Below are 42,009 nucleotides of genomic sequence, written 5' to 3' on the forward strand. Positions count from 1 at the left end.
CACCGAGATGTCGCTGCCGAGCGCCGACGACGTCAACGCGACGCGCCTCACCCGCTTCGACGACGCGATCACGGCGGCGCTGTCGGAGACCGAGCGCATCGACCGCTTCCGCGACATCATCAACCATTACGTGCGCCACCACGACGTGCCGGAGGCCGATGTCGCGGCCGCGCTCGCCGTCGTCGCACAGGGCGAGACGCCGCTGCTGCTGGATGCCGCCGACGACGAGCCCGTGCGCCGCGACCGTGACCGGTTCGACCGTGACCGGGGGCGTGACCGCGACCAGGGTGAGCGCGGCGAGCGCGGTGACCGGCCGCGCCGCGAGCGGCGCGACGGGGCGACGGCGACCTATCGCATCGAGGTCGGCCGCCGGCACAAGGTCGAGCCGCGGCAGATCGTGGGGGCGCTTGCCAACGAGGGCGGGTTCCGCCGCGAGGACTTCGGCGCGATCCAGATCCGACCCGACTTCTCGCTCGTGGAGCTTCCCGCAGACCTCCCGCGCGCGACGCTCGACCGCCTCGCGAACACCCGCATCTCGGGCCGACTCATCGAGATCAAGCCGGACCGTTTCCAGCGCTCCGCGAAGCGCCCCGAGCGCGGCGACCGCGATCGCGACGACCGCCGGGAGCGCCCGCGCCGTCGCTACGACGACTGATCCCACCTCCGCCCGCCCGCCGAGGGTGCACTCCTTTTCGCCGAGGGTGCATTCCTCTTCGCCGAGGGTGCACTCCTTTCGGCCGAGGGTGCGGCCGCTTCTCTCGAGGGTGCATTCCCCCTCTCCTGTGGCTGCACCTTCGCGTGAAACGAGTGCACCTTCGCGTGAAACGAGTGCACCTTCGCGTGAAACAAATGCACCTCGCGAGGAACGAATGCACCCTCGCGTGAAACGAGTGCACCCTTGGGTGAGGCGAAAGTTGAGCCGATTCATATCAAGTTCACTTGACACGGACGGAAGCCGCGGGTAACGTGGCATCCATCACAAGTTGAGCCTCTACGACTCAACCCCACAGATTTCTCCGCGAAAGGAACAACACATGGCACGTGCAGTAGGTATCGACCTCGGTACGACGAACTCCGTCGTCGCCGTCCTCGAGGGCGGCGAGCCGAAGGTCATCACCAACGCCGAGGGCTTCCGCACGACCCCCTCGGTCGTCGCGTTCACGAAGGACGGCGAGGTGCTCGTCGGCGAGACCGCCAAGCGCCAGGCTGTGACCAACGTCGACCGCACGATCTCCTCCGTCAAGCGCCACATGGGCACCGACTGGAAGACCCAGCCGATCGACGGCAAGCAGTACACGCCGCAGGAGATCTCGGCGCGCATCCTGCAGAAGCTGAAGCGCGACGCCGAGCAGTACCTGGGCGACACCGTCACCGACGCGGTCATCACGGTGCCTGCGTACTTCAACGACGCCGAGCGTCAGGCCACGAAGGATGCCGGTGAGATTGCCGGCCTCAACGTGCTGCGCATCATCAACGAGCCCACCGCGGCGGCCCTGGCCTACGGCCTCGACAAGGGCAAGGAGGACGAGCTCATCCTCGTCTTCGACCTCGGTGGTGGTACGTTCGACGTCTCTCTGCTCGAAGTGGGCAAGGACGACGACTTCTCCACCATCCAGGTGCGCGCCACGGCCGGTGACAACCGGCTCGGCGGTGACGACTGGGACCAGCGCCTCGTCGACTACCTGATCAAGCAGTTCAAGAACACGACCGGCGTCGACGTCTCGGGCGACAAGATCGCGCTGCAGCGCCTCAAGGAGGCCGCGGAGCAGGCGAAGAAGGAGCTCTCGTCTTCGACCAGCACCTCGATCAACCTGCCGTACCTGTCGCTCACCGAAACCGGCCCCGTGTCGCTTTCGGAGACGATCACGCGCGCGAAGTTCGAGGACCTCACGAAGGACCTGCTCGACCGCACGAAGAAGCCGTTCAACGACGTCGTCGCCGAGGCGGGCATCAAGGTCGCCGACATCGACCACGTGGTCCTCGTCGGCGGCTCGACCCGCATGCCGCAGGTCACCGAACTCGTCAAGCAGCTCACCGGCGGCAAGGAGCCCAACAAGGGCGTCAACCCCGATGAGGTCGTCGCCGTGGGTGCCGCCCTCCAGGCGGGCGTCCTCAAGGGGGAGCGCAAGGACGTGCTGCTGATCGACGTCACCCCCCTGAGCCTCGGCATCGAGACCAAGGGTGGCATCATGACGAAGCTCATCGAGCGCAACACCGCCATCCCGACCAAGCGCAGCGAGACGTTCACGACCGCCGACGACAACCAGCCGTCGGTCGCGATCCAGGTGTTCCAGGGTGAGCGCGAGTTCACGCGTGACAACAAGCCGCTCGGCACCTTCGAGCTGACCGGCATCGCGCCGGCTCCCCGGGGCATCCCGCAGGTCGAGGTCACGTTCGACATCGACGCCAACGGCATCGTGCACGTGTCCGCGAAGGACAAGGGCACCGGCAAGGAGCAGTCGATGACGATCACGGGCGGCTCGAGCCTCCCGAAGGAAGACATCGACCGCATGGTGCGCGAGGCCGAGGAGCACGCCGCCGAGGACAAGAAGCGTCGCGAGTCGGCCGAGGTGCGCAACCAGGCCGAGACGCTCTCGTACTCGATCGAGAAGCTCATCAAGGACAACGAGGACAAGCTGCCGGCCGAGGTCAAGGACTCCGTCCAGGCCGATGTCGACGCGCTGAAGTCCGCGCTGGCGGGCGACGACGAGGATGCCGTGAAGACGGCCTTCGACAAGCTCAACGCCTCGCAGTCGCAGCTGGGTGAGGCGATCTACGCCTCGCAGCAGGCTGCCGGTGAGCAGGGCGACCCGACGGTCGGCGAGCCCGGCAACGGCGAGACGCCCAACCCCGAGGAAGACGTCGTCGACGCCGAGGTCGTCGATGACGAGGACGACAAGAAGTAAGAGAATCGGAACATGACGAAGGACTTCGAGAACGAAGTCCCCGGTGACGAGGGGTCGGATGCCACGGCATCCGGCCCCGACTCGCAGGAGGACTCCCTGACGGTCGACGACATCCTGGGGGCGGAGCAGACCGACGACGCTGCCGTGGCCGAGGCATCCGATGAGGACAAGGATCTGCTGCTCGACCTCAAGCGCGTGCAGGCGGAGTACGCCAACTACCGCCGCCGCACCGAAGAGCAGCGCGAGGTGGAGATCGCCCGCGCCACGGGGTCGGTCGCGAAGGGGCTGCTGCCCGTGCTCGACGACCTCGACCGCGCCGAGAAGCACGGCGACCTCGCCGAGGGGTCGCCTCTCGCGGTCATCGCCGAGAAGCTCCGTGCCGTCGTGTCGCGGCTCGGTGTCCAGACCTACGGCACCGCCGGTGAGGCGTTCGACCCGCAGCAGCACGAGGCGATCTTCCACGCGCCCAACCCCGGTGGCGTCGCCGACGGCACGATCCTCGACGTCGTGGAGGTGGGCTACCGCCTGGGCGACATCGAGCTGCGTCCGGCGAAGGTCGTCGTCGCCGGCTCGCCCGACTGAGTGGTGATTCCGACGAGACTCAACCCCGAGAAGGGAGGTGTCCATGGCCAGTCAAGACTGGTTCGATAAGGACTTCTACAAGACACTGGGCGTCGCCAAGGACGTCTCCGAAGCCGACCTGAAGAAGACGTACCGCAAGCTCGCGCGCAAGTACCACCCCGACTCGACGCAGGGGGATGCCGCCGCAGAGGCGAAGTTCAAGGAGATCAGCGAGGCGTACGCCGTGCTGTCCGACAAGGACCAGCGCGAGGAGTACGACCAGATCCGCGCGATGGGATCGGGCGGTGCCCGCTTCCAGGCACCCGGCGCCGGCGGTACGGGCGGGTTCGAAGACGTGTTCAGCCGCTTCGGCGGAGGCTCGCGCGGCGGCTCGTACCAGTCGGCCGATTTCGACGACCTGTTCGCGATGTTCGGCCAGCAGCAGGGATCCGGCCGATTCGGGTCGGGGCGCTTCGGCCAGTCCAGCGGCGGCTTCCAGGGCTTCGGCGGCCCGCATCGCGGCGCCGACGTCACGGCGCGGACGACACTGGACTTCCAGACCGCGGTGCGCGGCGAGACGATCACCCTCGCCGGAGAGGACGGCAAGCCGTTCAAGGTGAAGATCCCCGCGGGTGTCGCGGACGGGCAGAAGATCCGCCTGCGCGGTCGCGGCCGGCCGTCGCCCGACGGGGGCGAACCGGGCGACATCGTCGTTCAGGTGACGGTGCGCCCGCACCCCGTGTTCACACGGGACGGCCTGAACCTGCGCCTCACGGTGCCGGTCACCTTCCCCGAGGCGGCGCTCGGCGCGACGATCGAGGTTCCGACGCTCGGTGGCGATCCCGTCAAGCTGCGCGTCGCCCCCGGCACGCCGTCGGGGCGCGTCCTGCGCGTCAAGGGGCGCGGTGTGGCCTCGAGCAAGGGCACGGGTGATCTGCTCGCCGAGGTCCAGGTCGCGGTACCCGCGCACCTGGACGACAGGGCCAAGGAGGCTCTCCTCGCCTTCCAGGCGGCAGAGCCCAAGGAGAACCCGCGCGCCGAGCTGATGGCGAAGGCGCGGGAGTAGTCATGGCGCACGACGAGGTCGACGAGGAGGCCCCGATCTTCGCGATCACGGTCGCGGCGGAGCTCGCGGGCATGCACCCGCAGACGCTCCGCCAGTACGACCGACTCGGCCTCGTCGTCCCCGCCCGCACCCAGGGCGGATCGCGCCGGTACTCGCTGCGGCACGTCAAGCAACTGCGCGAGGTGGCCTCGCTCTCCGCCGAGGGCATGAGCCTGCCCGCGATCTCGCGACTCATCGAGCTCGAGAACACCGTGCGGTCGCTGCGCGCGCAGGTGCGCGATCTCGAAGGACGGCTGCGCGACGAGGTGGAGAGTCGCTCGCGCGTATTCGCCGCAGGAGCATCCGGATCGGTCGTCACGCTCCGCCACGGCACGCGCGTCCGGCGCGCCACGGAAGTCGTGGTGTGGCGGCCGCCGGCAGACGACTGACGCTCACGCCTCGGCGGCGAACGCCGTGAAGTCCTGACGTGAGAGGTCGGCGTACGCCTGCGACCACGCGACGATCGCGTCGGTGACGATGCGCCCGTCCCCGATGTAGCCGACCACCTCCCCGGCCGACGGCGACTGCCCGTGCGCACGTGCGAGAACGGCGGCGCACGCCCGGGCGTAGAGGGCGAAAGACTCGTCGTCGAGCACCTCGGCGTCGATGCCGCCCTTCATGTCGCGGAACTGACGCACGTAGTAGTCGCGCTCTCCGCGGAAGAACCCGAGGAAAGGGTCGGAGACGCCCTGCAGGATCCGTTGCATCGCCACGACGCGCGCTCCCTGCCCCCGGGCCCGGATCAGTCCGTCGAGGTCGGGCGGCTGTGCGCAGCGGCCGTGGTCGATGAGGACGCTGCGCCCTGCCTCCTTGGTCTGCATCAGGAGCATCGAGCCGTCGCCGTCGACGAGCGCCGACAGGTAGCATCTCGTCCCGATGCTCCCCACCCCGACGACTCGGCGCACCGTGTCGGCCATCTCGTAGTGCTTCAGCAGCAGGCGGATGTCGGCGCGCGTCGTCTCCAGGTAGGCCGCCAGCGCGTCGCTGACGGACGCGGCGACATCCGGGTCGAGCACCGTCATCGTGGGAGGAGTCTCGATGAAGCGGACGCGGCCCTCGGCATCCACTCGGGTGAGCTTGCGCGCCGCCTGCTCCGTCGTGCGCCTCGACGCGTCGGCGATCGCGCGCGTCAGGACGCGTCGCGACGCCTTGCTGCCGCCGGTGAGGCCTCCGGCCGCGTCGAAGTGCTGGTAGTACCGCGCGAGCGGGGCTGCCGCCGTGCCCTGGCGCAGCGACGTGGCGTACTGGCGCACGGCGGAGCGCGCCGCGCTCGTCGTGGCCGCCTCGTCGCGCCCGGTCGACTGCCCCGCGATCACGATGCTCGCGACGAGGCGCTTGAGATCCCACTCCCACGGCGCCCACGCCGCTTCGTCGAAGTCGTTCAGGTCGAAGACGAGGGTGCGCTGCGGTGACGCGTAGAACCCGAAGTTGGACACGTGCGCATCGCCGCACGAGGCGACCAGGATGCCGCTGCTGGGGCCTGCGGCGAGGTCGGCCGCCATGAGCGCGGCCGTTCCTCGGTAGAAGGCGAACGCGCTCTCCGACATGCGCTCGCGCCGCAGGGGGACGAGGTCGGCGCCGCGCGTGGCATTCTGCGCCGCGAGGATGCCGAGGGGATCACGCCCGTCGACGACCAGGTCGGCAAGGCGTCGGCGCGGGGTGTTCTTCCGCGCCGCGGTACCCGCCTCCAGCCGCCGCGCGGTCGAGGCGGGGGCGAGGCTCGCAGGGTTCACCATGCCGTCATGATGGCACGCGGTCGCTCTCCCCCGAGACGAACGGCTCAGCTCGGGCCGAGCCGCAGCACGTCTCCCGATCCCGCGAGGGGGACGTCGCCGACGAGGCGCAGACTCCGTGCGAGCGCGTCGAGGGCGGAGTCCGCGGTGCCGAAGCGCTCACGATCGCCGCCGACCGCGGTCAGCGTGACGAAGGCGTCGCCCGTGTCCCACGTGTAGGTGACGTACGGCGGAGGGGATGCCGCGGCATCCGCCCCGGTGCCGACCGGCCGCGCCGGCGGAAGCGGCACCGCGAGCTTCTCACCCGCGCCCAGGAAGGGGCTGCGGAAATCCTCGGTGTCGTCGTACTCCATCGGCATCATCGCCCGCGCCGCGCGCAGCTGCGGCGTGGCCTGCTGCACCTGGGCGAGCGCGACCACGAGCTCGGGATCGTCTTTCCAAACCCACACGAGCACCCGGCCGTCGGCCTTACGCAGCAGCATCGGCACCGCCTGACTCATCGCCCAGGCCGCGACCCGGCCGCCGCCTGTCCGCGGCGTCGCGCCCATCGCCGCGTTCGCCTGCGCCAGCAGCATCCCGATCGCCTTCTTGCGGTGGCGACGGCCGCGCAGACCCAGCGATCCGGTCACGGGCACCCAGCGGGTCGGGTCGGCGTCGGCATCCAGGCGCATCATGCCTCCAGGGTAGGCGGAGCGGTGACGGCGGGGCCGCGACGAGCCTGCGGCCGCGGTGTCGGCCCCAGCCCCGGAAAGCCCCTCGGGTAGACTCGACGCATCACCGACAGACCCCGTCGGAAACGCCGCAGAGATAGGCAGCCACCATCCCGTGACTCCCCACGCGACATCGCCCGCGACCGGCGACGGCGACCCCGAACGCACGCCGCTGACCATCGTGATGGCGGCCGACACGTTCGCTCCCGACGTCAACGGAGCCGCCCGTTTCGCCGAGCGGCTCTCCGCCGGTCTCGCCGGCCGCGGCCACGACGTCCACGTCGTCACGCCCAGTGTCGGCCACCGCAACCACGGCACCTTCACCGAGAACATCGAAGGCCAAGATCTCACCGTGCACCGCCTTCCGGGCGTGCGCTGGCCCCCGCACGACTGGCTGCGCTTCGTGTGGCCCTGGCGCAGCAAGCACTACGCCCGCAAGGTGCTCAGCGAGGTGCGGCCCGACGTGGTGCACAGTCAGTCGCACATCGTGATCGGGCGCGGGCTCACGCGCATCGCCCACCAGCGCGGCATCCCGGTGGTCGCGACGAATCACGTGATGGCCGAGAACATCATCGACTTCACGACCCTGCCGCCCGTGCTCGACAAGGTCGTCGTCAAGCTCGCGTGGGAGGACGCCAAGCGCACGTTCGACATGTCCCGCGCCGTCACGACCCCGACCCGCAAGGCGGCGGAGTTTCTCGAGCAGACGATCGACATCCACGGTGTCATCCCGATCAGCTGCGGCATCGACAAGCGCAACTACACCCCCGACCTCACCCCGCGCGAGCACCACCGCGTCCTCTTCGTCGGCCGCCTTACGACCGAGAAGCACGTGGAAGTCACGCTCGGCGCCGTCGCGAAGCTCGCGCCGGAGCTGCCGAACATCACGTTCGACATCGTCGGCGGCGGCGATCAGCGTCGAAACCTCGAACAGACGGTGCAGCGCCTCGGCATCCAGGATCGGGTCACCTTCCACGGTCGCGTCGACGAAGAGGAACTGCGCGCGTCGTACGGCAAGGCCGATGTCTTCGCGATCGCGTCGATCGCCGAGCTGCAGTCGATCGCGACGATGGAGGCCATGGCCTCGGGCCTGCCCGTCGTCGCGGCGAACGCCGTGGCCTTGCCGCACCTCGTTCACGACGGCGAGAACGGCTACCTCTTCGAGCCGGGGAACGTCGACGACCTCGCCGACAAGCTCCGCCTCGTCCTGACCGCGTCGCCTGAAGAGTACCTGCGCATGCAGCAGGCTTCGCTCGACGGCGTCGAGATCCATGACATCGAGAAGACCCTCGACACCTTCGAGAAGCTCTACCGCGGCGAACCTCTCGACGCGTGAGGCGCTGACATGCGGCTGCTCTTCGACGCGCGGTACATCCGCACCGACTTCCACGACGGCATCAGCCGCTACTCGGCGGAGCTCGCCGCCGCGGTTCACGCCGCGGCCCCCGCGGCGGGTATCGAGGTCGTCTTCCTGGTGTGGGATGCCGCGCAGATCCCGCTCCTCCCGGACGGCGCTCGCACGCTCACGATCCACGCCCCGACGGCGGTGCGTGAGCCGTTCACGGCGCTGCTGCTGAACCGCTACCGGCCGGACGTCGTCTTCTCGCCGATGCAGACGATCGGATCTCTGGGCCGCCGGTTCGGGCTCATCCTGACGCTGCACGACACGATCTACTACCGGCACCGCACGCCCCCGCGCGACCTGCCCTGGTACGTCCGGCTCGGGTGGCGCCTCTTCCACCTCTCCTACGTGCCGCAGCGGCTCACGCTGGATGCCGCGGACGTCGTCGCGACCGTCAGCGAGACGAGCGCCGCCGAGTTCGCCCGGGTGAAGCTGACGAAGCGCCCGGTCGTCGTCATCCCGAATGCGCCTCAGCGGCTCGCTGCGTTGCTCCCGCCCGAGGCGGCCGTCGAGCCGGGCGCGCAGAATCTCGTGTACATGGGCTCGTTCATGCCGTACAAGAACGTCGAGACGCTCATCCGCGCGGCGGCGTCCCTCCCCGGACGGACGCTGCACCTGCTGTCGCGCATCTCGCCGACCCGCCGCGCCGAGCTCGAGGCGCTCGTCGACCCGGCGGGGGCGGCGGTCGTGCTCCACGGCGGCGTCACGGATGCCGAGTACGCCGCGCTCCTCGCCGATCGGGCGGTCCTCGTCTCGGCATCCCTCGACGAGGGGTACGGGCTGCCGGTGGCCGAAGCGCTCGAACTCGGTGTGCCGGCCGTCGTCACCGACATGCCGATCTTCCGCGAGGTCGCGGGGGGCGGTGCGCTGTACGCGCCGGGAGAGGACGCCGCGGCCTTCGCCGCCGCCGTGCGATCGCTCGACGATCCGGCCCGTCTCGCCGAGGTCGTCGCCGCGGGCACCGCTCACATCGCGCGCTTCGACTGGGCGCGGTCGGCCGGCGTCTTGCTCGACGCCGTGCGGGCGCTGCCCCGACGTTCCTAACTCCTCAACTGTGGTCCCAATCGGCCCGACGAATCGTTTCGACGATGCGCAGGCCGCGTGATCGAAGGAGTTGCGCACACGGGCGCGGCTCAGCGGATCACGGCAGCCGGGACGAGTCGGTGGGGACCCGGCGGTAGCCGTCGACCCGCAGGGCGCGGGCGGTGGTGACGATCGCGGCGGCGGACAAGAGGCCGGTGAGGACGAGAACGGTGATCATGGCAGAAACGCTACGAGCATGCGAATAGTGTCACGAGTGGCAGAAACGACGATGTGTGTATGATTTCTGCCATGAACACCATCGCGTGCGTCGTGCAGCCCGGATTCGCGCCGTTCGAGTTCGGCCTCGCGTGCGAGGCCTTCGGGCTCGACCGGTCGGATGACGGCATCCCGACCTTCGACTTCCGCATCGTCGCACCCGATCCGGGCGTCGTCCCGAGCAACATCGGCTTCTCGATCAACGTCGAGGCCGACCTCGCCTTCGCCGACGAGGCCGACCTCGTCGTCATCACGCCGATCCCGCGATCGGCCTGGGCGCACGTGGACGAGCGCGTCTGCGAGGTCGTGCGGCGCGCGGTCGCGCGCGGCGCCTGGGTGCTGACGGTCTGCAGCGGCGCGTTCGTCGTCGCGGCCGCGGGGGTGCTCGCCGGTCGGCGTGCGACGACGCACTGGCGCTACGCCGACACCATGGCCGCGATGTATCCCGACATCGACGTCGACCCGAACGTCCTCTATGTGCAGGACGGGCGCATCATCACGAGCGCCGGCACGGCGGCGGGGCTGGATGCGTGCCTGCACTTGCTGCGCATCGAGCTCGGCGCCGAGATGACCAACACGATCGCGCGGCGCATGGTCGTGCCCCCGCAGCGCGACGGCGGGCAGGCGCAGTTCATCGCGGCACCGCTGCCCGCGACGACGTCGCTCTCGCTCTCGCCGATCACCGACTGGGTGCTCGAGAACCTCAGCCTCGACCTCTCCGTCGACCAGCTCGCCGCTCGCGCGCACATGTCGCCGCGCACATTCGCCCGCCGCTTCAAGGCCGACTACGGCACGACGCCCGCCGCGTGGCTCGCCCGGCAGCGCATCATCCACGCGCAGCGCCTGCTCGAACAGACGGACCTGGGGCTGGATGCCGTGGCTTTCGAAAGCGGATTCGGCTCGGCCGCCGTGCTGCGGCAGAACTTCACCCGCATGCTCGGCCTCAGCCCGACCGCGTACCGCGCGCGGTTCGCCTGCACGTCCGCCACGGAGGCTGCGTGACGTCGACCCCTCTTGTCCTCGGGGGCTGGGCGCGCTAAACTTGAGCGTAGATGACTCAACTTTGAGTCGCGCAGAATTCAGGAGAACGCATGAACGCACAGCCCCAACCCGGGCAGGAGGAGCAGAAGAGCCCTCTCGAACAGTTCGGGATCAACCTCACCGACCGTGCTCGCCAGGGCAAACTCGACCCCGTCATCGGGCGTGACAGCGAGATTCGCCGCGTCAGCCAGGTTCTCACGCGCCGCACGAAGAACAACCCCGTCCTCATCGGCGAGCCCGGCGTCGGCAAGACCGCCGTCGTCGAGGGCCTCGCCCAGCGCATCGTCGCCGGCGACGTCGCCGAGTCACTCAAGGACAAGGAGCTCGTCTCGCTCGACATCTCCGCGCTCGTCGCGGGCGCGATGTACCGCGGCCAGTTCGAGGAGCGCCTGAAGAGCGTCCTCAAGGAGATCACCGAGTCCGACGGTCGCATCATCACCTTCATCGACGAGCTGCACGTGCTCATGGGCGCGGGCGGCGGCGAGGGGTCGGTCGCGGCATCCAACATGCTGAAGCCGATGCTCGCGCGCGGCGAGCTGCGCCTCATCGGCGCGACGACCCTCGACGAGTACCGCGAGTTCATCGAGAAGGATGCCGCGCTCGAACGCCGCTTCCAGCAGGTGTACGTCGGGGAGCCGTCGGTCGAGGACACGGTGGCGATCCTGCGCGGCCTCAAGGGCCGCTACGAGGCGCACCACGGCGTGACGATCGCCGATGCTGCGCTCGTGGCCGCGGCATCCCTGTCGAATCGCTACATCCCGAGCCGTCAGCTGCCCGACAAGGCCATCGACCTGATCGACGAGGCCATGAGCCGACTCAAGATGGAGATCGACTCGTCGCCCGTCGAGATCGATCAGCTGCGGCGCCAGGTCGACCGTATGAAGCTCGAGGACCTCGCCCTCAAGAAGGAGAAGGACGACGCGTCCAAGGAGCGCCGCGCGAAGCTGCGTGAGCAGATGGATGCCGCGGAGGCCGAACTCGCGACACTCGAAGCCCGCTGGGCGAAGGAGCGCGCGGGACTCAACCGCGTCGGCGAGCTGAAGAAGCAGCTCGACCAGGCGTACACCGACCGGGACCGGGCGCTGCGCGAAGCCGACTACGCGCGCGCGTCGAAGCTGGAGTACGAGACGATCAAGCGCCTCGAGCAGGAGGTCGCCGAGGCCGAGCGTGCCGAGGCGAACCCGACCGGTGAGCGCATGGTCAACGAGCAGGTCACCGACGAGGACATCGCCGCCGTCATCGCGGCATGGACGGGCATCCCGGTGGGGCGCCTCATGCAGGGCGAGTCGGAGAAGCTCGTGCACCTGGAGGCAGAACTCGGCAAGCGGCTGATCGGACAGAAGGACGCTGTGAAGGCCGTCTCCGACGCCGTGCGGCGCTCGCGCGCGGGCATCAGCGACCCGAACCGACCGACCGGCTCGTTCCTCTTCCTCGGTCCGACCGGCGTGGGCAAGACCGAGCTCGCGAAGGCGCTCGCCGAGTTCCTCTTCGATGACGAGCGCGCCATGGTGCGCATCGACATGTCGGAGTACGGCGAGAAGCACTCGGTCGCGCGCCTCGTCGGCGCCCCTCCGGGGTACATCGGATACGAGCAGGGCGGGCAGCTCACCGAGGCCGTGCGCCGCCGCCCGTACTCGGTGGTGCTGCTCGACGAGGTCGAGAAGGCGCACCCCGAGGTCTTCGACATCCTGCTGCAGGTGCTCGACGACGGCCGTCTCACCGACGGCCAGGGGCGCACGGTCGACTTCACGAACACGATCCTCATCCTGACGTCGAACCTCGGGTCGCCGATCCTCATCGACCCGCTGCTCACCATCGAGCAGAAGCGCGAACAGGTGATGGCACTCGTGCGCCAGGCGTTCCGACCCGAGTTCCTCAACCGGCTCGACGACGTGGTGATGTTCGCCGCTCTCAGCGAGGACGACCTCGCGCAGATCGTCGAGCTCTCCGTCGATGCGCTGCAGCGACGGCTGCACGACCGTCGGCTCACGCTCGCCGTGACGCCCGACGCGCGGGCGTGGCTCGCCGAGCGCGGGTACGACCCGATCTTCGGGGCGCGGCCGCTGCGTCGCCTCATCCAGTCCGAGATCCAGGACCGTCTCGCGATGGCGCTGCTCTCGGGCGGCGTGCACGACGGCGACCTCGTCCGCGTCGATGTCGCGGCCGACGGCTCGGGGCTCGTCCTCACGAGCACCGGGGCTGCGCCCGGCGAGCGATCGGATGCCGCGGCATCCACCGGCGCGGATGACGATGTGATCGAGGCTGAGCTGCTCGACGACTGACGTCTCGAGGCGCTGCGTCCGGAGCGCCGTCGGTCAGGAGCGTAGCGCGAGCGAGGCGGCGGCGGTGGCGGCGCAGTAGACGATGTCGGCGGCAGCAAGGTCCTGGCGCTGATCGCCGTCAGACGTGGTCCCCGCCGGCGAGCTGGTCGAGCAGGTGATCCAGGACGTCGTCGAGCACCGCGAGCCCGTCGCGCACCCCCCCGGGCGAGCCGGGCAGATTCACGACGACCGTGCGTCCCGCGACCCCGGCGACAGCGCGGCTGAGCACAGCGGATGCCGCGACGGCCGCACCGCGGCGACGCACCTCCTCCGGGATGCCCGGGAGCTCGGCATCCAGCAACGCCCGCGTGGCCTCCGGGGTGCGGTCGCCGGGGGCGACGCCCGTGCCCCCGGTCGTCAGCACGAGGTCCGGCGCGGCGGAGACGAGCGCGGCGAGGGCGTCGCCGACGTCAGCGTCGGCGACGATGACCGGATCGACCTCGCCGAAGCCGCGCTCTCGCAGCCAGGCCGCGATGATCGGACCCGTGCGGTCGGTGTAGACGCCCGCCGCAGCGCGGGTCGAGGCGACGAGGACGGCGGCGGTGCGGCTCACTCGATCGACCACTCGCCGCTCTTGCCGCCCGACTTCGCGAGCACCTTCACGTCGGTGATGATGGCGAGATTGTCGACGGCTTTGATCATGTCGTAGAGAGTGAGCGACGCGATCGTGGCCGCGGTCAGCGCCTCCATCTCGACGCCGGTCACGCCATTGGTGACCGCGGTCGCGACGATGCGCACGCGGTCACCCTGCGGCTCGAGGTCGACGGCGAGCTTGGTGAGCGGCAGAGGATGACACAGCGGAATGAGCGTCGAGGTCTGCTTCGCGCCCATGATGCCGGCCAGCCGAGCCGTCCCGAGCGCTTCGCCCTTCGGGAGCGTCCCGTCCGCGATGCGGGCGACGACGTCGGGGGTCGTGACGAGCACGGCCTGCGCGCGCGCTTCGCGACGAGTGATCGCCTTATCGGTGACGTCGACCATGTGCGCGGATCCGTCGGCGCGCAGGTGCGTCAGGTCACTCATCGATCCTCCAGATCTCCACCTCGGCGCCCGCCGGCAGGGCGGAAACGCCGATCGGGACGTGCACGAGCACCGTCGCGCGGGCGTAGTCGCGCAGCAGGTGCGAGCCGGGCGGGCTCACCTCGACGGTACCGTCCGGGCGCAGGACGCCGCGACGCACTTGGTGCTTGTGCTCCGGTGACGTGATGTCGTGGGCGAGCGGGGCGCGCTCGGCGCGGCGGTGCGGGGGGAGTCCCGCAGCCGTCCGCAGGACGGGACGCAGGAACATCTCGAACGACAGCAGCGCCGAGACGGGGTTTCCCGGGAACGCGACGACCGGCACCTCGCGCCCCGCACCCTCGCGCCCCGCACCTTCGAGCCGCGCCGCGCCGAGACCCTGCGGACCGCCGGGCTGCATCGCGACGTGCCCGAAGCGCACACCCGCCGGCTCGAGCGCATCCCGCACGACCTCGAAGGCGCCCGCGCTGACTCCGCCCGTCGTCACGACGAGATCGACGTTCGGATGGGTCGCGAGCGCGCGGTGCACCGCGGCTGCGTCGTCGGGGGCGAACGCCGGCTCGACGATCGCGCCGCACTCCGCGAGGGCTGCGCTGAGCGACGAGGTGTTCGCATCGTGGATCTGTCCGCTGCCGAGGGCTTCCCCGGGCGCGCGCAACTCGTGCCCGGTCGAGACGAGCAGTACGCGCAGCCGCGGCCGCACCGGGGCGGTTGTGATCCCCGCAGCGCCGAGCGCGCCCAGCTGCGCTGCGCCGAGGCGCGTTCCGGCATCCAGGATCGTGTCGCCGACCGCGAGATCGGCGCCCGCATCGCGCACGAACGCGCCCGGCGCCGTCGGAGCGAGGAAGGCGACCGCGGCATCCGCCGGCGTCTCGTGGATGCCTCCGCCGATGCCGACGAATCGTGGCGGATCGACGACTTCGATCGGCACGACGGCGTCGGCGCCGAGCGGCAGGGGCGCTCCGGTCATGATGGCCGTCGCCGTGCCGGGAGTGTGCGTGCCGACGGCGTCGCCCGCCGCACTCGTCGCGGCGATCGGCAGGCGGATGGATGCCGTGGCCGACGCCGCGGCGATGTCGGCGGCGCAGACGGCGTAGCCGTCCATCTGCGAATTCGCGAAGGGCGGCACGGCGACGGGACTCGTGATGTCGGCGGCGACGACGCGACCGAGCGCCTCGATGTCGAGGGCGATCCGCTCGGCGCTGTCCGGGTCGGCCAGGCGCGCGAGCACCGGGGCGACGAGAGCCTCGACGGCACGCGCGTGCTCGTCGGGAGTGGGCGTCTGCGGCGGCGTCACGGGCACGGTGTCACCCGCCGGCGAACGGCGGCAGGACGTCGACCTGGCGCCCGACGGGGTGCGCGGGGTCGCGTCGGGCGACGCCGTCGACGAGGAACGAGCCCGAGCGCAGCACGCGCCCCATCGGGTCGCCGTAGCGACGCAGCAGCTCGGCGCTGAGGGTGCCGATGGTCGCGTTCGCATCGAGCAGGAGCTCCTCCTGCTCGCGGCCCGCGGCCTCGGAGGCCGCGGCGAAGTAGCGCACCGTCACGATCGACATGAGTGTCATCGTATTCTGTGAGCCATGAACCCGCTCGTGGAGCCGGGCCCGGCCTTGGAGCCCCAACGCATCGACCGTTTCAGCCGTCAGCTCGCGCTGCCAGGCTTCGGCGAGCTCGCTCAGCGCCGGCTCCGCGCGGCGCGGGTCCTCCTGATCGGCGCGGGTGGACTCGGGAGCGCCGTCGCGCCCATCCTGGCCGGCGCCGGCGTCGGCGCGATCGGCATCATCGACGACGACGCCGTCGAGCTATCCAATCTTCACCGGCAACTCAGTCACGGCGTCGCCGACATCGGCCGCGCGAAGGTCGACTCGCTCCGGGACACGCTCCACGCGATCGACCCCGACACCGAGGTCGAGGTCCACCGGGTGCGCGCGACCAGCGCCACGCTGCCCGGCATCCTGTCGTCCTACGACCTCCTCGTCGACGGCAGCGACAACTTCGCGACCCGGTACCTAGCGGCCGATGCGGCCGAACTCGCCGGTGTGCCCCTCGTGTGGGGCTCGATCCTGCGCTTCCAAGGGCAGGTCGGCGTCTCCTGGCCCGGCCATGGCCCCGGCTACCGCGACCTCTTCGACGCGCCGCCTCCGGAGGGCGAGGTGCTCTCGTGCGAACTCGGCGGCGTACTGCCGAGTCTGTGCACCGCCGTCGGTTCGTTCCTCGCGACGGAGGCGATCAAGCTCATCACCGGTATCGGAGACCCGTTGCTCGGCCGTGTCCTCTTCTACGACGCCCTCACGGCGCGCACGCGGGAGGTCGCCTACGCCGTCGACGAGACGCGCGCGCCCGTCACGACGCTGTCGGATGCCGGGGCCCGCTGCGACGCGGACGGGGCCGCCGACGCGGTGTCCGCGGCCGAGCTCCTGCGGCGCCTCCGCGCCGGCGAACCTGTGCGCCTGATGGATGTGCGCGGGCCGGACGAGGCCCGTCGTGAGCGCATCCCGGGCGGCGAGCTGCTGCCCCTCCCCGACCTCGAGGCGGGGGCGAGCCCTCAGCCGGGCGCAGCGATCCTCGTCTACTGCGCGCAGGGCCCGCGCTCGCAGCGCGCCGCGCGCGTGCTGGAGGAGCGCGGCTTCGAGGCCGCCTATCTCGCCGGCGGCATCCGCGCTTACGCGGCACTCGGCGGAGAGGTCGAGACCGGCGCGTTCGAGGTCGCCGCGGTCGAGGGAGCGCGGCCGTGACCCTGCACGCGCTCGTGGTCGAGGGTCCGATCGACGAGGCGGCCGCCCGCGACGCGGTGGGGTCGGATGCCGACGGCGCGGTCGTCCTCTTCTGCGGTGTCGTCCGCGATCACGACGGCGGGCGCTCCGTGCGCGCGCTCGACTACCGCGCGCACCCCGACGCCGGGCGATTCCTGGCCGACATCGTCGCTCGCGTGCACGAGGAGACCGGATGCCGCGTCGCCGCCGTGCACCGCATCGGCGACCTGCGCATCGGAGATGTCGCGCTGTACGCGGCGGCCTCGGCGGGTCACCGCGCCGAGGCGTTCGCGGCGTGCGAACTGCTCGTCGAGGAGATCAAGCGCGGCGTGCCGATCTGGAAGCGTCAGCACTACGACGACGGCGTCTCGGAGTGGGTCGGCCTCTGAGCGTGATCTCGATACACCAGCGCTGCGCGCCGGCACTCGATCACCGAAGCCCGCCCCGGAGTCGCGCTGCGCGCCGGCACCCGATCACCGAAGCCCGCCCCGGAACCGGACTCAGCCGCCGATGTAGCTCATCTCGATGCGCTGCCGCGCGGCGCGCAGCTCGGGCGTGAGACTCGCGCGCTCCTCCGAGTACCGGTCATCACGCGCGCCCCAGATGGATGCCATGGCCGTCGCGAGCTCGTCATCGCTCGCGCCGCCGCGCAGCAGCGCGCGCAGATCGTGCCCCTCCGTCGCGAACAGGCACGTGAAGAGTCTGCCCTCCGTCGAGATCCGGGCGCGATTGCACGTGCCGCAGAAGGTGTTCGTGACGGAGGAGATGACCCCGATCTCGCCGCCGCCGTCGCGGTACCGCCAGCGGCGGGCGGTCTCGCCGGGCACCGCCGCAGGGATCGCCTCGAGGGGGAACAGTGCCCCGACGCGGGCGACGATCTCGGCGGCGGGCACCACCTCGTCGAGCTCCCAGCCGTTCGACGTGCCGACGTCCATGTACTCGATAAAGCGGAGTGTGTACGGGGTGCCCTTGAAGCGCGTCGCCATCGCCTCGACCTCGCCGTCGTTGACGCCCCGCTTGACGACCATGTTGAGCTTGATCGGGCCGATGCCCGCGGCGTGGGCCGCGTCGATTCCGTCGAGCACGCGCGCAACGGGGAAGCGGACGTCGTTCATCCGCTGGAACAGCTCGTCGTCGAGTGAGTCGATCGAGACAGTCAGACGGTCGAGCCCGGCATCCTTCAGCGCCTGCGCCTTCACCGCGAGGGCCGAGCCGTTCGTCGTCAGGGCGATCTCGAGGCGCTCACCGCCGGGAGCACGGAGCGCCGCGAGCCGTGCGATGAGGTCTTCGACGCCGCGGCGCAGCAGCGGCTCGCCGCCCGTCAGGCGCAGTTTGCGGACACCGTGCGCCGCCGAGATCCGGGCGATGCGCTCGATCTCGTCGAACGTGAGCAGCTCCTCGTGGTCGAGGAAGGCGTAGTCGCGCCCGAAGACCGCGCGCGGCATGCAGTAGACGCAGCGGAAGTTGCAGCGGTCGGTGAGGGAGATGCGCAGGTCGCGCAGGGGGCGGCGGAATCGATCCGCGACCATACCCGTCGAGGGCAGTCGTCGTGCCTGCGCGTCACGTGTCGCGCCGGCCGCCATCGGCGTGATCGTCATCGGTCACCCCCTTCTCGGCTGGCTGGCAACAGTAGCACTGGTCACTCGGAGGAGCGCACGGAGACCTCGTCCTCGCCGATGTCGAAGAGAAACCGCGTGCCCGTCGCGACTCCGAGCGCCGCGGCGGTGGACGACGGGCAGGTCACCGCGATCTCCGGGGCTTCCCGGCATGTCAGACGGATGCCTCCGGGCGCCGGTTCCATGAGTTCGATCGTCCCCGCCCATGCGTTGTCGGCGTTTCCGACGCCGTCCGCGCCCGCAGCGAGGGGGCGCAGCCGCACTGCCGCAGGAGCGAAGGCGGCCGAGCCCGGCGCGCCCCCTGCGAGCGCCGCACCGTGCCCGCGGAAGCGCAGGTCGGGCCCCGCGGCCGACGGCACCGTGAGGGCGCCGTCGGCCGCGCCCGTGCCGCGCAGCAGGTTCAGCCCCGCGACGGCCGCGACGAAGGGGGAGCGCGGATGCCCGAGCACTTCGGCCGTCGGGCCCTCCTGCTCCACACGACCCTCGCGGAGCACGATCGTGCGAGCGGCGAGCACGACGGCATCCATCGCATCGTGCGTCACCAGGACGATCGGGATCGCGACACGATCGCGCAGCTCGGCGACGATCCGGCGCACCTGGGTGGCGGTCAGGGCGTCGAGGGCCGAGAACGGCTCGTCGAGGAGCAGCGCGTCGGGGCCGGCGGCCAGTGCGCGTGCGATCGCGACCCGCTGCTGCTGACCGCCGGAGAGCTGATGCGGCCGCCGCTCGGCGAGGCTCTCGAGCCCGACGGCCGCGAGATGCGCGCGCGCTCGTTCCCGCGCCGCCTCGCGCCCGACACCCTGCGCGCGGGGGCCGAAGGCGACGTTCTCGAGGGCCGTGAGGTGCGGGAACAGCAGCGCGCGCTGGCCGAGGAGACCGATCCGGCGCTCCTCGGCGGGGACGCGGGCGTCGATCGTGCGCGCGCCCAGCGTCTCCGTGCCCAGTGTCACTGTGCCCTGGGCGTCGGGGCGGTGCCCCGCGATGGCTCCGAGCAGGGTCGACTTGCCCGACCCGTTCGGCCCGAGCACGGCGACGACCTCGCCCGGCTCGGCGCGCAGGGCGACCTCGAGGGCGAAGCCGCCCGTGCGGCAGCGGATGTCGGCGGAGAGAGTCATCGGATCGCGTCGGCCTTCCACCCGCGCATCAGCACGAGAACGGCGACCGCGACGGCGATGAGCAGCAGCGAGAGCGCGATCGCGGTGTCTTCACCGACACCCGCGCCGTTGAACGCCGTGTAGATCGCCAGCGGCATCGTCCGGGTGACACCCGGAGCGTTGCCGGCGAAGAGCGCGGTCGCGCCGAACTCGCCGAGCGCCCGCGCGAAGCAGAGCACCGTGCCGGCCACGAGCCCCGGTGCGACGAGCGGCAGCGTCACCCGCCGGAACACCGTGAAACGCCCCGCGCCGAGCGAGGCGGCGACCGCCTCGTGGGCCGTGCCGTTCGTGCGCAGCGCGCCCTCGACCGAGATCACGAGGAACGGCAGGGCGACGAACGTCTGGGCGATGACCACCGCGACGGTCGTGAACGGGATGCGGACGCCGATGAGGGCGAGGGCTCCTCCGAGCAGGCCCGCGCGTCCGAACAGCGACAGCAGCGCGATCCCGCCGACGAGTGGCGGCAGCACGAGGGGCAGTGCGGTGAGTGTGCGGAGCGTCGCGGCGAGGGCTCCCGTGCTCCGCGCGATGACGAGTGCGAGCGGGACGCCCAGCACGAGGCACACGACGGTCGCGATGGATGCCGTGGTCAGCGACAGCACGAGGGCCTGCAGCGCGGCCGGCGCCGCGATCGCCGCCGGCACGCCCGCCCAGTCCAGGCGCACGAGGAGCGCCACGAACGGCATCGCGAGCAGGAGCGTCGCGATGCCGGCCGGGACGATCAGCCACGCGGGCGGCCGTCGGTGCGCCCACACCGCGGTCACGGGGCTCCGAAGCCGAAGCTCTTCAGCACCCTCTGGCCGTCTGCGGAGAGGACGAATGAGACGAACGCGCGTGCGGCCTCCGGGTTCGGAGCCCCGGTGAGCGCAGTGATCGGGTAGACGTTCGTCGCGGCATCCGCGCCGTCGATCTCGACGCCCGTGACGGCGTCGCCCGCGGCGGTCACGTCGGTGCGGTAGACGAGGCCCGCGTCCGCCTCGCCCGACTTCACCTTCGTGAGCACGGCGGTGACGTTCTGCTCCTCGCTCGCCGGCGTGAGGGTGACGTTCGCCGCGGTGAGCAGCTTTTGCGCCGCCGAGCCGCAGGGCACTTCGGCGGCGCACACGACGACCGTGAGGCCGGGCGCGGCGAGGCCTTGGAGCGACGAGATCCTGTTCGGGTTGCCGGGGGCCACCGCGATCTCGAGGGTGTTCGTCGCGAACGGCACGGCCTCGGTCGCAAGGGCGCCGTCGGTCACCTTCGCCATGTTCTTCTCGTCCGCCGAGGCGAAGACGTCGACGGCGGCGCCGCCGAGGAGCTGCGTGGCGAGCACCGACGAGCCGTCGTAACTGATGGGCGCGACATCGAGGTCCGGGTGGAGCTTCTCGAACTCTGTCGCGAGCTCGTCGAACGCGCCCGAAAGGGATGCCGCGGCGAAGATCGTGAGGTCACCCGAGAGCTCCGATCCGCTCGCGGTGGGGGTGGGCGAAGCGACGTCCGGCGCGGCGGGCGCGGAGGCGCAGCCTGCCAGAGCGAGGCCGGCGACGACGGTCAGCGCTGCGAGTGTGCGGCGGCGGATCGCGGTCATGCGAGGGTGTCCTTCTCGGTTTCGAGGATGACCATCGTCGCCTTCACGACGGCGACAGCCTTGGATCCGGTCTCCAGCCGCATCTCGCGGGCGGCTTCGGAGGACATGAGGGAGACGACGCGGTGCGGTCCGCACTGCATCTCGACCTGTGCCATGAGGCCGTCGAGCTCGACCTTCGTGACGAGCCCCGTGAACCGGTTGCGCGCGCTCCGGCGGACGTCGCCCACGTCGGCGACGTCTGCGGCGAGGCTCTGCGCGAGGCGCGCGAGCTGTGCGCCGTCGACGACCTGGCGCCCCGCGGCGTCGAGTGAGATGTCGAGCGTGCCGTCCGCGCCCCACCGGCGGACGGTGTCGTCGCTCACTCCGATCAAGGAGGCCGCCTCGCTGATCCTGAAATGCGTCATGAAAGGGACGATAGTTCCGCATCTGCGGGACAACAAGCCGAGCGCTCGCGTCGCATACGCGCATGCGCCAAAAAGGTGGCGCATACGCCGGGGAACCTGCGGGGGATCCCGGCGCATGCGCCACCTTCGTGCGCGCGGCGCGGTTCAGGCGTCGACGACGACCGACTCCGCGATCGGCCGGCGCGTCCGCGGGGCCAGTTCGCGCTCGCGCAGCGCCTCGGGAGCGGTTGCGACGTCGCCGAGAGCACCGACGGCCATCACCGTGACGGCGGCGATGTCATCGCCGAAGCCGAAGTCCTCGGCGATCTTGGCGCGGTCGAAACCGCCCATCTGGTGCGTGTGCAGACCCGACGCGTGCGCCTGCACCGTGAAGTGGGCGGCGGCCTGGCCGGTGTCGTAGGCCGCCCACGGCAGCGGCTTGCCGTCGAGCGATGCCGAGGCCGCGAACACGACGAGCGCGGCGGCATCCGCGGCCCATGCCTGGTTGAAGCCCATCAGTGCGGCGACGATCTGCGCGTGCTCCGTCGTGCCCCGGCGCGCGACGACGAAGCGCCACGGCTGCGTGTTGTTGGCCGACGGCGCCCAGCGTGCGGCCTCCAGCGCGCTCGCGAGCGCGGCCTCGTCGATCGGGGTCTCGGCGTCGAAGATGCGGGTGCTCCAGCGCTCGGCGAGAACGTCGAGGATGGGGGCTTCGGTGACTGCGGGGCTCATGGCGTCTCCTGGGTGTCTGGATGGGGAGGGACGTCGTCGGCCCGGTTTTCGAGTGGTGTTCTGCGGGAGCGCCCGGAGAACCCGATTCATGCAACGGTATGCACAGCGGATGTGTTCCCGCGGAATCCACGAGCGCGGAAGAATCCCCGGATTTCGCCTCTGCGCTCCTCGGCGGCGCGGGCGCCTCCGGCGTAGCGTGGCATCCATGACCACCATCGCGACGGCCGATCTGTACGACGAACGGGGCGACGAACTCGACGCGCTCGCCCTGCAGCTGCACGACATCGGCGGGCACGTCGCCTTCCACGGCCCGGTCCGCACCGTTCGCTGCCACCGTGACAACGCTCTCGTCAAGGCGACGCTCGCGACGGCCGGCGAGGGCGCCGTCCTCGTCGTCGACGGCGGCGGCTCGCTCGAGTCGGCCCTCGTCGGCGACCTGATCGCGGCATCCGCCGTTGAGAACGGCTGGGCCGGGATCATCGTGCACGGTGCGGTCCGCGACCGTACGGCGATCGGAGCGCTCCCGCTCGGGGTGAAGGCCCTCGGGTCGAACCCGCGCAAGAGTGCGAAGGACGGCGTCGGCGAGGTCGACGTCCCCGTGGAGATCGGGGGCGTCGTCTTCCGCCCGGGTGCTTACGTCTGGGCAGACGCGGACGGTATCCTCGTGGAGCGCTGAGCCGCGCAGACGGGAGTGTCCGATGGTCACGATCCACAACGCCTTCTCCGGTTTCTCCGTCGACGACATCGGCGCGGCGGAGCGGTTCTACGGCGAGAGCCTGGGTCTCGCCGTTCAGGTGAACGCCATGGGGATCCTCGAGATCGCCCTCCCGGGCGGCGGGCAGGTCATCGCCTATCCGAAGGGCGATCATGCTCCGGCATCCTTCACGGTCTTGAACCTCGTCGTCGCCGACATCGACACCGCGGTCGACGAGCTGAACGCGGCGGGGATCGTCACGAAGATCTACGAAGACCCCGACTACGGCACCGACGAACGTGGGATCTCGCGCGGTCGGGGCCCGGACATCGCCTGGTTCCGCGACCCCGCGGGCAACGTCCTCTCGGTCATCGCGACCGGGACGAGCTGACGGAGCGCACCCGCTACAGTATCGACGGGCGGCGCGCGTCGCTTCGGCCGCGGCCGTGGGGAGTCACAGGGGAGGACGGATGCCGCTGATCTTCCTCTGCGGTTTCGTCGCCATCGCCCTGTGGTCGCTCGTCGAGCATCGCTTCGCACGCTACGGCGTCGCGGGGCCGGCGGTGCTCACTCTCGCCGGTGCCGGGCTCGTCTTCATCGACGTGAACGGCTTCGCGGAGGCCGTCGGAAGCGAGTCGGCCGAGCATGTCGTCGAGCTGATCCTCGCGGTGCTCCTGTTCGTCGACGCGTGCGAGGTGCGCGGCGGCGTCTTCGGCGGCGAGGGGCGCACGATCGCTCGGCTCGTCCTGATCGCCCTGCCGCTGTCTCTCCTCGCGGTGGTCGTGAGCGGCATCTGGATCCTGCCGAACCTCAACGTGTTCGTCCTTCTCGTGATCGCCTGCGTGGTCATGCCGACCGACTTCGCGCCCGCCGCCGCGCTCCTGCGCTCGCCGCGGATCCCCCCGCGCATCCGCCAGATCCTCAACGTCGAAAGCGGCTACAACGACGGCCTCGTCTCGCCGGTGTTCGCGATGGCGCTCGCGGCCGCAGTCGTGCTGCCGACGCTGCTCGCCGCGGCCAACGCCGACAGCATCGACGCCGCCACCGAGGCGCAGCTCGAAGAGCATTTCACCGAGTTCGTCCTGGCGTTCGTCGGCGCTGTGCCCGCGACGCTCGTCGCGATCATCGTCGGGGTGGCTTTCGGTGGTCTCTTCGGGTTCCTCGCCCGCCTCGCCGTGGAGCGCGGGTGGGCCTCCGCCGCAGGCATCCGCTACGTCATGCTGATCGTGCCGCTCCTCGCCTTCGGCACGGCCACCGTCTCGGCGGTCGCGGCCAACGGTTTCGTCGCGGCATTCGTCGCCGGTATCCTCTATCGCCTCATGCGCACGCGCGGCACGACCGAGCACACGATCCCGCACACCGAGGTGCTGCTCGTCGAGGAGGCGGGAACCTTGGCGGCGAACCTCGTCTGGTTCGTGCTGGGCGCGATGACGGTCGTCGTGATCCTGGACGGGTTCGACCTGCGGCTGCTCCTCGTCGCCGTGCTCGCGCTGACGGTGTTCCGGGTCATCCCGGTGTACCTGTCGATGCTCGGGTCGTCGCTGCCGTGGCGCGAGCGCACCATGATCGGCTTCATCGGGCCGCGCGGCACGGCGACGATCGTCTTCGGTCTGCTGGCGTTCAACAAGCTGCCCGACGCGGAGTCGTTCGACGTTCTCGCCGTGATGGTCTTCACGGTCGTCGGCAGCATCCTCATGCACGGCGTCATCGCGCCGCGGATCGTGAACCGCGGCGCGATGACGGCCCGTGATCTCAGCCCCGCAGTGCCTCCGACAGCTTGACGCGTGCGCCCATGCGCAGCAGCGAGTTCTCGTAGATCTTCGCGCCGACCCAGATCGCGCCGACGCACGTGACGGCGAGGATGCCGAGGGACAGCAGCGGCTCCCACCACTGCGCCTCGCCGGTGAACAGGCGCATGGGCATGCCGACGGGCGCCGAGAACGGCACGTACGACATGATGCCGAGCACGAGGGGGTTGTCGTTGAAGAAGATGACGAGGAAGTACGGGATCATGATCAGGTAGATGAGGGGCGCCGTCGTCGAGCCGACGTCCTCCATGCGCGAGACCATCGCGGCGGCCGCGGCGAAGAGCGCCGCCAGCAGGATGAACCCGAGCAGGAAGAACACCGCGAACCACGCGAGCGGCGCGCCGATGACCTGCAGCACTTCGCTCTGGCCCGTGACGGTGAGCCCGACGACGGCGATCGCGGCGAGAACGAGGATCTGGCCCATCGCGAGGATCGTGTTGCCGAGCACCTTGCCCGCCAGCAGCGCCCGCACCGGGATCGCCGAGATCAGCAGCTCCACGACGCGGGTCTGCTTCTCTTCGACGACGCTCTGCGCGATCGTCGAGCCGAACAGCTGCGCCGACAGCAGGAAGATGATGCCGAGCCCGATCGCGACGATGTAGCGGAGGCCCGGATCGGTCGTGGAGGGATTCAGGAGCTCGACGGTCGGGACCTGCGCGAACGTCATGAGCAGCGACGTCGGCGCCGAGTCGTCGGCGACGAGCGCGAAGCCGGTCGGCGAAGACGTATCGGCGACGATCGCCGCGGTGACGTCGCCGGACGTGACGAGCGCATCGGCGGCGTCGCGGCTCTCGACCTGTGTCACGTCGAGGTTCGGGATGCCGCTGACGTACTGCTGCGCGTCGGCGGTAACCGCGACCGACGTCGTCGAGACGGTCTTGGCCTGGAACCCCGCCCAGACGACGAGCGCGAGCGCGCCGATGAACAGGATCGCGAACGAGATGATGAAGGCCTTGCTGCGGAGCTTCGACGAGATCTCGCGCTCGGCGACGAGCCACGCGCTCTGCGCGAAGCTGGGCGCGGCCGGCGGTGTGGGCGCGGGGGACACGGTGGGGGCTGACGTGGTCACTGGATGACCTCCTTGAAGATCTCGGCGAGCGAGGGATGCTGGGGGGTGAAGCCGCGCACGGCTCCCGCCGCGAGGGCGCGCTGGAGCACCCGCTGCGCCGTCTCGTCGGTATCGGTGCCGAACTGCGCGTAGCCCCCGTCGAAGTCGAGCACCTCGACGCCGGGCTCCTCGCGCAGCCAGCCGAGATCGGCGTCGGAGACGAGCTCGAACCGGCGCTGGGCGTGGTCGGCGCGCAGGGCGTCGCGGGTCCCCGCGGCGCGGATGCGGCCGTCGGCGATGATGACGAGCTCATCGCACAGCCGCTCGACGACGTCGAGCTGATGCGAGGAGAAGAGCACGGCGACCCCCTGCGCGGCGCGCTCGGCGAGGACGCCGGCGACGACGTCGACGGCGAGCGGATCGAGACCCGAGAACGGCTCGTCGAGGATCAGCACCTCGGGGTCGTGCACGAGCGCGGCGGCGATCTGCGCTCGCTGCTGGTTGCCGAGCGACAGCGTCTCGACGTTGTCGCCGAGGCGCTCGCCGAGACCGAGCTGCTCGAGCAGGGCGCGCGCGCGGGCCCCGGCATCCGCCGCCGTGAAGCCGTGCAGGCGTGCGAGATAGACGATGTGCTCGAGCACCTTCATCTTCGGGTAGAGGCCGCGCTCTTCGGGCATGTAGCCGAAGCGGCGCCGGTCGGCCGAGGTCACCCCCGTGCCGCCGAGGGTGACGGTGCCGCCGTCCCGGGCGAGCACGCCCAGGGTGATCCGCATCGTCGTCGTCTTGCCCGCGCCGTTGCCGCCGACGAAGCCCGTCATACGGCCGGGGGCGACGGTGAACGACACGTCGTCGAGCACGCGGTGCGTGCCGTAGCTCTTGGTGATCCCGTTCAGTTCCAGCATGGTTCCGACGCTACGGCTGCGACATGCTGCGTGCCTCCCCCGGCCGGGGGATTTCGCCGCGGCGGGCTCCGACACGGGGAGGACTCAGGCGAGTCCGTGGCGGTGCGCGTAGACGACCGCCGCGACGCGGTCGCGGACGCCGAGTTTCTGCAGCACGTTCGAGACGTGCGTCTTCACCGTCGCCTCGCCGATGTACAGCTCGGCGGCGATCTCGGCGTTGCTGCGCGCGTCGGCGAGCAGGCGCAGCACGTCACGCTCGCGCTCGGTGAGCAGGGCCAGCTCGGCGGTCGCCACTGCCTCGGCGGTCCCGTCGGCCGCTGCTCGGGGCGTCGCGACCGCCGGGCCGGGGCTCGAGGGGGATGCCGCGAAGCGCTCGATCACGCGTCGCGTCACCGCGGGGGCGAGCAGCGCGTCGCCGGCCGCCGCGACGCGCACCGCCTCGACCAGCTGCTCGGGTCCGGCGTTCTTGAGGAGGAATCCGCTCGCCCCCGCCTCGAGCGCCTGGAAGAGGTAGTCGTCGCGGTCGAACGTCGTCACGACGACGATGGCCGACTGGAGGGCGCGGTCCGCGACGATCCGCCGCGTGGCCTCGAGCCCGTCCATGTCGGGCATCTGCACGTCCATGCAGATGACGTCGGGGCGGAGCTCGGATGCCGCGGTCAGTGCCTGCAGCCCGGACGCCGCCTCGCCGACGACGGTGATGTCGTGCTCGGCCTCCAGGATCATGCGGAATCCGGCCCGCATGACGGCATGGTCGTCGACCAGGAGGACGCGGATCGTTTCGCTCATGCGGGAGCCGCCGCATGAGCACCGGCATCCACGCCTGCGTCCGTCGCCGAGTGCGGCACGTGCAGGCGTACGCGGAAGCCTCCGCGCGGGCGCGGACCGGCGTCGAGAGTGCCGCCGGAGGCCGCCGCCCGTTCGCGCATGCCGACGAGGCCGAGCCCGGGGCGGGCCGCCACCGCGGTACGTCCGACGTTCGTGACCTCCAGCTCCACGCCATCGGCGCCGTAGCGCACGCGGACGTCGGCGGACGCGCCCGGACCACCGTGCCGGCGTGCGTTCGTGAGCGCCTCCTGTGCGACGCGGTAGACGTTGACCTCGATGAGCTCGGGCAGAGGGCGCACGTCGCCGACGATCGTCAGCGTCGTCGGCAGTCCGTTGGCGCCCGCGTGCGCGACGAGATCGGGGAGCGCGCTCAGGTGGAGCGTCGAGTCGCCGGGCGTCTCGGCATCCGGCGTGCGCAGTGTGTCGAGCAGCTGGCGCAGCTCGACGAGGGCGTCGCGCGCCGACTGCTCGACGGCCTCGAGCCCCGCCCGTGCGGCGGCGGGGTCGCGGTCGAGCATGACGCGGGTCGCACCGGCCTGCACTCCCATCGCCGACACGTGGTGCGCGACGACGTCGTGCAGCTCGCGCGCGATGCGCACACGGTCGAGGGCGACGGCCTGCGCCGCCGTGAGCTCGCGCTCGCGTTCGAGTTCGGCGGTGCGCGCTTCGAGCGCCGCGCGCGAGCGCGCCTGCAACCACGCGCGCTCGCCGAAGAGGTACGCGCCGCCGAAGAAGGCGGCGTTCACGAGGAACTGCAGCACCATGTACGCCGCGAAGGGCGAGAACAGGCCCGCCCGGGACAGTCCGCCGTCATCGCCGGCCGACGCCTCGAACGTGACGACGGTGAGCCACACGAACATGCCGACGATCACGAGCACGCGCGCAAGCGTCGCGCGGCGCCGATCCTCGACCCACGCGCCGACCGTGTACATCGCGATGAAGAGGGTGACGTTGCCGACGTAGACCTCGGGGATGCGCAGCGACACCCCGGTGAAGAACGCGACCGCGATGACGACGAGGACGACGATCGGCACCCTCCGCCGGAAGGCGATCGGCACCGTCAGTGCGACCGCGTATACGAGCGCCCACGAGAACGGCGCCGACTCGGTGCCGTAGACGCTGGCCGTGCTGCCCAGCCACGCGCTCAGCACGGCGGCGACGAGAAGACCCGCCGCGAGCCACACGTCCTGTCGGCGCTGCGCTGTCGTCAGGCGCGGCGCGGGGCTCAGCTCGCTCATCCTCCCACGCTAGGGGGAACCGGGTGCCGGAGCCTCCCCCGCAGGGCGGATTCGGTCGGCCGGCGGGCCTTCGCGGCACTCCGGCGCTCAGCAAATTGCCAGGTGATCGACATGTCCTGTGCACCTGCCACGCGGCCGACGTCTCTACACTCAAGCGAGTGACGAGCGCCCCCCAGCACGCCCCTGAGCCCCTCCAGTCCCCCGTCGCCCCGGCGGAGGCTCGGCCTTCGGATGCCTGGCAGGCCCGCATCGCGCGCATCGCCGCCCTGCGCGGCCCGTTCCTGCGCGCGGCGCAGACGCCCCGCGGTCTCATGATCGGCTTCGCGGTCGTCCACGCGATGTTCTTCCTCGCCCTCCTGCCGACGATGATCGCCGGTCAGACGCAGGGCGACCTGCCGCTGTACCGGCTGTGGGCCGAGCAGGCGAAGCTCGGGTACTGGCCCGTCATCGACATGCCGTGGGTCTACCCGGCGGGCGCCCTCGCCCCCATCATGGGCGCGATCGCCGCCGGGGCCTACAACTACCAGCTCGGCTGGTTCGTGCTCATGATCGTCGCGAACCTCCTCGCAGTGCTGGCCCTCACGGGCAACCTCCGTCGCCGCTCGGGCTACCGTGCCGCGTGGTATTGGCTCGCGATCGTCGTGCTGCTCGCGCCGGTGTCGATGCTGCGGCTCGAGGGCTTTTCGGCCCCCCTCGCGATCGCCGGTCTCGTCGTGCTGCTGCGTCGTCCCGCCGTCGCGGGCGCACTCATCGCCGCGGCCACCTGGATCAAGGTCTGGCCTGCGGCGATCGCCGCGGCTGCGGTCACGGTGGCATCCACCCGTCTGCGCATCATCCTCGGCGGCGTCGCCGTCACGGCCGTCGTCGCCGCGACCGTCATCATCTACGGCGGCGGCTCGAACCTGCTGAGCTTCGCGACGATCCAGGGCGACCGTTCACTGCAGCTCGAGGCGCCGGTGGCGACCCCGTGGGTGTGGGCGACCGTCCTCGGCATCCCGGGCTCGCAGATCCAGCAGAACTACGTACTCGCGACGCGCGAGGTCGCAGGCCCCGGTGCGCACCTCGCGGGTGAGATCGTCGGCTGGCTCATGCCGATCTCGTTCGTCGTCATCGTGCTCCTGCTGTGGCGCGCGCGCCGACTCGCGGTGTCGCAGAATCGCCTGTCTCCGCAGCTCGAGCAGAAGCTCGTCCTGAGCGGCAGCTTCGCCCTCACCGCCGCGCTCATCGTCTTCAACAAGGTGGGCTCGCCGCAGTACATGATGTGGCTCGCGCCGATCGTGGCGGTGGGCCTCGCCGTCGCGCCGGCGGCGTGGAAGCGCCCCGCGCAGTGGATGGCCGCGACCTGCTTCCTCACGACGCTCGTCTTCCCGATCCTGTACATGCCCCTCATCGACGGGCACCCGTTCGCCGCGTTCGTGCTGCTCGCGCGCAACGCGATGGTCGTCGGCCTGTTCGTGTGGGCGGTCGTCGCGCTCTGGCGGGCCGGGAGCGCGACGGTGCGCGAGCGCGAGAGCGTGCTGGTCACCGCGCCGGGCCTGGCGGTCGCGCGTGGCTGATCCCTATCGCCGACCGGCCCTCGTCCGGGTGGTGAACGGCATTCGGGAGGACTCCTGATCGGATGTCGCCCTCCCGGCCGCGGAAACCCTCCCGAACGCCGACCCCGTCGCCGCATCGGCCGCGGGCGCGCCCGCCGGAGGTAGGCGGTTCTCGGTCACCAGATCATCGGCCGGTCGTCGTCGTCCGCTCCCGCGAGGTCGAGGTCGACGGTGACGGGCACGTGGTCGCTCGGGATCTCGCCCTTGCGCTCGTCGCGGTGGATGGATGCCGCCGCGACGGCGTCGGCGAACGCGTGCGATCCGAGGATGAAGTCGATGCGCAGGCCCTCGTTGCGAGGGAAGCGCAGCTGCTTGTAGTCCCAGTAGGTGTACCCCGTGGGGACGAGGGGGCGCACGGTGTCGTGCAGCCCGGCATCCAGCAGCGCCCGGAACGCCTCGCGCTCGGGCGGCGAGACGTGCGTCGTGACGCCCTCCACGACCGTCGGGTCGCCGTTGTCGGCGTCGGTCGGGGCGATGTTGAAGTCGCCCGTGAGGGCGAGGGCGAGGTCGGGCTGGGCGCGCAGCGTGTCGGCCGTGTAGCCCCGGAGCGCCTCGAGCCACGCGAGTTTGTAGGTGTAGTGCGGGTCGTCGAGGCCTCGCCCGTTCGGCACGTACAGGCTCCACAGCTGGATGCCGCCGATCGTCGCGCCGATCGCGCGGGCCTCCGGCGGGGCATCCGGCCCGTCGTGGCCCTTCGCGAAACCGGGCATGCCGGGGAAGCCGATCTGCAGATCTTCGATCGGCTCGCGGCTCGCGATCGCGACGCCGTTCCACTGGTTCAGTCCGTGCGCTTCGACGGTGTACCCGGCCGCTTCGAACTCGGCGTAGGGGAACTGCTCGGGCTTGCACTTGATCTCCTGCATGAGGAGGACGTCGACGTCTTCCCGCACACAGAACTCGACCGTCCGGACGACGCGGGCGCGGATCGAGTTGACGTTCCAGGTGGCGATGCGCATGGCATCCAGCCTACGGTCGCCGCCGACGCGGCCCGCCCTGACCTGCGCCGCGTGACCCGCTCCCGCCGACGCGTGTGCACAACTCAGTCTCCGCGGGGTCGGCGAGGGCCGGTCGCCGCGGGATTACGCGGCGACCGGGCCCGGGCGCATGCGGGGAGACTGAATTGTGAACGGGCGGAGCCCCGGACAGGTCTTCTCCGGGGAGCGGCTGGCGCGAACGGCAGGCGCTCCGCGCGTCAGAGGGCGCGCAGGATGTCTTCCACGCGCTGCTTGGCGTCGCCGAAGAGCATCTGCGTGTTGTCGCGGAAGAAGAGCGGGTTCTGCACGCCCGCATAGCCCGAGGCCATCGACCGTTTGAAGACGACGACGTCCTTCGCCTCCCACACGTGCAGCACGGGCATGCCGGCGATCGGGGAGCCCGGGTCTTCCGCCGCGGCGGGGTTCACGGTGTCGTTCGCGCCGATCACGAGCACGACGTCGGTCTCGGCGAAGTCGTCGTTGATCTCGTCGAGTTCGAGCACGATGTCGTACGGCACCTTGGCTTCGGCGAGGAGGACGTTCATGTGGCCCGGTAGGCGCCCGGCGACGGGATGGATGCCGAAGCGCACCTCCACGCCGCGCTCGCGCAGCCGGTGGGTCAGGTCGGCGACGGGGTACTGCGCCTGCGCGACGGCCATGCCGTAGCCCGGCGTGATGACCACGGACTGCGCATCGCGCAGGAGAGCGGCGACGGCCGCGGCATCCGTCTCGTGGATTTCGCCCTCTTCCTCGGCGTCCGCGCGCGGCGCCTCGATGCCGAACCCGCCGGCGATGACGGAGAGGAAGGACCGGTTCATCGCCTTGCACATGATGTACGACAGGTAGGCGCCCGAGGATCCGACGAGGGCGCCCGTGACGATCAGCAGGTCGTTGTTCAGCAGGAAGCCCGCGGCGGCCGCGGCCCATCCCGAGTAGCTGTTGAGCATGGAGACGACCACGGGCATGTCGCCACCGCCGATGGAGGCCACGAGATGCCAGCCGAGCGCGAGCGCGAGGAGGGTCACGACGACGAGCAGCCACAGCTCGGGGGTGATGACGTACCAGACGGTGAGGCCGACGAAGAGGACGAGCGCACCGACGTTGAGCGCGTTCTTGCCGGGCAGCATCAGCGGGCGCGACGACATGCGCGCGGAGAGTTTGAGGAACGCGACGATCGACCCCGTGAAGGTCACGGCGCCGATGAAGACGCCGATGAACACCTCGGCGTGGTGGATGCCGACGAGTTCGGGCGCGATCCCCTCGGCGTAGAGTGCGCCGTTCCAGCCGACGAGGACGGCCGCGAGCCCGACGAACGAGTGCAGCAGCGCGATGAGCTCGGGCATGCCGGTCATCTCGACGACGCGGGCTCGCCACAGTCCGATCGCGCCGCCGATGACGACCGCGGCGACGAGGAGGACGATGCCGAGCGTTGCGCCACCCGTGAGCGCGCCCTCGGCGAGGACGAGGATGACCGTCGCGACGAGCGCGATCGTCATCCCGGCGATGCCGTAGGCGATGCCGCGGCGGGCGCTCTCCTGTTTCGACAGCCCTGCGAGGGCGAGGATGAAGAGGAGCGCCGCGACGATGTATGCCGCGGTGGCGATGGACTGCGCGAGCACGATCATGCCCGCGGCGGCGGAGGTCGCGATGATCGTCATTTCTGGTCGCCCTTCTGGAACATGGCGAGCATGCGGCGGGTCACGGCGAAGCCGCCGAAGATGTTGATGGATGCCAGCAGCACCGCGATCGCGGCGAGCACCTGCACGAGCACGTTCGGGACGACGATCTGGGTCATGGCGCCGACGACGATGATGCCGCTGATCGCGTTCGTGATGCTCATGAGCGGCGTGTGGAGAGCGTGGGCGACTTTGCCGATGACGTAGAAGCCGATCACGACCGACAGCGTCAGCACGAGGAAGTGCTGCGGCAGGGGAGCCGGTGCGACCGCGCAGACGAGGAAGAGCGCCGCGATGCCGACGGCGATGAGCACTGCCCGAGCGCCGCGGGAGAGCCCCCTCTTCGCCGCGGGCGCGGCGGCGACGGCGGGCGCGGCGGGAGTGGCCGCCGGCGCGGCGGAGACTTGCACGGGCGGTGGCGGCCACGTGACGGCCCCGGCGTGCGTGACGGTGACGCCCCGCTGCACGATGTCGCGCTCGTCGATGACGAGCTGCCCGTCCTTCTGCGGCGTGAGCAGCGTGAGGAGGTTCAGGATGTTCGTGCCGTACAGCTGCGACGCCTGCTGCGGCAGGCGCCCGGCGAGGTCGGTGTACCCGAGGATCGTCACGCCGTTCGGGGTGACGACCTTCTCGCCGGCGACGGAGCCCTCGACGTTCCCGCCCTGACCGGCCGCCATGTCGACGATGACGCTGCCGGGCTTCATGGATGCCACGTCGGCCGCCGTGATGAGGCGCGGGGCGCCCCGCCCGGGGATGAGCGCCGTCGTGATGATGATGTCGACGTCGGCCGCCTGGTCGCTGTAGAGCTGCGCCGCGGCGGCGTTGTAGGCATCCGAGGTCGCTTTCGCGTATCCGTCGCTGGAGACTTCCTTGGCCTCGTTGGGAACGACGACGTCGAGGTAGTTGCCGCCGATCGACTTCACCTGGTCGGCGACTTCGGGACGAGGGTCGGTCGCTCGGACGATGGCGCCGAGGCTGGATGCCGCGCCGATCGCAGCGAGCCCGGCGACGCCGGCGCCCGCGACGAGCACCTTCGCGGGCGGCACCTTTCCGGCGGCGGTGACCTGGCCCGTGAAGAAGCGGCCGAACTCGTTCGCGGCTTCGACGACGGCGCGGTAGCCGGCGATGTTCGCCATCGAGGAGAGCACGTCCATCGACTGCGCGCGGGATATGCGCGGAACGGCATCCATCGCGAGCGCGGTGACGCCGCGCACGGCAAGGGCCGTGAGCAGGTCGGGCTTGAGGGCGGGGGAGAGGAGGCCGATGAGGGTCTGGCCTTCGTGCAGGCACGCGATCTCGGCATCCGTCGGGGCGTTGATCATCACGACGAGATCGGCGGCCCACGCGGCATCCGTGTCGACGACCTCCGCACCGGCGGCGCGGTACGCGTCGTCGGGGAAGGAGGACCGTGCGCCCGCACCGGCTTCGACGGCGACGTCGTAGCCGAGGGCGATGATCTTCTGGACGGTCGTCGGGGAGGCCGCGACGCGATTCTCCCCGGGCTGTTCGGCGACGATACCGATGCGTGACATGGTGCTCCCCTGCAGTGCTGTGGTCACGACTATAGGGCGGGGCATCCCGCGCCCATCCGGCTCTGCCCGGTGAAAACTTCGCGGTTCTTTGCCATTCCGTAGACTTCAGGCATGACCGTCGCCTCCGCGCCCGCTCTCGAGTCCGACCGCCAGAGCCTCATCGCCCTGATCGGCGACGAGGCGGTGTTCCACGGCGACTTCACGCTGTCGAGCGGCAAGAAGGCGACCTACTACGTCGACATGCGCAAACTGACGCTCGACCACCGTGCGGCGCCGGCGATCGGCCGTCTCGTGCTCGACATCGTGCGCGACCTCGACGTCGACGCCGTGGGCGGCCTGACGCTCGGTGCCGACCCGATCGCGAACGCCGTGCTGCATGCGTCGGTTGCGGCGGGCACGCCGGTCGACGCCTTCGTCGTGCGCAAGGAGCCGAAGGATCACGGCCGCGGTCGCCAGATCGAGGGTGCCGAGGTCGCCGGCAAGCGCGTCGTGATCGTCGAGGACACGTCGACGACGGGCGGGTCGCCGCTGAAGGCGGCGCAGGTCGTGAAGGATGCCGGGGCCGACGTCGTCGCCGTCGTCACCGTCGTCGACCGCAAGACGGGCGCGCAGGCCGCCGTCGAGGCCGCCGGATTCGAGTGGCGCTCGATCATCGACCTCGACGACCTGGGCCTCGCCGCCCAGTAGGGCCGGTCGGCTCGGAGACTCGGCGCATGGCCGACGACTGCGCGTTCTGCAGAAACATCGGGGCCGGGACGTTCGATGTGATCGCGGCGGGGGAACGTGTGCTCGTCGTCGCCGATGCGCAGCCCATCAACCGCGGCCACCTGCTCGTGCTGCCGGTCCGGCACGCTCCGGACCTCGTCGCCCTGACGGCGGCCGAGGTCATCGAGATGGCGCTCGCCGCCCAGCGCGCCGATCGTGCCATCCGCTCGACGTTCCCGTCGGTCGATGGGACCAACCTCGTGATGTCGAACGGCGACGCGGCCGATCAGGGTGTGCTGCACGCGCACCTGCACGTCATCCCGCGCCTGGAGGGCGACGGGTACGAGTTCCGCGAAGACGTCAGCCGTTACCCCTTGCCGCCGCTTACGGATGCGGAACGGAGGGCGCTGAGCACGGCTCTGAGCGGGTGAGTGTGCGGCGAATGCCGGGCGGAGCGATCAGCGGAGCAGGCCGGAGCGTCCCGCGTCGATCTGCGCCTGGATCTCCTCACCGGCGCGGCGGAGCTCCGGGTCGAGGCGCGGGTCGACGCGGCTGCGACGCAGGCGCGGAACCGCGATGGCGGCGACGAGGGCCGCGGCGAGGACCGTGAATCCTCCCGCGGTCATTGCGACGATGAGTCCAGGCATGGCGACTCCCTTCGTTGCCTCGACGCTAGCGGGCGCGCGCGGCGGATGTAAGCCGGGCGCTGGATCTGCAGGAATAGGTCGGGTCTGCGCTCCGTTCCACCCCGCATGACGACGTACGGAATCATCGGAGCAGGACACATCGGTTCTCAGGTCGCGCGTGCGCTCACGCGCGCCGGTCACGAGGTCGTGATCGCCAACTCGCGCGGGCCCGAGACGCTCGCAGACCTCATCGACGAGCTCGGGCCGCTCGCGCGCGCCGCGACGGCGACGGAGGCGGCGGAAGCTGCGGAGGTCGCGGTGGTCACGGTGCCGCTCGGCGCGATCGGTGACCTGCCCGTCGAGCCGCTTGCCGGCAAGGTGGTGCTCGACACGAACAACTACTACTGGGAGCGCGACGGCCACATTCCGGCGCTGGATGCCGGTGAGATGACGACCTCGGGGCTGCTGCAGGCGCACCTGCCCGATTCGAAGGTCGCGAAGGCGTTCAACAACATCTACGCCGCCGAGATCACGACCCTCGGGACCCCGGCGGGTACCGAGGGTCGACGGGCTCTCGGCACGGCACCCGACTATCCGGAGGCGATCGCGGTCGTCACCGATGTGTACGACACTCTCGGGTTCGACACCGTCTCGGCGGGTGGCCTCGACGAGTCGTGGCGGCTCGAGCGCGACCGCCCCGGCTACGGTGCACGCCAGACCGCGGACGAGATGCGCGCGAACCTCGCCGCCGCGAACCGGATTCGCCCCGAAGACGCCGCCTGAGTCGGAGTCAGCCCGCCGCGTGGCGGATCAGCCACTCCTGCTCGCGGAAGGGCTGGTAGGGCATGCCCGGGCCGTCGTGTCATAGGTTCGTTCTGTGCGGAGCCCGGCAATCTACGTCGAGACGTCCATCCGCGCCGATCTCGACGACGTGTGGGAGGCGACTCAGAATCCCGCTCAGCACGTGCGCTGGGATATTCGATTCTCGAAGATCTCACCCACCGGTGTGACCGAGGGCGGCGCGTCGACGTTCACCTACGAGCGGCGTGCTCCCTTCCACACCGTACGCGGCAGGGGTGTGAGCCTCGGAGAGAAGATCGGCTCGGACGGCGCCCGGACATCCGCACTGCGCTTCCACACGGATGATCGTCTCTCTCCGATCGCGTCCGGCCGCGGCTTCTGGCGCTATGTGGAGCGTGGAGATCACGTCACGGGCTTCTCCACGGGGTACGACTATCAGCCGGGATGGGGAGTGCTGGATGTTGTCGTGCGCCCCTTACTGGAGGGGGCGACTGCTTGGAGCTTTGACCGGTTGCGGATCTGGCTGGAGACGGGCGTCCCACCTGAGCGGTGGCCGTTGTGGAGCGTGCTGTGGTGGTGGCAACCGGATCGTCCGCGTGCTGCCCGCTGTCTACGGGCGCCATGCGGGGGGTCGCGGCGTGCCGATCACCTCGCCGAGGCTCCCGCATCCTTGGCAGCACTTCTGGACCCACGGGAGGCGCAGTGACCTCGATCTTCGAAGCGGCGCTCGGGGCAGATTTCGAGCGACTGCACCCGATGATGCGCCGACGATTCGGAGTGGGTCTCGACTCCGGCGAAGCGTGCGTCGGGCGAGGGGTGATGACGAGCATCCGCCGCGGGCCCTGGTGGACGGTCCCGTTCCTGCAGATCGGACGGCTCCGGAACATCCTCATCCCCGACACGGGCACGGATGTCCCCTTCACGATCGAGAACTACCCGTACCGCGACCCGTTCGGGCGTGAGACCGTCACCTTCGTCCGCGAGTACGCGATCGGAGCGAAGCATCGTCGGTTCGACGGGACGATGATCCTGGACGGTGGACGGATCGTCGACTACCTCGGCACCCACCAGCACCTCGCCGTCGACCTCGACCTGCGCGTCGACGATCGCGGCGGTCTGGTCCTCACCTCCGACGCGCAACGGTTCTACGAAGGGCCTTTCGGCTTTCGCTTTCCGATGACCTTCAGCGGACGTGCGCGCCTCCACGAGTACTACGACGACAGCGACCAGCGCTTCCACATCGACCTGGAAGTCCGCAACGCGCGGTTCGGATTCCTCTTCGGCTATCGCGGGTCATTTCAGGCCGAATGGATGCCGGCGACCGACGCGCCCGCACGGCTCAAGCCGCGTCGTCACGAGATCAGAACCTGACGGCGCGGCGCGCGGTTGTCGTCAGCCCGTCGCGTGGAGGATCAACCACTCCTGCTCGCGGAAGGGCTGATAGGGCAGGTCCGGGTGATTCGCGACGTCGACCGACTCGACGAGCTGATCCCGCCGGACAGGCGGTTCCAGGCGCCGGTAACGGACGCTCGTGTCTGCCGTGTCGGGCTCCATTGGGTGACCGTAACCCCGTGACGCGGGATGCGCACAGGGGGCTGCGGCAGGTGGACGCCGCGGACTCACACGGCGACGTGGAACCCGAGGTCGACGTCGCTGGCGGCGAGGCCGCCGCCGACGCCCCAGTTGTCGAGGTCGATGTCGTGCACGATCCTGGAGACGTGATCGCCCGGGATGCCGAGCGAGCTCAGCCGTTCCACGATCGCGGCGTACAGCTTGCGCTTCGCGTCGCGCGAGCGGCCCGCGAAGCAGTCGATCGTGATGATGGTCCGGTACTCGGGGTGGGCGAGGTCCGGAGGGCAGGCGAAGGATGCGGCCCGTGGACGATCAGCCGGATGTTGCGGTCGTCGGAGGGGATCCGAAACCCCTCGACCAGGGCATCGTGGACGGCGTCGATGATGGCGGTCTCCTCATCGACGGTTTACTGGCGGCGGACTGCGATCAGCGCGGCGGGCATGGCGCCATTATGGAGACCTGGCGGCGGTGGGGCCAGTTCTCGGATGCGGGGTGGCAGTGCACCTGAGCCTGGTCGCCGGCCGAGCGTTCACACATCGTGGATACACCATGGATCGTCGTACGGGCGGTGCCCGATAGCGGGACGTCGGTGGTCGCGGCGAATCGCCTTGCGGCCGGCAGAGCAGTTCGACCAGCGGCAATAGTCGAGACCGTGGGTGGCAGCGGTGCAGCTCCTTCCGCAAGGCGTGAATCAAACCACATCGCTCTGCTCAGGGGGCGCCGTTGTCGCGTTGTGTTGTGACGTCACAAGCCGTGCACCACTATGAAGGTCATGCGCAGACCGACGACAGCTGGGCTTGCACTGGCCCTAATACTCCTGACCAGTGGATGTGCAGCCGATGACGCCACACCAGCACCCTCTGGCCATACCGTAAGCGGCACACTTGAAACCCACGTCGGCGTGAGTACCCGGAACAATGTGCGGGCGGGATCAATCGAGGCCGCCGACGGAGAGAAGTGCTCGGGTGATGGTTTTCGAGCCACCGACCAGGTGATCGTCGAGGCCGCAGATGGTGCCGTGCTCGGTTTCGCGTCACTCGGCGACGGAGTGCTCGACATGAAAGGGCAATCCGATGTAACGAGCTTGCTCGTTCGTTGCGTTTTCTCGTTCGAGATCGACGATGTTGATGCGGGAGTTGGACCCTATGCGGTTGGAGTCGCCGGAAAGGGCTCAGTGCTCGTTGACGAAGAGGATTTGGACGATGTCCAGATCGGACCTCGCTAGCCCTCTCGCGCGTGCGCACCCGCTTTGATGTCGAGGTCAGCTGCAGGTGGGAGCGATTGGAGGGCCGCTAGTTCGGGATCCCTATCCGGGCGACGTCCGGTTGAGGGACCCTTGCGGTGCGCTCGCGCTCGGCAGCGTCCGGCGGCCGCGTCGCTAAGCGGCTGGCGCGACTCGTACGAGCGACGCCATGCAACGAAAATCGAGTCCCTTGAGCGAGCGCGTGCGCGACTCGTGCAGACTCGGTTCATGGCGAGCACAAAGCGTCCTTCTTGGGAGCCTGGTGGGAGAGCCCCCGAAACCGAGGTCGACGCATACGGGGTGCCCCTGGACTCCTTCGGTGAGCCGGCTCCTTTCGAGTTCTTCGAAGTGTTGGGACGCATCCTTGCGGTCAACGGAAAGATTGAATACCTGCACGATCGCTTGGGCCACCTGCCGTCCTCAGAGACGAGCGGGACGAGAAAGGTCGAGCAGTTCCTCGGTCGGGTCACTGCGGAGAAGGGGGAGCGAAACGCCATTGTGCACTCCCATTGGACCTTTGGTGCGCACACGAGTAGATCTGACGTAGTCACAGCGATCCGGTACAAAGTCAGGAAGCAGGTCTCTGGCGAGGTCGCGACAGTCTCGATCGTCGACGTACCCGGAAGCGAACGCGAACATGACTTCACCCTCTATACACTGGACGATCTGCGGCGAGTATTGCGGCGCAGTGTTACGACGATGCAGATCGGCGAACAGGCGTACGCCTACGCGATGCTCAAGCGGGCCGCAGCCCGGCCCGCTACGGACCTCTCCCAGCGCTAGGAACTTAAAATCTGCGACGCGGCCGCCGACCACTCTGCGATACGTGTACGGGCAGTGCGCGTTGAACGGGCCGCTTCGAGCAAGCCAGAGCTGTGACACCAACTCGCGCAGCGGCCCCTCTCATATCTCCTGGTGGCCGCGCCGCTCTTCACATTCGTCGACTCTTGCCAGAGTGCGCGACTGACGTCGCAACCTGGCCGTCCGTGCTCTCCCCTGGGGACGCAGCGAGGAGTATCAAGGGAAGCGTCGACGCCTCGAAGTCAAAATCGTGGGGGATAAGGGTGATGAGCGTACCGGGCTCGACGTCGATGTCGAGAGCAAGTGGACCGATGTCGCTGGTGGTCTGGTACTCGAACATTCGGGAGTACATCGAGGCCAACGTGCCTAGCAATTCTTTCCCACCGTCGTGTATCTCGTCTGGTGTGAACCGCCACCGGACCTCGAGGAGCTCACCATCGACGATGAGTGGAATCTTCTCTTCGTTCCAGGGGCCGTAGAGCATGAAGAAGTGGACGATGCGCCGCTCCTGGGGGTCGGTGATCGGTACTCCTCCAGCCAGCAGCTCGACCGCGCCGACTCGGAACTGGACGGTGTGGTGCCCGTCCTGATCGATCTCCGGCTTGGTGGGTTCCGAGGGGTCGCGACGCAAGACGAACTCGAGTGGGTAGGCAGTCCCGACATACCGATCGCCGAGTAGGACGAGCTGATTGCGCAGTAAGGCTTGATGAATGGTGATCCGGTTGCCGCCGCCCGGCCCGTCGGCGAGGTCGACGAGGTCAACCAGCGACCAGGTAGCCATCGCGGGGATGTACAACGCGAGGAACACCTCAGCACCGAAGCGGTCCCCGAAGACACGTAGCCGAGAGACTTCGGAAGAAGAGAACTTGATCGGCATCTCGAAAGGATCGTCGTGTCGCAAATCGACGTTCTTCACATCGACGAGGATCCGCCGGCCGGAGCGCAAGTGCAGGAAATAGTCCGGTGCCTTCACGCTCTCGTCAGCGTAATAGATCTCTCCGGTGTCGACGAGAGTCATCAGATCGCACTCATCCAGTGCGGCCACCAGCGACGCGAACAGCGCCTGGGCCCGCCATCCATCTACAGTCGAAGGTGTGCCTAGGGTCTGCGTCAGGTTCGTGCTCAACTCTTTCATGAACGCTTCGATACGGGCGGGATCGGACAGGCCTGAGCCGTCTGTGGGAACGTCGATTCTGCGGTACAGGTCGACGCCGTCCATCGCCGCATTTCGCGGCAGCTTCTTCAACACCATGCGCTGACAGTAGCGTCAAGCGTGTATCTCAACCGGCCTTTAGAACGGCAGAGTCGACCGCTGTTCGACCTCGACGCCGAGCCCTGCGTCGAGGTGCGCGCCCTAGCAGAATTCCGCGCCGCTATCTTGTGCGTCGTTTCCGAGTCCGGGTTGCCTGCCGCGTGATCGCCATTAGTTCCTGCACGGTGGCAAGCATCACAAGCACCCTAGCCGGGTCGTCGCTCAGATTCTCGTGCGCACGGGGGTTGCGCCATGCCGCTACGACCCCTTGACAAAGTTGCATATGTCCGCGCTGCGCGCTCTGAGCCCCGATCCACCATGTCGGGTGCGGTTCGTGGGCGTGCCGTGAAGTGAAATGTCCTTCTGGTCTGGGAAAATGTTGATTGTCTAGAGCAACGTTTACCAGTCCGGAAGGAC

General features: G+C 69.9%; 47 protein-coding genes (1 of these 47 only partly in view). 23 read left to right on the forward strand and 24 right to left on the reverse strand.

The features are described 5' to 3' along the window. The 5 genes from WFI52_RS08985 to WFI52_RS09005 form a co-directional block, all read left to right on the forward strand. On the forward strand, positions 1–655 hold the end of the coding sequence (locus WFI52_RS08985; protein ID WP_336626743.1) for a DEAD/DEAH box helicase. 1,184 nt of this gene lie to the left of the window's left edge; the window shows 655 of its 1,839 coding nt (coding positions 1,185–1,839); its start codon lies off the left edge, out of view; the stop codon is at positions 653–655. Positions 656–1,034: 379 nt separating this feature from the next. Next, positions 1,035–2,906 carry a molecular chaperone DnaK gene (gene dnaK, locus WFI52_RS08990; RefSeq protein ID WP_336626742.1) on the forward strand — a complete coding sequence of 624 codons (1,872 nt, stop codon included), beginning with the start codon at positions 1,035–1,037 and terminating at the stop codon, positions 2,904–2,906. A 12-nt stretch (positions 2,907–2,918) separates the two neighbouring features. Then, positions 2,919–3,488 (forward strand): nucleotide exchange factor GrpE, encoded by a 570-nt coding sequence (locus WFI52_RS08995; protein WP_336626741.1) that lies wholly within the window; start codon positions 2,919–2,921, stop codon positions 3,486–3,488. 43 nt (positions 3,489–3,531) lie between these two features. Then, a complete protein-coding gene (locus WFI52_RS09000; protein ID WP_336626740.1) occupies positions 3,532–4,533 on the forward strand; it encodes a DnaJ C-terminal domain-containing protein in 1,002 nt (333 codons plus the stop codon). Positions 4,534–4,535: 2 nt separating this feature from the next. Continuing rightward, positions 4,536–4,961, forward strand: coding sequence for a heat shock protein transcriptional repressor HspR (locus WFI52_RS09005; protein ID WP_336626739.1), 426 nt, complete (start codon positions 4,536–4,538; stop codon positions 4,959–4,961). Between the two features lie 3 nt (positions 4,962–4,964). On the opposite strand, the gene WFI52_RS09010 is transcribed toward WFI52_RS09005, so the two are convergent. Together WFI52_RS09010 and WFI52_RS09015 are read right to left on the reverse strand one after the other, a co-directional pair. Further along, positions 4,965–6,308: a DUF2252 domain-containing protein gene (locus WFI52_RS09010; protein ID WP_336626738.1), complete on the reverse strand. Its 1,344-nt coding sequence runs from the start codon at positions 6,306–6,308 to the stop codon at positions 4,965–4,967. 44 nt (positions 6,309–6,352) lie between these two features. After that, positions 6,353–6,979 (reverse strand): hypothetical protein, encoded by a 627-nt coding sequence (locus WFI52_RS09015; RefSeq protein WP_336626737.1) that lies wholly within the window; start codon positions 6,977–6,979, stop codon positions 6,353–6,355. Between the two features lie 220 nt (positions 6,980–7,199). On the opposite strand from WFI52_RS09015, the gene WFI52_RS09020 reads away from it, so the two are divergent. From WFI52_RS09020 to WFI52_RS09035, 4 genes are all read left to right on the forward strand, one after another. Beyond that, the gene (locus WFI52_RS09020; protein WP_336626889.1) at positions 7,200–8,351 is read left to right on the forward strand and encodes a glycosyltransferase; all 1,152 of its coding nucleotides are present in this window, start codon (positions 7,200–7,202) and stop codon (positions 8,349–8,351) included. 9 nt (positions 8,352–8,360) lie between these two features. After that, positions 8,361–9,461, forward strand: coding sequence for a glycosyltransferase (locus WFI52_RS09025; protein ID WP_336626736.1), 1,101 nt, complete (start codon positions 8,361–8,363; stop codon positions 9,459–9,461). 288 nt (positions 9,462–9,749) lie between these two features. Continuing rightward, on the forward strand, positions 9,750–10,718 hold the full coding sequence (locus WFI52_RS09030) for a helix-turn-helix domain-containing protein (protein ID WP_336626735.1): 969 nt from the start codon (positions 9,750–9,752) through the stop codon (positions 10,716–10,718). 89 nt (positions 10,719–10,807) lie between these two features. Next, entirely contained in the window at positions 10,808–13,039 is a 2,232-nt protein-coding gene (locus WFI52_RS09035; protein WP_336626734.1) for an ATP-dependent Clp protease ATP-binding subunit, read from the forward strand. A 118-nt stretch (positions 13,040–13,157) separates the two neighbouring features. Here WFI52_RS09035 and WFI52_RS09040 read toward each other — a convergent pair whose 3' ends face one another. The 4 genes from WFI52_RS09040 to WFI52_RS09055 are packed head-to-tail and all read right to left on the reverse strand — an operon-like array spanning position 13,158 to position 15,648. After that, entirely contained in the window at positions 13,158–13,631 is a 474-nt protein-coding gene (locus WFI52_RS09040) for a MogA/MoaB family molybdenum cofactor biosynthesis protein (protein WP_336626733.1), read from the reverse strand. Continuing rightward, positions 13,628–14,098 carry a cyclic pyranopterin monophosphate synthase MoaC gene (gene moaC, locus WFI52_RS09045; protein ID WP_336626732.1) on the reverse strand — a complete coding sequence of 157 codons (471 nt, stop codon included), beginning with the start codon at positions 14,096–14,098 and terminating at the stop codon, positions 13,628–13,630. Before moaC ends, WFI52_RS09040 begins: the two co-directional genes overlap by 4 nt. Next, positions 14,091–15,395, reverse strand: a complete 1,305-nt coding sequence (locus WFI52_RS09050; protein ID WP_336626731.1) for a molybdopterin molybdotransferase MoeA — start codon at positions 15,393–15,395, stop codon at positions 14,091–14,093. Before WFI52_RS09050 ends, moaC begins: the two co-directional genes overlap by 8 nt. Positions 15,396–15,399: 4 nt before the next feature. Continuing rightward, positions 15,400–15,648 carry a MoaD/ThiS family protein gene (locus tag WFI52_RS09055; RefSeq protein ID WP_336626730.1) on the reverse strand — a complete coding sequence of 83 codons (249 nt, stop codon included), beginning with the start codon at positions 15,646–15,648 and terminating at the stop codon, positions 15,400–15,402. Between the two features lie 24 nt (positions 15,649–15,672). Here WFI52_RS09055 and WFI52_RS09060 point away from each other — a divergent pair, with 24 nt between their 5' ends. Both WFI52_RS09060 and WFI52_RS09065 read left to right on the forward strand, forming a co-directional pair. Further along, positions 15,673–16,827, forward strand: a complete 1,155-nt coding sequence (locus tag WFI52_RS09060) for a ThiF family adenylyltransferase (protein ID WP_336626729.1) — start codon at positions 15,673–15,675, stop codon at positions 16,825–16,827. Further along, positions 16,824–17,234, forward strand: coding sequence for a molybdenum cofactor biosynthesis protein MoaE (locus tag WFI52_RS09065; protein WP_336626728.1), 411 nt, complete (start codon positions 16,824–16,826; stop codon positions 17,232–17,234). The genes WFI52_RS09060 and WFI52_RS09065 overlap by 4 nt, the downstream gene beginning before the upstream one ends. 111 nt (positions 17,235–17,345) lie before the next feature. Here WFI52_RS09065 and moaA read toward each other — a convergent pair whose 3' ends face one another. The 6 genes from moaA to WFI52_RS09095 all read right to left on the reverse strand — a co-directional run bounded on the left by moaA (position 17,346) and on the right by WFI52_RS09095 (position 22,297). Then, positions 17,346–18,443 (reverse strand): GTP 3',8-cyclase MoaA, encoded by a 1,098-nt coding sequence (moaA, locus tag WFI52_RS09070; protein WP_336626727.1) that lies wholly within the window; start codon positions 18,441–18,443, stop codon positions 17,346–17,348. A gap of 41 nt (positions 18,444–18,484) precedes the next feature. Beyond that, the gene (locus tag WFI52_RS09075) at positions 18,485–19,576 is read right to left on the reverse strand and encodes a sulfate/molybdate ABC transporter ATP-binding protein (protein ID WP_336626726.1); all 1,092 of its coding nucleotides are present in this window, start codon (positions 19,574–19,576) and stop codon (positions 18,485–18,487) included. Continuing rightward, positions 19,573–20,379, reverse strand: a complete 807-nt coding sequence (locus WFI52_RS09080) for an ABC transporter permease (protein ID WP_442927729.1) — start codon at positions 20,377–20,379, stop codon at positions 19,573–19,575. The genes WFI52_RS09075 and WFI52_RS09080 overlap by 4 nt, the downstream gene beginning before the upstream one ends. Then, positions 20,376–21,182 (reverse strand): molybdate ABC transporter substrate-binding protein, encoded by an 807-nt coding sequence (gene modA / locus WFI52_RS09085; protein ID WP_336626725.1) that lies wholly within the window; start codon positions 21,180–21,182, stop codon positions 20,376–20,378. The genes WFI52_RS09080 and modA overlap by 4 nt, the downstream gene beginning before the upstream one ends. Further along, positions 21,179–21,586 carry a TOBE domain-containing protein gene (locus tag WFI52_RS09090; RefSeq protein ID WP_336626724.1) on the reverse strand — a complete coding sequence of 136 codons (408 nt, stop codon included), beginning with the start codon at positions 21,584–21,586 and terminating at the stop codon, positions 21,179–21,181. The genes modA and WFI52_RS09090 overlap by 4 nt, the downstream gene beginning before the upstream one ends. Positions 21,587–21,730: 144 nt before the next feature. After that, positions 21,731–22,297 carry a nitroreductase family protein gene (locus WFI52_RS09095; protein WP_336626723.1) on the reverse strand — a complete coding sequence of 189 codons (567 nt, stop codon included), beginning with the start codon at positions 22,295–22,297 and terminating at the stop codon, positions 21,731–21,733. Positions 22,298–22,502: 205 nt separating this feature from the next. On the opposite strand from WFI52_RS09095, the gene rraA reads away from it, so the two are divergent. The 3 genes from rraA (at position 22,503) to WFI52_RS09110 (ending at position 24,772) form a co-directional block, all read left to right on the forward strand. Then, on the forward strand, positions 22,503–22,973 hold the full coding sequence (rraA, locus tag WFI52_RS09100; protein ID WP_336626722.1) for a ribonuclease E activity regulator RraA: 471 nt from the start codon (positions 22,503–22,505) through the stop codon (positions 22,971–22,973). A 22-nt stretch (positions 22,974–22,995) separates the two neighbouring features. Next, positions 22,996–23,382, forward strand: coding sequence for a VOC family protein (locus tag WFI52_RS09105; RefSeq protein WP_336626721.1), 387 nt, complete (start codon positions 22,996–22,998; stop codon positions 23,380–23,382). Positions 23,383–23,461: 79 nt separating this feature from the next. Continuing rightward, positions 23,462–24,772, forward strand: coding sequence for a cation:proton antiporter domain-containing protein (locus WFI52_RS09110; protein WP_336626720.1), 1,311 nt, complete (start codon positions 23,462–23,464; stop codon positions 24,770–24,772). Here the strand turns inward: WFI52_RS09110 and WFI52_RS09115 are convergent. From WFI52_RS09115 to WFI52_RS09130, 4 genes are all read right to left on the reverse strand, one after another. Then, the gene (locus WFI52_RS09115) at positions 24,744–25,868 is read right to left on the reverse strand and encodes an ABC transporter permease (protein WP_336626719.1); all 1,125 of its coding nucleotides are present in this window, start codon (positions 25,866–25,868) and stop codon (positions 24,744–24,746) included. The two genes, WFI52_RS09110 and WFI52_RS09115, sit on opposite strands and share 29 nt — an antisense overlap. Next, positions 25,865–26,749, reverse strand: coding sequence for an ABC transporter ATP-binding protein (locus WFI52_RS09120; RefSeq protein ID WP_336626718.1), 885 nt, complete (start codon positions 26,747–26,749; stop codon positions 25,865–25,867). Before WFI52_RS09120 ends, WFI52_RS09115 begins: the two co-directional genes overlap by 4 nt. A gap of 84 nt (positions 26,750–26,833) precedes the next feature. After that, entirely contained in the window at positions 26,834–27,538 is a 705-nt protein-coding gene (locus tag WFI52_RS09125; RefSeq protein ID WP_336626717.1) for a response regulator transcription factor, read from the reverse strand. Beyond that, positions 27,535–28,815 (reverse strand): sensor histidine kinase, encoded by a 1,281-nt coding sequence (locus WFI52_RS09130; protein ID WP_336626716.1) that lies wholly within the window; start codon positions 28,813–28,815, stop codon positions 27,535–27,537. The genes WFI52_RS09125 and WFI52_RS09130 overlap by 4 nt, the downstream gene beginning before the upstream one ends. Positions 28,816–28,973: 158 nt before the next feature. Here WFI52_RS09130 and WFI52_RS09135 point away from each other — a divergent pair, with 158 nt between their 5' ends. Then, positions 28,974–30,371, forward strand: a complete 1,398-nt coding sequence (locus WFI52_RS09135) for a hypothetical protein (protein WP_336626715.1) — start codon at positions 28,974–28,976, stop codon at positions 30,369–30,371. A gap of 155 nt (positions 30,372–30,526) precedes the next feature. On the opposite strand, the gene WFI52_RS09140 is transcribed toward WFI52_RS09135, so the two are convergent. The 3 genes from WFI52_RS09140 to WFI52_RS09150 all read right to left on the reverse strand — a co-directional run bounded on the left by WFI52_RS09140 (position 30,527) and on the right by WFI52_RS09150 (position 34,592). Continuing rightward, a complete protein-coding gene (locus WFI52_RS09140; protein WP_336626714.1) occupies positions 30,527–31,366 on the reverse strand; it encodes an exodeoxyribonuclease III in 840 nt (279 codons plus the stop codon). A 236-nt stretch (positions 31,367–31,602) separates the two neighbouring features. Next, positions 31,603–33,042: a Re/Si-specific NAD(P)(+) transhydrogenase subunit beta gene (gene pntB / locus WFI52_RS09145; RefSeq protein WP_336626713.1), complete on the reverse strand. Its 1,440-nt coding sequence runs from the start codon at positions 33,040–33,042 to the stop codon at positions 31,603–31,605. Beyond that, complete coding sequence (locus WFI52_RS09150) at positions 33,039–34,592, reverse strand: Re/Si-specific NAD(P)(+) transhydrogenase subunit alpha (protein WP_336626712.1); 1,554 nt, start codon at positions 34,590–34,592, stop codon at positions 33,039–33,041. Before WFI52_RS09150 ends, pntB begins: the two co-directional genes overlap by 4 nt. Positions 34,593–34,703: 111 nt before the next feature. On the opposite strand from WFI52_RS09150, the gene pyrE reads away from it, so the two are divergent. Both pyrE and WFI52_RS09160 read left to right on the forward strand, forming a co-directional pair. After that, a complete protein-coding gene (pyrE, locus tag WFI52_RS09155) occupies positions 34,704–35,279 on the forward strand; it encodes an orotate phosphoribosyltransferase (protein ID WP_336626711.1) in 576 nt (191 codons plus the stop codon). Between the two features lie 26 nt (positions 35,280–35,305). Beyond that, a complete protein-coding gene (locus tag WFI52_RS09160; protein WP_336626710.1) occupies positions 35,306–35,728 on the forward strand; it encodes an HIT family protein in 423 nt (140 codons plus the stop codon). A 27-nt stretch (positions 35,729–35,755) separates the two neighbouring features. Here WFI52_RS09160 and WFI52_RS09165 read toward each other — a convergent pair whose 3' ends face one another. Further along, positions 35,756–35,944, reverse strand: coding sequence for a hypothetical protein (locus WFI52_RS09165; protein WP_336626709.1), 189 nt, complete (start codon positions 35,942–35,944; stop codon positions 35,756–35,758). 63 nt (positions 35,945–36,007) lie between these two features. Between WFI52_RS09165 and WFI52_RS09170 the strand changes: the two genes are divergently transcribed. The 3 genes from WFI52_RS09170 (at position 36,008) to WFI52_RS09180 (ending at position 38,095) form a co-directional block, all read left to right on the forward strand. Next, on the forward strand, positions 36,008–36,706 hold the full coding sequence (locus WFI52_RS09170) for an NADPH-dependent F420 reductase (RefSeq protein ID WP_336626887.1): 699 nt from the start codon (positions 36,008–36,010) through the stop codon (positions 36,704–36,706). Positions 36,707–36,800: 94 nt separating this feature from the next. Then, positions 36,801–37,430, forward strand: coding sequence for an SRPBCC family protein (locus WFI52_RS09175; protein WP_336626708.1), 630 nt, complete (start codon positions 36,801–36,803; stop codon positions 37,428–37,430). Continuing rightward, complete coding sequence (locus WFI52_RS09180; RefSeq protein ID WP_336626707.1) at positions 37,427–38,095, forward strand: DUF4166 domain-containing protein; 669 nt, start codon at positions 37,427–37,429, stop codon at positions 38,093–38,095. The genes WFI52_RS09175 and WFI52_RS09180 overlap by 4 nt, the downstream gene beginning before the upstream one ends. A 21-nt stretch (positions 38,096–38,116) precedes the next feature. Here WFI52_RS09180 and WFI52_RS09185 read toward each other — a convergent pair whose 3' ends face one another. Next, positions 38,117–38,278 carry a hypothetical protein gene (locus WFI52_RS09185; protein ID WP_336626706.1) on the reverse strand — a complete coding sequence of 54 codons (162 nt, stop codon included), beginning with the start codon at positions 38,276–38,278 and terminating at the stop codon, positions 38,117–38,119. A 65-nt stretch (positions 38,279–38,343) separates the two neighbouring features. Further along, positions 38,344–38,547 carry a tautomerase family protein gene (locus WFI52_RS09190; protein ID WP_336637406.1) on the reverse strand — a complete coding sequence of 68 codons (204 nt, stop codon included), beginning with the start codon at positions 38,545–38,547 and terminating at the stop codon, positions 38,344–38,346. A gap of 53 nt (positions 38,548–38,600) precedes the next feature. Here WFI52_RS09190 and WFI52_RS09195 point away from each other — a divergent pair, with 53 nt between their 5' ends. From WFI52_RS09195 to WFI52_RS09205, 3 genes are all read left to right on the forward strand, one after another. Next, positions 38,601–38,804 carry a hypothetical protein gene (locus tag WFI52_RS09195; protein ID WP_336626705.1) on the forward strand — a complete coding sequence of 68 codons (204 nt, stop codon included), beginning with the start codon at positions 38,601–38,603 and terminating at the stop codon, positions 38,802–38,804. A gap of 255 nt (positions 38,805–39,059) precedes the next feature. After that, positions 39,060–39,521 (forward strand): hypothetical protein, encoded by a 462-nt coding sequence (locus WFI52_RS09200; RefSeq protein ID WP_336637405.1) that lies wholly within the window; start codon positions 39,060–39,062, stop codon positions 39,519–39,521. Between the two features lie 246 nt (positions 39,522–39,767). After that, on the forward strand, positions 39,768–40,322 hold the full coding sequence (locus tag WFI52_RS09205; protein ID WP_336626703.1) for a hypothetical protein: 555 nt from the start codon (positions 39,768–39,770) through the stop codon (positions 40,320–40,322). A 148-nt stretch (positions 40,323–40,470) separates the two neighbouring features. Here WFI52_RS09205 and WFI52_RS09210 read toward each other — a convergent pair whose 3' ends face one another. Both WFI52_RS09210 and WFI52_RS14195 read right to left on the reverse strand, forming a co-directional pair. Next, complete coding sequence (locus WFI52_RS09210) at positions 40,471–41,592, reverse strand: hypothetical protein (RefSeq protein ID WP_336626702.1); 1,122 nt, start codon at positions 41,590–41,592, stop codon at positions 40,471–40,473. Positions 41,593–41,713: 121 nt separating this feature from the next. Then, on the reverse strand, positions 41,714–41,998 hold the full coding sequence (locus tag WFI52_RS14195; protein WP_442927733.1) for a TIGR02391 family protein: 285 nt from the start codon (positions 41,996–41,998) through the stop codon (positions 41,714–41,716). Positions 41,999–42,009 lie beyond the last annotated feature (11 nt).

This window comes from Microbacterium sp. MMO-20 (assembly GCF_037147735.1).
Classification (GTDB): Bacteria; Actinomycetota; Actinomycetes; order Actinomycetales; family Microbacteriaceae; genus Microbacterium.

What these genes read in the sequence shown, in the direction of transcription:
- WFI52_RS09060 (WP_336626729.1), top strand. Translation starts at nt 15,673, where the DNA reads ATGAACCCGCTCGTGGAGCCGGGCCCGGCCTTGGAGCCCCAACGCATC.
- WFI52_RS09200 (WP_336637405.1), top strand. Translation starts at nt 39,060, where the DNA reads ATGAAGGTCATGCGCAGACCGACGACAGCTGGGCTTGCACTGGCCCTA.
- moaA (WP_336626727.1), bottom strand. Translation starts at nt 18,443, where the DNA reads ATGACGATCACGCCGATGGCGGCCGGCGCGACACGTGACGCGCAGGCA.
- rraA (WP_336626722.1), top strand. Translation starts at nt 22,503, where the DNA reads ATGACCACCATCGCGACGGCCGATCTGTACGACGAACGGGGCGACGAA.
- WFI52_RS09205 (WP_336626703.1), top strand. Translation starts at nt 39,768, where the DNA reads ATGGCGAGCACAAAGCGTCCTTCTTGGGAGCCTGGTGGGAGAGCCCCC.
- WFI52_RS09010 (WP_336626738.1), bottom strand. Translation starts at nt 6,308, where the DNA reads ATGGTGAACCCTGCGAGCCTCGCCCCCGCCTCGACCGCGCGGCGGCTG.
- dnaK (WP_336626742.1), top strand. Translation starts at nt 1,035, where the DNA reads ATGGCACGTGCAGTAGGTATCGACCTCGGTACGACGAACTCCGTCGTC.
- WFI52_RS09125 (WP_336626717.1), bottom strand. Translation starts at nt 27,538, where the DNA reads ATGAGCGAAACGATCCGCGTCCTCCTGGTCGACGACCATGCCGTCATG.
- WFI52_RS09025 (WP_336626736.1), top strand. Translation starts at nt 8,361, where the DNA reads ATGCGGCTGCTCTTCGACGCGCGGTACATCCGCACCGACTTCCACGAC.
- WFI52_RS09150 (WP_336626712.1), bottom strand. Translation starts at nt 34,592, where the DNA reads ATGTCACGCATCGGTATCGTCGCCGAACAGCCCGGGGAGAATCGCGTC.
- pntB (WP_336626713.1), bottom strand. Translation starts at nt 33,042, where the DNA reads ATGACGATCATCGCGACCTCCGCCGCCGCGGGCATGATCGTGCTCGCG.
- WFI52_RS09020 (WP_336626889.1), top strand. Translation starts at nt 7,200, where the DNA reads ATGGCGGCCGACACGTTCGCTCCCGACGTCAACGGAGCCGCCCGTTTC.
- pyrE (WP_336626711.1), top strand. Translation starts at nt 34,704, where the DNA reads ATGACCGTCGCCTCCGCGCCCGCTCTCGAGTCCGACCGCCAGAGCCTC.
- WFI52_RS09210 (WP_336626702.1), bottom strand. Translation starts at nt 41,592, where the DNA reads ATGGTGTTGAAGAAGCTGCCGCGAAATGCGGCGATGGACGGCGTCGAC.
- WFI52_RS09140 (WP_336626714.1), bottom strand. Translation starts at nt 31,366, where the DNA reads ATGCGCATCGCCACCTGGAACGTCAACTCGATCCGCGCCCGCGTCGTC.
- WFI52_RS09090 (WP_336626724.1), bottom strand. Translation starts at nt 21,586, where the DNA reads ATGACGCATTTCAGGATCAGCGAGGCGGCCTCCTTGATCGGAGTGAGC.
- WFI52_RS09015 (WP_336626737.1), bottom strand. Translation starts at nt 6,979, where the DNA reads ATGATGCGCCTGGATGCCGACGCCGACCCGACCCGCTGGGTGCCCGTG.
- WFI52_RS09030 (WP_336626735.1), top strand. Translation starts at nt 9,750, where the DNA reads ATGAACACCATCGCGTGCGTCGTGCAGCCCGGATTCGCGCCGTTCGAG.
- WFI52_RS09110 (WP_336626720.1), top strand. Translation starts at nt 23,462, where the DNA reads ATGCCGCTGATCTTCCTCTGCGGTTTCGTCGCCATCGCCCTGTGGTCG.
- WFI52_RS09035 (WP_336626734.1), top strand. Translation starts at nt 10,808, where the DNA reads ATGAACGCACAGCCCCAACCCGGGCAGGAGGAGCAGAAGAGCCCTCTC.
- WFI52_RS09105 (WP_336626721.1), top strand. Translation starts at nt 22,996, where the DNA reads ATGGTCACGATCCACAACGCCTTCTCCGGTTTCTCCGTCGACGACATC.
- WFI52_RS09120 (WP_336626718.1), bottom strand. Translation starts at nt 26,749, where the DNA reads ATGCTGGAACTGAACGGGATCACCAAGAGCTACGGCACGCACCGCGTG.
- WFI52_RS09075 (WP_336626726.1), bottom strand. Translation starts at nt 19,576, where the DNA reads ATGACTCTCTCCGCCGACATCCGCTGCCGCACGGGCGGCTTCGCCCTC.
- WFI52_RS09005 (WP_336626739.1), top strand. Translation starts at nt 4,536, where the DNA reads ATGGCGCACGACGAGGTCGACGAGGAGGCCCCGATCTTCGCGATCACG.
- WFI52_RS09160 (WP_336626710.1), top strand. Translation starts at nt 35,306, where the DNA reads ATGGCCGACGACTGCGCGTTCTGCAGAAACATCGGGGCCGGGACGTTC.
- WFI52_RS09055 (WP_336626730.1), bottom strand. Translation starts at nt 15,648, where the DNA reads ATGTCGATCGTGACGGTGCGCTACTTCGCCGCGGCCTCCGAGGCCGCG.
- WFI52_RS09185 (WP_336626706.1), bottom strand. Translation starts at nt 38,278, where the DNA reads ATGGAGCCCGACACGGCAGACACGAGCGTCCGTTACCGGCGCCTGGAA.
- WFI52_RS09130 (WP_336626716.1), bottom strand. Translation starts at nt 28,815, where the DNA reads ATGAGCGAGCTGAGCCCCGCGCCGCGCCTGACGACAGCGCAGCGCCGA.
- WFI52_RS08995 (WP_336626741.1), top strand. Translation starts at nt 2,919, where the DNA reads ATGACGAAGGACTTCGAGAACGAAGTCCCCGGTGACGAGGGGTCGGAT.
- WFI52_RS09000 (WP_336626740.1), top strand. Translation starts at nt 3,532, where the DNA reads ATGGCCAGTCAAGACTGGTTCGATAAGGACTTCTACAAGACACTGGGC.
- WFI52_RS09095 (WP_336626723.1), bottom strand. Translation starts at nt 22,297, where the DNA reads ATGAGCCCCGCAGTCACCGAAGCCCCCATCCTCGACGTTCTCGCCGAG.
- modA (WP_336626725.1), bottom strand. Translation starts at nt 21,182, where the DNA reads ATGACCGCGATCCGCCGCCGCACACTCGCAGCGCTGACCGTCGTCGCC.
- WFI52_RS09165 (WP_336626709.1), bottom strand. Translation starts at nt 35,944, where the DNA reads ATGCCTGGACTCATCGTCGCAATGACCGCGGGAGGATTCACGGTCCTC.
- moaC (WP_336626732.1), bottom strand. Translation starts at nt 14,098, where the DNA reads ATGAGTGACCTGACGCACCTGCGCGCCGACGGATCCGCGCACATGGTC.